General features: G+C 69.1%; 46 protein-coding genes (2 of these 46 cut by a window edge). 22 read left to right on the top strand and 24 right to left on the bottom strand.

The window, feature by feature from the left end; all coding sequences use genetic code 11:
- The 6 genes from KHC23_RS08550 to KHC23_RS08525 all read right to left on the bottom strand — a co-directional run.
- Window positions 1-461, bottom strand: partial view of a TIGR04282 family arsenosugar biosynthesis glycosyltransferase gene (locus KHC23_RS08550; RefSeq protein WP_213371445.1) — the 5' portion only. 283 nt of this gene lie to the left of the window's left edge; only the first 461 of its 744 coding nucleotides appear in the window; it begins with the start codon at window positions 459-461; its stop codon lies beyond the left edge, outside the window.
- Window positions 462-472: 11 nt separating this feature from the next.
- Window positions 473-1,630, bottom strand: coding sequence for a trans-sulfuration enzyme family protein (locus KHC23_RS08545; protein WP_213371443.1), 1,158 nt, complete (start codon window positions 1,628-1,630; stop codon window positions 473-475).
- 112 nt (window positions 1,631-1,742) lie between these two features.
- Window positions 1,743-2,267, bottom strand: a complete 525-nt coding sequence (locus KHC23_RS08540; RefSeq protein WP_213371441.1) for an HPP family protein — start codon at window positions 2,265-2,267, stop codon at window positions 1,743-1,745.
- Between the two features lie 34 nt (window positions 2,268-2,301).
- Complete coding sequence (locus tag KHC23_RS08535) at window positions 2,302-3,072, bottom strand: haloacid dehalogenase type II (RefSeq protein WP_213371439.1); 771 nt, start codon at window positions 3,070-3,072, stop codon at window positions 2,302-2,304.
- 14 nt (window positions 3,073-3,086) lie between these two features.
- Window positions 3,087-4,643 (bottom strand): solute symporter family protein, encoded by a 1,557-nt coding sequence (locus tag KHC23_RS08530; RefSeq protein WP_246544441.1) that lies wholly within the window; start codon window positions 4,641-4,643, stop codon window positions 3,087-3,089.
- The gene (locus tag KHC23_RS08525; protein WP_213371437.1) at window positions 4,640-5,017 is read right to left on the bottom strand and encodes a DUF485 domain-containing protein; all 378 of its coding nucleotides are present in this window, start codon (window positions 5,015-5,017) and stop codon (window positions 4,640-4,642) included. The genes KHC23_RS08530 and KHC23_RS08525 overlap by 4 nt, the downstream gene beginning before the upstream one ends.
- A gap of 191 nt (window positions 5,018-5,208) precedes the next feature.
- On the opposite strand from KHC23_RS08525, the gene KHC23_RS08520 reads away from it, so the two are divergent.
- Both KHC23_RS08520 and KHC23_RS08515 read left to right on the top strand, forming a co-directional pair.
- Window positions 5,209-6,642, top strand: coding sequence for a sigma-54 interaction domain-containing protein (locus tag KHC23_RS08520; RefSeq protein WP_213371435.1), 1,434 nt, complete (start codon window positions 5,209-5,211; stop codon window positions 6,640-6,642).
- 92 nt (window positions 6,643-6,734) lie between these two features.
- The gene (locus KHC23_RS08515; RefSeq protein ID WP_213371432.1) at window positions 6,735-8,306 is read left to right on the top strand and encodes an amidase; all 1,572 of its coding nucleotides are present in this window, start codon (window positions 6,735-6,737) and stop codon (window positions 8,304-8,306) included.
- Between the two features lie 461 nt (window positions 8,307-8,767).
- On the opposite strand, the gene KHC23_RS08510 is transcribed toward KHC23_RS08515, so the two are convergent.
- From KHC23_RS08510 to KHC23_RS08490, 5 genes are all read right to left on the bottom strand, one after another.
- Window positions 8,768-9,457 (bottom strand): SDR family NAD(P)-dependent oxidoreductase, encoded by a 690-nt coding sequence (locus KHC23_RS08510; RefSeq protein ID WP_213371430.1) that lies wholly within the window; start codon window positions 9,455-9,457, stop codon window positions 8,768-8,770.
- A 306-nt stretch (window positions 9,458-9,763) separates the two neighbouring features.
- Window positions 9,764-10,945 (bottom strand): MFS transporter, encoded by a 1,182-nt coding sequence (locus KHC23_RS08505; protein WP_213371428.1) that lies wholly within the window; start codon window positions 10,943-10,945, stop codon window positions 9,764-9,766.
- An 88-nt stretch (window positions 10,946-11,033) separates the two neighbouring features.
- Window positions 11,034-12,440 carry an aldehyde dehydrogenase family protein gene (locus KHC23_RS08500; RefSeq protein WP_213371426.1) on the bottom strand — a complete coding sequence of 469 codons (1,407 nt, stop codon included), beginning with the start codon at window positions 12,438-12,440 and terminating at the stop codon, window positions 11,034-11,036.
- Window positions 12,441-12,517: 77 nt separating this feature from the next.
- Complete coding sequence (locus KHC23_RS08495; RefSeq protein ID WP_246544438.1) at window positions 12,518-13,048, bottom strand: GMC oxidoreductase; 531 nt, start codon at window positions 13,046-13,048, stop codon at window positions 12,518-12,520.
- A 43-nt stretch (window positions 13,049-13,091) separates the two neighbouring features.
- Complete coding sequence (locus KHC23_RS08490; protein WP_213371424.1) at window positions 13,092-13,790, bottom strand: GMC family oxidoreductase N-terminal domain-containing protein; 699 nt, start codon at window positions 13,788-13,790, stop codon at window positions 13,092-13,094.
- Between the two features lie 221 nt (window positions 13,791-14,011).
- On the opposite strand from KHC23_RS08490, the gene KHC23_RS08485 reads away from it, so the two are divergent.
- Window positions 14,012-14,929 (top strand): LysR family transcriptional regulator, encoded by a 918-nt coding sequence (locus KHC23_RS08485; RefSeq protein ID WP_213371421.1) that lies wholly within the window; start codon window positions 14,012-14,014, stop codon window positions 14,927-14,929.
- A 537-nt stretch (window positions 14,930-15,466) separates the two neighbouring features.
- Here KHC23_RS08485 and fghA read toward each other — a convergent pair.
- The 3 genes from fghA to KHC23_RS08470 are packed head-to-tail and all read right to left on the bottom strand — an operon-like array spanning window position 15,467 to window position 17,753.
- The gene (gene fghA, locus KHC23_RS08480) at window positions 15,467-16,303 is read right to left on the bottom strand and encodes an S-formylglutathione hydrolase (RefSeq protein ID WP_213371483.1); all 837 of its coding nucleotides are present in this window, start codon (window positions 16,301-16,303) and stop codon (window positions 15,467-15,469) included.
- Between the two features lie 11 nt (window positions 16,304-16,314).
- On the bottom strand, window positions 16,315-17,442 hold the full coding sequence (locus tag KHC23_RS08475; RefSeq protein WP_213371419.1) for an S-(hydroxymethyl)glutathione dehydrogenase/class III alcohol dehydrogenase: 1,128 nt from the start codon (window positions 17,440-17,442) through the stop codon (window positions 16,315-16,317).
- A 29-nt stretch (window positions 17,443-17,471) separates the two neighbouring features.
- Window positions 17,472-17,753 (bottom strand): metal/formaldehyde-sensitive transcriptional repressor, encoded by a 282-nt coding sequence (locus KHC23_RS08470; protein ID WP_213371417.1) that lies wholly within the window; start codon window positions 17,751-17,753, stop codon window positions 17,472-17,474.
- A gap of 219 nt (window positions 17,754-17,972) precedes the next feature.
- On the opposite strand from KHC23_RS08470, the gene KHC23_RS08465 reads away from it, so the two are divergent.
- The 5 genes from KHC23_RS08465 (at window position 17,973) to KHC23_RS08445 (ending at window position 22,248) form a co-directional block, all read left to right on the top strand.
- Window positions 17,973-19,094 carry a type III polyketide synthase gene (locus KHC23_RS08465; protein ID WP_213371415.1) on the top strand — a complete coding sequence of 374 codons (1,122 nt, stop codon included), beginning with the start codon at window positions 17,973-17,975 and terminating at the stop codon, window positions 19,092-19,094.
- Window positions 19,095-19,106: 12 nt separating this feature from the next.
- Window positions 19,107-19,595 carry an isoprenylcysteine carboxyl methyltransferase family protein gene (locus KHC23_RS08460; RefSeq protein WP_213371413.1) on the top strand — a complete coding sequence of 163 codons (489 nt, stop codon included), beginning with the start codon at window positions 19,107-19,109 and terminating at the stop codon, window positions 19,593-19,595.
- Window positions 19,592-21,136 (top strand): DHA2 family efflux MFS transporter permease subunit, encoded by a 1,545-nt coding sequence (locus KHC23_RS08455; RefSeq protein WP_213371410.1) that lies wholly within the window; start codon window positions 19,592-19,594, stop codon window positions 21,134-21,136. The genes KHC23_RS08460 and KHC23_RS08455 overlap by 4 nt, the downstream gene beginning before the upstream one ends.
- A 157-nt stretch (window positions 21,137-21,293) precedes the next feature.
- Window positions 21,294-21,740, top strand: coding sequence for a YtoQ family protein (locus KHC23_RS08450; RefSeq protein WP_213371408.1), 447 nt, complete (start codon window positions 21,294-21,296; stop codon window positions 21,738-21,740).
- Window positions 21,741-21,852: 112 nt separating this feature from the next.
- Complete coding sequence (locus KHC23_RS08445; RefSeq protein WP_213371406.1) at window positions 21,853-22,248, top strand: helix-turn-helix domain-containing protein; 396 nt, start codon at window positions 21,853-21,855, stop codon at window positions 22,246-22,248.
- Between the two features lie 31 nt (window positions 22,249-22,279).
- Here KHC23_RS08445 and KHC23_RS08440 read toward each other — a convergent pair whose 3' ends face one another.
- The gene (locus tag KHC23_RS08440; RefSeq protein WP_213371404.1) at window positions 22,280-23,449 is read right to left on the bottom strand and encodes an MFS transporter; all 1,170 of its coding nucleotides are present in this window, start codon (window positions 23,447-23,449) and stop codon (window positions 22,280-22,282) included.
- Window positions 23,450-23,463: 14 nt separating this feature from the next.
- Window positions 23,464-24,498 (bottom strand): aldo/keto reductase, encoded by a 1,035-nt coding sequence (locus tag KHC23_RS08435; protein WP_213371402.1) that lies wholly within the window; start codon window positions 24,496-24,498, stop codon window positions 23,464-23,466.
- 104 nt (window positions 24,499-24,602) lie between these two features.
- On the opposite strand from KHC23_RS08435, the gene KHC23_RS08430 reads away from it, so the two are divergent.
- Window positions 24,603-25,499 (top strand): LysR family transcriptional regulator, encoded by an 897-nt coding sequence (locus tag KHC23_RS08430; RefSeq protein ID WP_213371400.1) that lies wholly within the window; start codon window positions 24,603-24,605, stop codon window positions 25,497-25,499.
- An 18-nt stretch (window positions 25,500-25,517) separates the two neighbouring features.
- Here the strand turns inward: KHC23_RS08430 and KHC23_RS08425 are convergent, their stop codons facing one another.
- The 7 genes from KHC23_RS08425 to KHC23_RS08395 all read right to left on the bottom strand — a co-directional run bounded on the left by KHC23_RS08425 (window position 25,518) and on the right by KHC23_RS08395 (window position 35,424).
- Complete coding sequence (locus tag KHC23_RS08425; protein ID WP_213371398.1) at window positions 25,518-28,142, bottom strand: AAA family ATPase; 2,625 nt, start codon at window positions 28,140-28,142, stop codon at window positions 25,518-25,520.
- Complete coding sequence (locus tag KHC23_RS08420; protein WP_213371396.1) at window positions 28,139-29,278, bottom strand: metallophosphoesterase family protein; 1,140 nt, start codon at window positions 29,276-29,278, stop codon at window positions 28,139-28,141. Before KHC23_RS08420 ends, KHC23_RS08425 begins: the two co-directional genes overlap by 4 nt.
- Window positions 29,279-29,563: 285 nt before the next feature.
- Window positions 29,564-31,078 (bottom strand): ABC transporter substrate-binding protein, encoded by a 1,515-nt coding sequence (locus tag KHC23_RS08415; protein ID WP_213371394.1) that lies wholly within the window; start codon window positions 31,076-31,078, stop codon window positions 29,564-29,566.
- A 20-nt stretch (window positions 31,079-31,098) separates the two neighbouring features.
- On the bottom strand, window positions 31,099-32,778 hold the full coding sequence (locus KHC23_RS08410; RefSeq protein WP_213371392.1) for a dipeptide ABC transporter ATP-binding protein: 1,680 nt from the start codon (window positions 32,776-32,778) through the stop codon (window positions 31,099-31,101).
- Window positions 32,775-33,560, bottom strand: a complete 786-nt coding sequence (locus tag KHC23_RS08405; RefSeq protein ID WP_246544468.1) for an ABC transporter permease — start codon at window positions 33,558-33,560, stop codon at window positions 32,775-32,777. The genes KHC23_RS08410 and KHC23_RS08405 overlap by 4 nt, the downstream gene beginning before the upstream one ends.
- 35 nt (window positions 33,561-33,595) lie before the next feature.
- Entirely contained in the window at window positions 33,596-34,534 is a 939-nt protein-coding gene (locus tag KHC23_RS08400; RefSeq protein ID WP_213371388.1) for an ABC transporter permease, read from the bottom strand.
- A 2-nt stretch (window positions 34,535-34,536) separates the two neighbouring features.
- Window positions 34,537-35,424: a proline iminopeptidase-family hydrolase gene (locus KHC23_RS08395; RefSeq protein ID WP_213371386.1), complete on the bottom strand. Its 888-nt coding sequence runs from the start codon at window positions 35,422-35,424 to the stop codon at window positions 34,537-34,539.
- Between the two features lie 120 nt (window positions 35,425-35,544).
- Here KHC23_RS08395 and KHC23_RS08390 point away from each other — a divergent pair, with 120 nt between their 5' ends.
- Together KHC23_RS08390 and KHC23_RS08385 are read left to right on the top strand one after the other, a co-directional pair.
- Window positions 35,545-36,306, top strand: coding sequence for a helix-turn-helix transcriptional regulator (locus KHC23_RS08390; protein ID WP_213371384.1), 762 nt, complete (start codon window positions 35,545-35,547; stop codon window positions 36,304-36,306).
- A 108-nt stretch (window positions 36,307-36,414) separates the two neighbouring features.
- Window positions 36,415-37,317 (top strand): proline iminopeptidase-family hydrolase, encoded by a 903-nt coding sequence (locus KHC23_RS08385; RefSeq protein ID WP_213371382.1) that lies wholly within the window; start codon window positions 36,415-36,417, stop codon window positions 37,315-37,317.
- Window positions 37,318-37,358: 41 nt separating this feature from the next.
- Here the strand turns inward: KHC23_RS08385 and KHC23_RS08380 are convergent, their stop codons facing one another.
- On the bottom strand, window positions 37,359-38,432 hold the full coding sequence (locus tag KHC23_RS08380) for an alanine racemase (protein ID WP_213371380.1): 1,074 nt from the start codon (window positions 38,430-38,432) through the stop codon (window positions 37,359-37,361).
- 165 nt (window positions 38,433-38,597) lie between these two features.
- Between KHC23_RS08380 and KHC23_RS08375 the strand changes: the two genes are divergently transcribed.
- From KHC23_RS08375 to KHC23_RS08325, 11 genes are all read left to right on the top strand, one after another.
- Window positions 38,598-39,443, top strand: a complete 846-nt coding sequence (locus KHC23_RS08375) for a transporter substrate-binding protein (protein ID WP_213371378.1) — start codon at window positions 38,598-38,600, stop codon at window positions 39,441-39,443.
- A 95-nt stretch (window positions 39,444-39,538) separates the two neighbouring features.
- The gene (locus KHC23_RS08370; protein WP_213371376.1) at window positions 39,539-40,201 is read left to right on the top strand and encodes an amino acid ABC transporter permease; all 663 of its coding nucleotides are present in this window, start codon (window positions 39,539-39,541) and stop codon (window positions 40,199-40,201) included.
- Between the two features lie 40 nt (window positions 40,202-40,241).
- A complete protein-coding gene (locus KHC23_RS08365) occupies window positions 40,242-40,892 on the top strand; it encodes an amino acid ABC transporter permease (RefSeq protein ID WP_213371481.1) in 651 nt (216 codons plus the stop codon).
- A gap of 12 nt (window positions 40,893-40,904) precedes the next feature.
- Entirely contained in the window at window positions 40,905-41,675 is a 771-nt protein-coding gene (locus KHC23_RS08360) for an amino acid ABC transporter ATP-binding protein (protein ID WP_213371374.1), read from the top strand.
- A gap of 14 nt (window positions 41,676-41,689) precedes the next feature.
- On the top strand, window positions 41,690-42,079 hold the full coding sequence (locus tag KHC23_RS08355; protein ID WP_213371372.1) for a RidA family protein: 390 nt from the start codon (window positions 41,690-41,692) through the stop codon (window positions 42,077-42,079).
- A gap of 61 nt (window positions 42,080-42,140) precedes the next feature.
- Complete coding sequence (locus KHC23_RS08350) at window positions 42,141-43,028, top strand: IclR family transcriptional regulator (RefSeq protein WP_213371370.1); 888 nt, start codon at window positions 42,141-42,143, stop codon at window positions 43,026-43,028.
- Window positions 43,029-43,287: 259 nt separating this feature from the next.
- Entirely contained in the window at window positions 43,288-45,012 is a 1,725-nt protein-coding gene (locus KHC23_RS08345; RefSeq protein WP_213371368.1) for a C2 family cysteine protease, read from the top strand.
- A 67-nt stretch (window positions 45,013-45,079) separates the two neighbouring features.
- Window positions 45,080-49,813 carry a DUF6603 domain-containing protein gene (locus KHC23_RS08340; protein ID WP_213371365.1) on the top strand — a complete coding sequence of 1,578 codons (4,734 nt, stop codon included), beginning with the start codon at window positions 45,080-45,082 and terminating at the stop codon, window positions 49,811-49,813.
- Window positions 49,814-49,816: 3 nt separating this feature from the next.
- Window positions 49,817-51,850 (top strand): hypothetical protein, encoded by a 2,034-nt coding sequence (locus tag KHC23_RS08335; RefSeq protein ID WP_213371363.1) that lies wholly within the window; start codon window positions 49,817-49,819, stop codon window positions 51,848-51,850.
- Window positions 51,847-55,503 carry a hypothetical protein gene (locus KHC23_RS08330; RefSeq protein WP_271188665.1) on the top strand — a complete coding sequence of 1,219 codons (3,657 nt, stop codon included), beginning with the start codon at window positions 51,847-51,849 and terminating at the stop codon, window positions 55,501-55,503. Before KHC23_RS08335 ends, KHC23_RS08330 begins: the two co-directional genes overlap by 4 nt.
- Before the next feature lie 11 nt (window positions 55,504-55,514).
- Window positions 55,515-57,671, top strand: partial view of a hypothetical protein gene (locus KHC23_RS08325; RefSeq protein WP_246544436.1) — the 5' portion only. The gene runs 471 nt beyond the window's last position; only the first 2,157 of its 2,628 coding nucleotides appear in the window; its start codon is at window positions 55,515-55,517; the stop codon falls past the right edge of the window.

Genomic DNA, 57,671 nt, shown 5'->3' with positions numbered 1-57,671 from the left:
TGCGGGCGCGAAAGGCCGATGAATGTGTAGCCGCCATCCAGTGCCGGGCTCAGCACCGCCCGGTCGCCGCTCTTCAACAGGTCGACCGCCTGCCGCAGCACCGCCTTCGGCAAGGTGGGGCTGTCGGAATTGATGAGGATGGCGCCGACATGCCCGCGCGCGAGCAGATCGGCGATGCCCTTGTCGAGCCGCTGGCCGAGATCGCCCTCGCCTTGCAGCACGAGGCCGAAGCTGGACGGAAGCAGCCGGGTCAGCGCCGCTTCCGATCCAGCCGGCGTGTAGACGGCGTAACCTTCCGCATCGCCCTCGGCGCCAAGCTCGGCGATAGTGGCGGAAAGGTCGGAAATGAAGCAGGCGGAGATTTCCGCGCATTCCTCGGGGCGCAAGGGCGGCGACAGGCGGGTCTTGGATTTACCCGGCGCGGGCGTCTTGCAGATGATGGCCACTGCGACAGTCGACATGATGCGTTTCCTCACATGCGGGTCAGAAGGTCGAGCGAGTCGGCAAGGTCGCGATACAGATCGTTGGGGTCTTCAAGGCCAACGGAAAGCCGCAGCAGGTCGTCCGGGCAGGGCGAGCCTTCGCCCTCGATCGAGGCACGGTGCTCGACGAGGCTTTCGATGCCGCCGAAGGAGGTGGCCCGGCGCCACAGCTGGACCTGGGCGGCGGCGGTGATGGCTGCGGCGGCCCCGCCGCGCAGGCGCAGGGACAACATGCCGCCGAACCCGTTCGGCATCTGCCGTGCGGCGATGGCGTGGCCGGGATGGTCCGGCAAGCCAGGATAAAGGACGGCGCCCACCGCCGGGTGTCCGAGCAGCCGCTCGGCGATCAAGGCGGCGCTGCGGCTCTGTTCCTTCACGCGCAGGTCGAGCGTGCGCAGGCCGCGCGTCAGCAGCCAGGCGTCGAAAGAGCCGAGCACGGCCCCCTGCTGGTCACGCATGTCCTTGATGCGCAGCCAGAGTTCCGAACGGTCGGCACTCGCCAGGGCGCCCGCGACCACATCCGAATGGCCGTTGAGATACTTGGTTGCCGAGTGCATCACGATGTCGGCGCCGAAGACGAGCGGATTGGTCAATACCGGCGTCGCAACGGTCGAATCGGCACAGACCATGGCGCCGGCACGATGGGCGAGATCCGCCACGGCGGAGATGTCGGTCACGGTCCAGAGCGGGTTGCTCGGCGTTTCAATCCAGATAAGCCCGGTTTTGCCGGGGCGGAGGGCAGATCGAACCTCGTCGAGCCTCGACATGTCGACGAAGCTCACCTCGTGACCGTAACGATGGGCGGACAGCAGCCATACGCGCAAACCCCAGTACATGTCGCGCGGCGCCACAATGTGAGTCGGTGGCAGGGCCACGAAGACGGCCGCCGCCGCCGCCATGCCCGAGCCGAACAGCATGGCATCCCGGGCATGTTCGAGCTCGGCTATCTGACGCTCGGCCTGCTGGACCGTGGCGTTGTCCTTGCGGCCGTAGACATGGCCGGAACTGTAGCCGTTGTCGGGATCACGGGCATAGGTGGTGCTCATGTCGATCGAGGGCGTCAGCGCGGTCGACGGCGGCCGCCCGACGCCGAGCGCGCGGGTGGCCAAGGTGCGGGGCATAAAACGGCGGGAGGGACGGTCGTCCATGGAACCTGCGATCGGTGGAGCAGCCAGAGCCAAGCGTGACGCGCGCCGGCCAAAGGTCGGACGCGTGTTGTATCCTCTACGCAGGGGGAGGCGACTTCGTTACAGCACGGCGTTATTTTTGGAAGCGGCCGGCGTCTGGCGCGGGGGCCGAGGCGATCGACCTCGGTGCCGGCGCGGTGTCGCCCGACCTCCGGAAGAGCGGGATTGCCTCAAGGCAGCGCGCCAGAAACGCCGCCAGCAGGGCGCCGGTCAGCACCGGCCAGAGCAGGAAGCTCCAGTCCGGCTGGAACTGCGCGGCGATGAGCGGGGTGATCCCCGCCGGCGGGTGAAAGCAGCGCAGCGCCATCATCAGGGCCAGCGCGACCCCGACCATGCCGGCGGTCGCGAGTTCGGACACCGGCCACAGGTGGTGGCCGCACAGCGCCACCACCCCGCAGATCATGTGACCGCCGACAATGGCGCGGCTGCTGGACGGGGGGCTGCCCGGCGCGCCGCACACAAGGACGAGGGTTGTCGCGAAGGGAAAGGCCGCAAGAGCCATCCCCGACGTCCGCGCCACGACATGCAGGGTGAAGACCGAGGCCGCTACGACCACGGCGGCGGCGGCGATGCCGATCCGCTCGCGCCGGCGCGCCATCCTGTCCCGGTCCTGCCCGTGCGTCGACGCGGCGTCAGACACGGCCGCCCGCGGTCCGCATCGGCTTCGCCTGCTCGGCGCGGACCAGATCCGGCAATTGGGAGAGCGTCTGCACCTCGAAATCCGCCGATTCGGCGTAGGTCTCCTCCTGCATCCTGAGCGCCTTGAACATGGTCAGGGGGGTGATCGGGCGAGCCTCAAGCTCGCGCGCCAGCTTCTCCGTCGGCAGTCGGGCGACGCGCGCGACGCGGAAGCCGAAATTCTTCGCGCCGCCGACGTCGAAGCCGTTGGACGACACGAACAGGACGTTCTCCGGCTTCACCCCGAGAGCCTCCTCCACCATCTCGTAGGCGCGGGGATGGGGCTTGAAGACCGCTTTGGAGTCGACGCTGATCACCGCGTCGAAAAGCTCGGCAAGACCGGCATTGGCGACGAGACGCTGCAGCATGCCCGGCGCGCCGTTGGAGAGGATGGCGAGCCGGAGCGGGGCGAGGTCCTTCAGGCACTGGGACGCATCGGGATAGGGCAGAAGCCGGTTATAGGTGTCGGCCATCTCGGTGAGGAAGGCGGCGTCCGGCTCGCGGCCGAGCGTGTTCAGCGTATAGGCCAGGGCTTCCTGCGTCACGCTCCAGAAATCCTGGTAACGCCCCATCAGCGAGCGCAGCCAGCTATATTCCAGCTGCTTCTGTCGCCAGACCTGGGTGATGTACTCGCCATAACCGGGATAGGCGCGCTCGGTCGCATCGGCGACCGACTGGACGTCGAACAGCGTTCCATAGGCATCGAAGACAACGGCTTTGATCATGTCACATCTCATTTTCAGCGGTGGGCGGGGCCGGTCGACGCGTCGTCGCGCAGGCCGGTGTTCGCGCGGAAGATGACTTCATCGAACTGCGCCTCCGAAACCGGGTCGCGCCGGGACAGAAGCGAGCCGAGGACGGCGCCGAGAAAGCCGATCGGCACGCTGGCAATGGCGGGGTTCACGACCGGAAACAGCGCGTCGGCGCCCATGAAGGCCGGTCCGACCATCGCCAGCGCCACCGAGGAGGCCAGCCCCGCCGTCATGCCCGCGACGACGCCGGCAGTGTTGAACCGGCGCCAGAACAACGACAGAACGATGACAGGAAAATTAGCGCTGGCCGCGATCGAGATCGCGAGGATGACCAGCACCGCGACGTTGATGCCCTGGGCCAGCAGGCCGAACAGGATGGCGAAAGCGCCCACCGCGAGGGTCGCGATCCGCGCCACCTTCACCTGCTCGCGCTCGCCGACCCTACCGCCGCGCATCACGTTCACATAAAGATCATGTGCGATCGCGCCGGACGTGGAGAGCGTGAGTGCCGCCACGACGGCCAGGATGGTGGCGAATGCCACGGCGACCACGATGGCGAGAAAGATTTCCCCGCCGATGCTGCCGGGACCGCCGCCAAGATATTGCGCCAGCAGCGGCAAAGCGAGATTGCCGCCCTTGTCGGCGGCCCGGATGACGTCCTGCCCGACCAGCGCCGCCGAGCCGAGGCCGATCAAGGTGGTCACGAGGAAGAAGGCGCCGGCCAGGAACATCAGCCACACCGCCGAACGCCGTGCCGCCTGGGCGTCGGGGACGGTGTAGAAGCGGGTCATGACGTGCGGCAGGCCGGCGGTGCCGAAGGCAAAGCTCAGCCCGAGCGAGAGCTGATCCAGCGGATGCTTGAGATAGTTACCCGGCGCCAGCAACTGTGGCCCGTAACGCGCCTCCGCCGCTGCGAATACGGCGAGAGGATCGAAGCCGAACTGCGCGAGAAGCAGGGCGACCAGCACGGTGGCGGTTCCCAGCAGCGGGACAGCCTTGATGATCTGCACCCAGGTCGTGGCCAGCATGCCGCCGAACACGACATAGACCAGCATGCCGACGCCGACGCCGACGACGACGATCGAGATCGCGTAGGGCACGCCGAGCAGCAGCTTGATCAGGGCGGCCCCTCCCGCCATCTGCGGTACCAGATAGGCGAGGCTCACCACCACCGTGCCCAGCACCGCCGCGAGCCGTGCCTGCGGTCGCTGCATGCGGAAGGCGATGACGTCGCCGAGCGTGAAACGGCCGGTGTTGCGGACCGGCTCGGCCACCAGCATCAAAATGGCGAGGAAGGCGACGAGCGCGCCGGCGGCATAAAGCGACCCGTCCATGCCGTAGAGCGCGGCGAGGCCGGAGAAGCCGAGAAAAGCCGCCGCGCTCATCCAGTCGCCGGCGAGCGCGAACCCGTTCTGAATGGGGCCGAGATTGCCATGCGCGGTATAGAAGTCGCTGGCGGTACGGGTGCGCCGCGCCGCCCAATAGGTGATGCCGAGGGTGACCGCGAGGATCACCACGAAGATGGCGAGGGAGAGCATTTTCATCGCGTGCCCTCCCGCATGGCGGTGTCGCGCGCGGCGGCGGCGAGCGGATCGAAGCTGCGATGGGCCGCGAGCATGTAGAGCAGGGCGGCCGCCCAGGTCACGAGATAGATGCCGATGATCAGCACGTAGCCGATATTCAGCGCGCCGAAGGCCTTGGCCGACATGAACGGGCGGGCATAGCCGGCCAGCAGCAGCGTCAGGAAGAAGAAGCCGAGCGACAGGCCCAGCAGCCAGCCGATGGTCCGGCGTTTGGCCTCGATCAGCCGGCGAAAGGTGGGGGCCTCGACACGCGCATGCCAGTCGGGCATGCGGGGAGTGGGAGGGGGCGAGGCCCCCGCGGCCGGCGCGCGCGCCGGGGCGGACAGGATTGTCATTGGGCGCTTCCTTTGGTCTTGTTGTGGGCCTTGGTCCTGCGGCGCGGCGCCGCAATCTGACCCGCCATTCCTTGCGCAACTTGCGTGCCAGTCCCGCGAGTCCTGTAACGCCAGATAGTTAGCCGAAATGGCTCCCCCTTATTGATGCAGTAATGCATCGTTTGATGCGATTCTGCATCGGAATGAATGTCATGCGCATGCCCGTCCATCCCCCGGCCGCGACGCCGGATCTGCCGCTGACCGGGAGCGATTTCAGCGAGATCATCCGCAATTCGTTCGATGGAATTTTCGTTGCCGATGGCGAGGGGCGCACGCTGCTGGTCAATCCGGGCTGCGAGCGCAATTATGATTTTCGCGCCGAGGACGTGGTCGGCCGGCTGGTCGCCGAGCTTGAGGCGGATGGCCTGATCCGCCCTGTCATCGCCCCGCGCGTCATCGCCACCGGCCAGCGTGTGACCGCGATCCAGCGCACCCATACGGGCAAGACCATTCTCGCGACCGGGACGCCGCTCTTCGACGAAGAGGGGCGGGTGCGGCGCGTCATCATCAATTCGCGCGATACCACCGAACTCGATCAGCTTCAGGCCGAGCTTTCACGCATCCGTCACGATCTGGCGCGGGCGGAAACCGAAGTGGCGCAACTGCGCCTCGAAGGATTGCCGCCGGACGGCCCGATATTCCATGGCGACGCGACGCGACGGATCGCCGATCTGCTGCGGCGTGTGTCGGCCTCGGATGCCACCGTGCTGCTGACCGGCGAGTCCGGTGTCGGCAAGGAGGTCTTCGCCCGTCTCGTGCACCGCGAGAGCCCGCGTGCCAACGCCGCCTTCATCAAGATCAATTGCGGGGCGCTGCCGCGCGACCTCATCGAATCCGAGCTGTTCGGCTATGAGGCCGGCGCGTTCACCGGGGCGCATAAGAACGGCAAGCCCGGCATGCTGGAACTGGCCAATCACGGCACGCTGTTCCTCGACGAGATCGGAGAGCTGCCGCTCGACATGCAGGTCAAGCTGCTCCACGTGCTGCAGGACCGGACCGTCGCGCGGCTGGGTGCCACCCGTCCCATGCCGCTCGACATCCGCATCGTGGCCGCGACCAATCGCGATCTGGCCCGTGCGGTCGAGGCCTCGGCCTTTCGCGCGGACCTGTTCTACCGCCTCAACGTGGTGCCGGTGGTCGTGCCGCCACTGCGCGAGCGGCGCGGGGATATTCTTCCCCTCGTCCGTCAGGCGCTTTCCGGCTTCAACGCGCAATATCGTACCCAGAAACGGTTTTCCCATGCCGCCGCGCTGGTGCTGGTCGCCTATGACTGGCCCGGAAACATTCGCGAATTGCGCAATCTGGTCGAGCGGATGGTGGTGACCTCGCCCGGTGCCGTGATCGAGGCCGAGGAACTGGGAATCGTCGTGGCGCCACCGGCTCCCGAAGGCGCCGAAACGCCGCCTGGCGAGCGGCTTGGCGGTGAGGGACCAAGCCTCGACGAACAGGTGCGCCGTTTCGAAACCGCTCTCATCGAGAGCGCTCTGCAGCGTTTCTCCACCACGCGGGCCGCGGCGCGCCATCTCGGGGTGAGCCAGTCCACCATCGTCCGGAAATTGAAGGCCAAGACCGAGACCCGGCGCTGAGGCCGCCCCAGGCGGCGCGGACCCCTCTTGTTTATTTTTAGAACGAACGTTTTAATTGAGGAATATACCTCCTCCGACAGGGCGTTCACCACATGAGGCATCTCAGGCTTCCGGCCTTTCCGCTCCCCACTGCCGAGATCGACATGATCGGCTGGACCATTTCCGACCTGCAGGCCGGCTATCGGGCGGGACGTTTCTCCGCTTCGGATGTCGCGGCGACATGCCTGGCGCGGATCGCCCGGCTGGAGCCCTATCTCAATGCCTTCATCAGCGTGAACATGGCGCTCATGGAGGATGCCGCCCAGGTCGACGCGGAGTGGCGGGCCGGGGTGAGAAAGGGCCCGCTCCATGGGGTGCCCATCGTCATCAAGGACAACATGAACATGGCGGGCGTGCGTACCACGGCCGGCTATGCGGGCTTTGCCTCGGATGATCGGGTCGTCGACCCGTCCGGCGGGGTCTTCAACGGCCTCGACCTGATACCCGAGCGCGATGCCAGCGTGGTAGCGAGGCTCAAACAGGCCGGCGCACTGATTGTCGGAAAGAGCAATCTGCCCGATTTCGGCCTGGACGGGCTGCGCGCCGATTCGAGTTACAATGGCGATACCCTCAACCCGTACAATCCCCGCTTCGCGCCGGGCGCGTCGAGCACCGGGAGCGCGGCGGCGGTCGCGGCCGGATTTGGCCTCGCATCGCTGGGCACCGACACGGCCGGTTCCATTCTCTTCCCGGCCTCGGCACAAAGTCTCGTCGGCTTGAAGCCGAGCTTTGGCATGGTGCCGATCGACGGCGTCTTCCCGGGCCTGTCCAGTCATCACGACGTGGCGGGGCCGATCGCCAAGACCGTTTCCGATGTCGCAGTTCTGATGGACGTTCTGGCCGGGCCGGCAGCCGCCGACCCGCGAACCGGGCGTCGCACGGACAAGCCGGACTTCGCCTCCGTGCTCGATGCCGATGCCCTCAGGGGAGCCCGGATCGGACTGTTCGAGCCGGGGCAATGGGCCCCCGACCTGCATCCCTCGGTTGCCAGGCATTACCGGGTCATGACCGATGTGCTGACAAGGCTCGGCGCCGAACTCGTTCCTGTGGTGTTTGCCGATACGGACTGGCGGGTACGCTGGAAGAGCCGGACCTCGTTCGTCGCTACGAATTCCTATCTCGCTGGCGTGGATGCCTTCCTTGGCGCTCTGGGCGGTTCCAATCCTTCGTCGCGATCCGCTTTCAAGGAGCGCGCCGGCTTTGAGATCGGTGTCGCCACCACCGCTCCCCTGCACGGGCTACTTTCGGACGCGAACATAAATGTCGGCGCCGATGATGCCGGCATGATCGCCGTCGTCGAGCAGGCGGGCGCCTTGCGCGCGCACTATGAGGCGATCCTGCGCGACAAGGGCATCGATGCGCTGTTCTTCCCCCGCTCGGTCAGCCCGCTCCCCGATATTGGCGGTGATACGCTGGCCTATCTCGGCGATCAGGTCGTCGGCACCGAGATCAATGAGATGGGCCTTCCGGTCGTCACGGTTCCCGCCGGTTTCCTGGAGGATGGACGCCCCATCGCGATCGACATTGTCGGGGCCGCCATCGACACCGACGCGGCCATTCTGGCCTTCGCCCATGCCTTCGAGCAGGCGACGCTGCTGCGACGGTCTGCGGCCCTGCCCGGTTGACCGCGGCCCTTGCCGAAACGCCCGGTCCCAAGGCAATCGGCTTGCGGACATGCCGGAGAAGGGCGTTCGTCACGCTATCGCCGCAACCCTTCCGGAGATATAGATCGGACACAATAAAACGGCCCGATTGAAGCCGGCGGAGCGGGCACGAGGCGTATGGCCGGTTTCTCCAGTCGGTGACGCCGCATCTGCGTGCCATGGCCCGGCGGAATTGCGCCCAATATGGCCCGCCCTCGGCGATGCCGAGGACGTGGTTCAGGAAGCCCTGCTGGCCCGGCCGACGATTCACCCGCCGTCTATATCGGGAGCCTGATGGGCAGGCTGAAACCGCAAGGCGGACCTAGACATCGAAGGCGAGTTGCCAACGTGAATATGCCCGCGTCGGCTTTTGAGGTTCCCGATTATCAGGATGCTTCCGGCGTCGCTCGAAGATGCCGGGAGCAGGAGGGAACATGGCCAATTCACCAGGGTAGCGTCTGATCAAAGCGATCGACAAAGCGCAGTCCGGGCTTGCCGTGGTTCTTTTCCAGCACATCGGCGACCTGCGGAATACATTCCTCGACGGTGAAGGTGGCGTCGGAACCGCCCATGTCGGTCTGGATCCAGCCCGGCGCCACAAAGAGCTTGGCCCGGCGGTCATTCGGCCGATGCGCCGTGTAGCACTTCATCAGCATGTTGAGCGCGGCCTTGCTGGACGCGTACAGGTCCCAGAAGCCTTCATTCTGGGTGATGCTGGCGAGTTCCGACGTCATCGCCGCAATCGTGCCGTCCGTCGCGACGATATCCTCGAAAATTTCGATAAATCGTACGGGGCTGAATGCATTGACCAGCATCATGTCCAGGAAGTCCTGGACCGGAGCCGTGACCGGGGTTTCGGTGATGGATTTGGCGATACCGGCATTGACGAACAGCATGTCGATGGTGCGTCCGCCGAGACGCCGGCGCAGGGCGCGGACACTGGCTTCGTCGGCGATGTCGGCGGTTTCCTCTTCCAGGCTGCCGGGAAAGCGGGATTTGAGTTCGTCGAGTGTGGACGAGGCGCCGCGGACGGTGGCGATGACGTGCCAGTCGCGTGCGCAGAACTGCTCGACGAGAGCGAGGCCGAGTCCGCGCGAGGCCCCGACGATGAGAATGGTCGGCTTGTTGGCCATGGTCGCCTCCATTTGCGAGGGTTTGAATGCGCCGATACTGCGGCGGCCCGACGGGGGGAGTTTCGCTCCCTCGAAGCATCCGGTCGGGGGTAGTGTGGCATTCGCTCTTGGGTGAGTAGAGCGCGTTTATGTCACCTATTAAATGACTTCAGATCACCAATCATATCCGGCGGCAGCACGCTCATGCGCGGGTCGGGATGTGGTCGGGCCTCGCGGCGCGCGTGGTCCGGGCGCTCACTCATCGCGGCGCCAAGTCTCGTGTCTGACGAGGGGTTGTTGCCGGCTGAAGGGTCGATAATGCCGGGCTTACGCGGTCGGCCGCAGCGGAAGAAGCCATTTGGCCAGGGGGATCAGCAGTATGGCCACGGCCGAACCGCAAACGCCGGCCCAGCCCCAATGGCTCCACGCTGCGGAGCCGGTGGCGGCACCGAACCCGCCTCCGGCGAAATAGGCCGTCTGGATGCGGCTTTGAGCTCCCGGCGCGAGATTGAGGATCCGGCTCTGATTGCTGACATGGGCGAGCTGTGTGCCGAGGTCCATCGCCAGCACACCGACGCCGATCCACACCAGGCTCGCCCGGCCCAGCCAGAACATGCCGAAGGAGGCGATGGTGAAGATGATCATGGCGCCGGCGACGCGGCGCGCCAGACCCCGGTCGGCCAGGCGTCCCACGATGGGGCTCGCCAGGGCCGCCGCCACGCTGAGAATTCCAAAGAGCCCGACCGCCGTCGCGCCGAGTTCGAACGGCGGAGCCACCATCAAATGAATGAGGTTTGACCAGAAGATCATGAAGGCCGCGAACAGCGTGAAGCCGAACAGGCAAGCCTCTTGCAGAACGGGCTGTTCCCGAACGAGGGTGAGGACCGAGCCCAGCAGATCGCGATAGCGACCCTGATGGGTCGGGGGCGTCGTGGGGAGGGCAACGGCGAGGGCGGCGGTGAGGATCAGCATTAAAGCGGTTGCCAGCCAGAACATGGCCCGCCACCCGAAGGCGTCGCCGACAAAGCCTGCAAGGGTTCTCGAAAGCAGCACCCCGGCGAAGATTCCGCTGAGCATGACACCGATGACGCGGCCGCGGTCCTCCGGCGTCGAGAGAGTGGCGGCAAGCGGTATCAGAAGCTGCGGCGTCATGTTCGAGACGCCGAGCAGGAGACTGAAGCCGAGCAGGACCGGAAGTGTCGGGTTGAGCGCCGTGCCGAGCGCCATGGCCGCCGTCAGCAGGGTGAACAGCAGCGCGAGGCGGCGACGAGGCAGCATGTCGCCGAGCGGAACGAGCAGCAGCATGCCGATCGCATAACCGACCTGGGTCAGTGTCGGCACCAGGCCGATCAGTTCCTCGCTCGCGGGCAGAGTGCGTGCCATCTGCTCCAGGAGCGGCTGGTTGTAATAGAGATTGGCGATCCCCGCGCCTGACGCGACGGACATCACCGTCAGGACCGGGAGCGGAAGCGCGGGCGCGTCGGCTGTGCGCGGGCGCGCGGTGGACAAGGACACGCGGTCGGCATGGGGGTCTCCCCTATCGATGAAGAGGGCCGCCGGCAGCCGGCGAGACGCGCCGTCGGCTGCCGGGAGACGTTCACTTTGCGATGTCGAGCACCACCATCTGGGCGAAGTCTTTCAACCCGTCGATGGTCAGTTCCGTGCCGATGCCGGACTGTTTGGCCGGCGAGAGCGGGATGTGCGGCGCCAGTCGCAAATGCTGGTTGATCCAGATGTTCCCGGCCTCAAGCCGCGCCGCGACGCGGGCGGCGCGCGCGGCGTCGCTCGACCAGACCGAGCCACCGAGCCCGTAGGGCGAGGCATTGGCGCGCGCCAGGGCCTCGTCCTCGTCGCGGACCTTGACGACCGGCAGCACCGGCCCGAACTGTTCCTCGGTCACAAGGGGCGAACTGTCGTCGATGTCGCGCACGACCGTCGGACGAATGAAGTAGCCCGGGCGATCGGGTATCTCGCCGCCGGCGATGATCGTGCCGTCGCGACGCGCGATGTCGAGGTAGCGCTTCACCGTCTCATATTGGGTCTGGTTCTGGAGCGGGCCGAACTGGGCCGCCTCGTCAAGGCCGTCGCCGACGATGGCGGCGTCGGCAAGCCGCGCCAGCTCGGTGCAGAGCGCGTCGTAGACCGCCTCTTGAGCATAGACGCGCTTGATCGCGTAGCAGACCTGGCCCGTATTGGCGAAGCTGGTCGCGAAGATAGCCGGCGCGATGGCCGTCACATCGGCGTCGTCGAGAATGATGGCTGCGTCGTTGCCGCCGAGTTCGAGCGTGACCCGCTTGAGATCGCCGATGGCCGCCGCCGCGACACGCTTGCCGGTTTCGGTCGATCCGGTAAACGCGATCCTGGCGATGTCGGGATGCTCGCTCAGCGGGCCGCCAAGGCCACCATTGTCGCACAGCACGTTGACCACGCCGGCAGGAACGACATCGGCGATGACTTCGCCGAGCAGGACGGCGGAAAGCGGCGTGCTGGATGCCGGCTTGATCACCATCGTGTTGCCGGCGAGCAGCGCCGGGGGCAGCTTGTTACCGATGAGGCCGAGCGGGAAGTTCCATGGCACAATGGCCGCGACCACACCGAAGGGGCGGAAATGAGCCTCGACGCGATTGGTGGCGCTGTCTTCGATGATCTCGACACCGAGTTCCATTGTGCAGAAGGTGCGGATGGTGGCGACGAGCAGGCCGATTTCGGCGCGGGAATCGCGCAGCGGCTTGCCTTGCTCGAGGGTCAGCACGCGGGCGAGGTCCTCGGCCCGTTCCTCGATGCGATCGGCCACTTTTTCGAGAACGCGACGGCGCTCGGCATAGGGATTGGCGGCCCAGCCAGGCTGCGCGGCCTTGGCGGAGGCAACCGCCTCGTCGAGCTGACCGCGTGAGGCCACCGGCCGGTCGGCGAACGGCGTTCCGGTCGCGGGATTGATGACCGGTGCGGTCCCCGTGCCGGGAACCAGCCGGCCATTGATCAGCAGCCTGAATGCATGATGCATGGGTATTCTCCTCGGATCTGGGGTGTGTTCGTCCTGCCTGCGTCGGCAACGGAGGGGCTGAAGCCTTGGATGGAAGGTCAGCCGACCCGCGCGTCGGCGCGGTGCTGGGTCGCAGGCGTGCCCGTGGTGCCGAGCAGTTCGCTGGCGATGCGTTCGGCGACCATCAGAGTCGGAAGGTTGGTGTTGGTGGTTGGAACGTTCGGCATGATGGAGGCGTCGGCGACCATCAGGCCCTCGACGCCGATGACCCGGCCGTGTCGGTCGACGACGGCATCGGGGTCGTTCTCGCGCCCCATCCGGCAGGTACAGCTCGGATGCCAGAGGCTGACAACGGCGCCGGCGACATAGTCGCTCATGGCCTGATCATCGGCCATCAGCGATGCGAGCGCGGGCCCCTCATTGATCACGTGGTTCATCAACAGGGTCCGGACCGTGATGCCGGTGTCGAGCAATGACGCGGCGATGTTGGTCAGGACTGTGGTTCGCAGGTTCGGGACAGAGATGCTGGCGACACGCTCGGTGAAGGCGGAGGGAAAGGGATTGTCGATCAACTTCGCCAGGGCGCCGTGCATCAGCGCTTCGGCGCTCGCCCGGAAGGCGTCGATCATGCGCCTGCGGTCGCGTGGGTCGTCGAGGAAGTTGAAGCAGACATCAGGCTCGGCCGAGAATGGTCAGATTGGGGCGGCTACGGACTTTCCTGGTCAGATAGCTGCGGGCGCTTGACCAGCGTTGGCTGCCGTCATTGGTGAACGGCACCGCCGAATAGCCGTCGCCGAAGTCGCCGTTCATGTCAGCGAGATAGGCGTGTCCCTGAGCGTGCCAGACCGCCCCGATGGCTTGAGTGAACGGATCCCAGCGATTGAGCGGAACGCGACGAATCTGCACCGGACCATCCTGGCCGTGCAGAGGCCCGGAAAAATCCACATCGTGCTCGAGCTTGCGGAAGAACGGGAGCACCGCTTCCCAGTTCCAGCCCTCGGCCCCGGCGTCCTGCCAGCCGTCGAAGTCGCGCGGCAGGCCTCGGAGGGCGATCTGCGCATTGATGCTCGAACCACCGCCCATGACGCGGGCCTGATGGAAAAAGCCGGGAGCGCGGCCGGCCGGGGGGATGTGGGCACCATTGCCACGCTGCGCGCGGAGACCCTCCCAGAAGTAGTTCATATTGGCCATGGCGCGGCCAGGATAGGTGGCGAGAATGTCCTCCGGGATGAGGTCGGGCGGCGTATCCTGCCCCGCTTCGATCAGGACGACCCGGTTCTCAGGACGTTCGGAAAGCCGGCTGGCAAGAACGCATCCCGCACTGCCGCCGCCGACGATTACAAAACTTGCTTTTGTACGCGCGATTTCCATTGATGCGGTCTCCCTCTCGTTTCCTGGCCAGCCACGTCGATCGGCTGCCTGCGAGGACGGAGAGGAATATGCGCTGGGCTTATTCGTGATTTGAGCGTATTTTTGTCAGTGCACTCGTGATCAGAAATCATCCAAATAGATGCGGCATTCCGAGTATGGGTGGGAGGGTGCGGCGATGCCTCCTGAAGGCTGATGAAGGCTGACGGGCAGCGAGGATCAGGATGACGTTTGACGGAAGGTTGCTGGCCGGCGTGAGCGTTCTTGCCGCCGTCGTGGAGGCCGGCAGCTTTGCGAGAGCCGCCGAACTGCTGGGCCTGTCGCCTTCGGGCGTCAGCCGCGCGGTCGCCCGCCTGGAGAACCGCGTCGGCGTGAGGTTGCTTGACCGCACCACGCGGTCACTTCGGCTGACCGCGGAGGGCGCACGCTTCTATGGGGAGGTGCTGCCGCATCTGGAGGGCATAGAAGACGCGGCCAGTGTGGCGTCCGGATCGGCCAGCCAGGTTCGCGGGCGGCTGCGGATCAACGTCGATCCATTCTTCTCGTGCCTTGTGCTTGCGCCGCACCTGCCGGCCCTCTGCAAGAAATATCCTGACCTCAGGATCGAGATCTACACGCGCGATTCGATCGGTGATCTCGTCTCTGACGGTATCGACCTCGCGGTCCGATTCGGGCCGCAACCGCTGTCATCCATGGTCGCGCGGTTGCTGCTCGAAACCCGGATACTGACGGTCGCTTCCCCAGCCTATCTTGAGCAGTATGGGCGCCCGCAACGGCCAGAGGATCTCGCCGGCCACGCCTGCCTGCAGTTTCGCGACCCCCAGACGGGCCACCCTTTCGAGTGGCAGTTCCAGCGCGGAAGAACCGTGCTTCCCGTCGCGACATCCGGACCAGTGCTACTGACCGACGTCAATACCATGCTGACGATGTGCCTGGCCGGAGCCGGCATCGCGCAGGTGATGGCGCTTGGCGTGCGAGGTCATCTTGATGCCGGGCGGCTCGTAGACCTGTTTCCAGACTGGCCGGGAGAGGTGTTTCCGCTCTACGCGGTTCATCCATCGAGACGGAACCCGGCCGCCAAGGTCCGCGCATTCCTAGACTTCTGCCTGGAGATGACGCGCATCGCAGCGCAAACAACCTAGAATAGATTCGGATTGTAAATCCTGGAAGTTGACCCGCATTCTCAGGCTCGCGCATGGCGAGCGCCCTGTCGAGGGCGTCGAGCACGACCGCCAGGAACAGGAAGCCGACGAGCGTGGGCACGAAGGTGATGTCGGCGACCCACAGTTCGTTCGGCTTCTCGACGAAGAAGTTCCTCCGGACCAGATCGTGCGCCGGCCGATGATCAGGATCGCGCTTCGTCGTCGTGACGCTCCTGCGCCGGCTGGCGCCGACAAGCCCGGCGGCGCTTATCAGGCGAGCCGCGCGCCTCTTGCCGATCGCCACGCCCTCGGCCTTGAGCTTGGCTGACTGCGCGGTGCACCATAGGTCTTGCGCGCGGCGCCATGGTCGGAAAGACGGCCTGGTGCGTGCTCATGAGCTGGAAAACCCGTTCGGATTCGCCTTGCTCTCGCGGGCGCACCAGGCCGCCGCCTTTGACAGGATGTCGCGCTCCTGGCGCAGCCGATGGTTCTCACGGCGAAGCGCAGTAGCTCTTCGCGCTCGGCCGCCGCCGCCTCTCATCGCTTGAGGCGGGCGGCATGCCAGGCGATGTGGTCGGTCATGAAGGTGGAAATGAAGAAATAGGAATGGTCGTAGCCCTCGCGCAGGTTCAGCGTGAGGGGGATGCCGGCGGCTTCGCAGGCCCGTTCCAGCAGTTCCGGGCGCAGCCCGGTGGCGAGGAACGGGTCGGCCGACCCCTGGTCGACCAGGAATTCGGGGAAGCGTTTTCCATCCTCGATCAGCGCCACGGCGTCATAGGCCCGCCAGGCCCGCTCGTCCGCGCCGAGATATTTTTCCAGCGCCGGCCGCGACCAGTCCGCCGTCGAGGGCTGGACGATCGGGGCGAAGGCCGAGCAGCTCTTGAACCGGTCCGGGTGCTTCAGCGCGAAGGTGAGCGCACCGTGCCCGCCCATGGAATGGCCGAAAATGCCCTGCCGGCTCATATCGGCCGGAAACGCCGCCGCCACCAGCGCCGTGAGTTCTTCCATGATGTAGGCGTACATCCGGTAATGGGTGGCATAGGGCGCCTGGGTGGCGTCGAGATAGAACCCCGCGCCCGAGCCGAACTGCCAGTTGTCGGGCTCGTCCGGCACCTCGGCGCCGCGCGGGCTGGTGTCGGGCGCCACGATGATGACGCCCTGGGCGCTCGCGGCGGCGCGGTATTCGCCCTTGTCCATCACATTGGCATGGGTGCAGGTGAGGCCCGACAGATACCACAGAACCGGCACCGGGCCGTCGGCGGCCTGCGGCGGCACGAACACGGCGAAGGTCATCGGCGTGCCAGTGACCTTCGATTCATGCCGGTAGACGCCCTGCACGCCGCCATGCGACTTCGCCTGCGAGACCGTTTCCATCGCCGCACCCATCAGTAGATCACCACGGAGCGGATCGACTTGCCCTCGTGCATCAGATCGAAGGCGGTGTTGATCTCGTCGAGCGGCATGGTGTGGGTGATCAGGTCGTCAATGTTGATCTTGCCCTCCATGTACCAGTCGACGATCTTCGGCACGTCGGTGCGCCCGCGCGCGCCGCCGAAGGCGGAGCCGCGCCAGTTGCGCCCGGTGACCAACTGGAACGGGCGGGTGGCGATTTCCGCCCCGGCCGGCGCCACGCCGATGACGATGGAGGTGCCCCAGCCGCGGTGGCAGGCCTCCAGCGCCTGGCGCATCACGTTCACATTGCCGGTGCAGTCGAAGGTGAAGTCGGCGCCGCCATCGGTGAGGTCCTGGATCGCCCCCACCACCTTGTCATTGCCGACCTCCTTCGGATTGATGAAGTCGGTCATGCCGAACTTGCGGGCCATCTCGACCTTGGCCGGGTTGATGTCGACGCCGATGATCCTGTCGGCGCCGACCATGCGGGCGCCCTGGATCACGTTGAGGCCGATGCCGCCAAGGCCGAACACCACGACATTGGCGCCCGGCCACACCTTGGCGGTGTAGACCACCGCGCCGATGCCGGTGGTGACGCCGCAGCCGATGTAGCAGATCTTGTCGAAGGGGGCGTCCTCGCGCACCTTGGCCAGCGCGATCTCCGGCAGCACGGTGAAGTTGGAGAAGGTCGAGCAGCCCATGTAATGGAAGATCTCGCCGCTGCGGCCGCCCACCGCCTCGCAGGAGAAGCGCGTGGTGCGGTCGGGCATCAGGCCCTGGCCCTGGGTGGCGCGGATCGAGGTGCACAGGTTCGAGCGCTGCGACAGGCAGGTTTTGCACTGCCGGCATTCCGGCGTGTAGAGCGGGATGACGTGGTCGCCGACCTTCAGCGAGGTGACGCCGGCGCCGACCTCGCGCACGATGCCCGCGCCCTCATGGCCGAGAATGGCCGGGAACTTGCCCTCGGAATCCAGCCCGTCCAGCGTGTAGGCGTCGGTATGGCACACGCCCGTCGCCATGATCTCGACCAGCACCTCGCCGGGCCTGGGGCCGCCGATCTCGATGGTCTCGATGGTCAGCGGCTTCTTGGCTTCCCAGGCGACGGCGGCACGCGATTTCATCGGATGTTCCCTCTTCAGGTCGATTATGGCTATTTCAGATAGGTGCGCAGGATCTTCATGATCGCGTCGAGTTCGTCGGTGTCGGGCCGGGAGCCGACCTCCGCCATCCTCTGCCCGAAGCTCTCGCGCAGATGGATGTCGAGCACCTCGGCCATCAGCCCGCCGGCGGCGCCGCGAAGCGCGGAAATCTGCTGCAGCAGCGCGCCGCATTCCGCCTCGGCCTCGATCGCCCGCTCCAGCGCCTCGGCCTGGCCCTTGATGCGGCGCAGCCGCGTCAGGACACGCTTCTTGTCAGCAGGCGAATGGGGCATCGCAACACCACGGCGCCACGCTTCCGCACGCGGCTGAGCCGCTTGAATATACTGGAGGGAGTATAGGCGCAAGGGCCTGGCGGGCGGCGTCCATCTTCCGTTCAGTCTGCGGCCCGCCGTTTCACTAGTTCGTGACACTCCAGCGTTGCGTTCGTTTTGAAAGCGATGGCCATCCGCCGATGTCCATCTACGCGGAGGGCTTGCTGACGAGTGACCATCATGCTGCAGATACTCGACCCTCAATCCAGCACCACGCCTTACGACCATCAGGCCGCGCGCCGTGCCGCTCCCCTGGCCCGTGCCGGCCTTCTCTCGCTCGCTACCGCCGTGCCGGAGCATCGCCTGCCGCAGCCGGAGGTGGCGGCGGCGATGCATCACGTCTTCGCCGACATCTTCGCGCGCTCCGAGACCATGGCCGGCATCTTCGCCTCGACCGGAATCCGCCAGCGCTACATGGCGCGGCCGCTCGACTGGTATCTCCAGCCGCGCGACTGGACGGAGCGCACGGCCGTTTATCAGGAGGTCGGCGGCGACCTGTTCGTCGACGTGGCGAGCCGCGCGCTCGACGCCGCCGGCTGCACCGCGCGGGAGGTCGACGCCGTCGTCTTCGTCTCTTCCAGCGGCATCGCCACCCCCAGCCTTGATGCCATGGTGCACCGGCGCATGGGCTTGCGTCCGGATATCGAGCGCGTGCCGGTGTTCGGCCTCGGCTGTGCCGGCGGCGTGACCGGGCTTGCCATCGCCGCCCGGATCGCCCAAGCCCAGCCCGGCGCCACCGTGCTGATGGTGACGGTGGAACTCTCCTCGCTGGCCTTCCGCCTCGACCGGCCGGACAAAGCCAACCTGATCTCCTCGGCGCTGTTCGGGGATGGGGCGGCGGCCATCGTGCTGCGGGCCGGCGAGCCAGGCGTCGCTGTCATCGAGGGCGCCGGCGAGCACCTGTGGCCCGACACGCTCGGCATCATGGGCTGGAGCATCGACCCGGTCGGCTTCGGCGTCATATTGGTGCCGGACGTGCCGGCCTTCGCCGCCGCCAATCTCCGCCCGGCGGTGGAGGGCATTCTCGCCCGCATGGGCCTGAAGACCGAGGACATCGGCCGCTTCGTCTGCCATCCCGGCGGGGCCAAGGTGGTTACCGCCATCGAGCGCTCCTTCGAGCTCGAACAGGGTTCGCTCGACCATGAGCGCGGCGTGCTCGCCGACTATGGCAACATGTCCGCCCCGACCGCGCTGTTCATCCTCGACCGGGTGATTCATGACGGGTTGCCCGAGCGCGCGACGCTGGTGGCGATGGGGCCGGGCTTCACCGCCACCTGCGTCTCCCTCGCCCGTGCCGCCTGAGGGGGCCGGGCGATGGCAGCGGTCCTCATCCTCGCCTTCGTCACGCTGCAGCGGCTCGGCGAACTGGTGCTGGCGCGCCGCAACACCGCCCGGCTGCTGGCCGCCGGCGCGGTGGAGCGGGCGCCGGGCCACTACCGCTACATGGTGGCGCTGCACGCCGGCTGGCTGGCCGGGCTGTGGGTGCTCGCGCCCGGCCGCCCGGTGAACCTCGTCCTGCTCGCCGCCTATGCGCTGCTGCAACTGCTGCGTGTCTGGGTGCTGGCGACGCTCGGCCCGCGCTGGACGACGCGCATCCTCGTCCTGCCCGGCGCGCCGCTGGTGCACCGGGGGCCCTATCGCTTTCTCTCCCATCCCAACTATGCCGTGGTGGTGGGCGAGATCGCGCTGCTGCCGCTGATGTTCGGCCTCGCCTGGTACGCGGTGCTGTTCTCGGTGCTGAACGCGGCCGTGCTCACGGTTCGGATACGGGCGGAGAATACGGCGCTGGGTCTTGCCCGATGAGCGCATCGGTGGCGACGGAAGAGGAGAGGGTCGGCGCCGCCACCTGGATCGGTTTCGCCGCGATGTGCCTCGGCATGTTCATGGCGGTGCTGGACATTCAGGTGGTGGCGACATCGCTGCCGGCGATCAGCGGCGCGCTCGCCATTCCCGCCGACCGGATGAGCTGGGTGCAGACCGCCTACCTCATCGCCGAGGTCATCGCCATCGCGCTCACCGGCGCGCTGACGCGGGCGCTCGGCATGCGGCGGCTGTTCGCCCTAGCGGTCGGCGCCTTCACCCTTGCCTCCATCGCCTGCGCCCTCAGCGGCGGCTTCGCCAGCCTGATCGCCGCCCGCGTGGCGCAGGGCCTTACCGGCGGCATGCTCATCCCGCTGGTGTTCTCCTCCATCTTCATCCTGTTTCCCTATCGGGTGCAGGGGCTGGCGACGACGCTCGCCGGCATGCTGGCGGTGCTGGCGCCGGTGGTCGGCCCGGTGGTCGGCGGCTGGATCACCCAGCGCACCTCCTGGCACTGGCTGTTCCTGATCAATGTCGCGCCCGGCATCGTCGCCTGCGTGCTCGGGCTGGTCATGCTGGCGCGGGAGGAGGCGAAGCCGGCGCTGCTGCGGGCGCTCGATCTCACCGGCCTCGTTCTCATCGCCGGGGCGCTGGCCGCGCTGGAGATCGGGCTGAAGGAGGCGCCGCAGCGCGGCTGGCTGTCGGCGCCCGTCATCGGGCTTCTCGGCGCCAGCGTCGGGGGCGCCCTTGTTTTCCTGCGTCGCTCCACCACGGCGTCGGCCTCGCCGCTCCTGCGGCTGGGCGCCTTCCGCATGCCGGGCTTTGCGCTCGGCTGCGGCTTGAGCTTCCTGTTCGGCGCCGGGCTGTACGGCTCGGTCTATCTCATGCCGGTCTTCCTGGCACTGGTGCGCCACAAGCCGCCGCTCGCCATCGGGCTCGTCATGCTGGTGACCGGCCTCACGCAATTCGTCACGTCCCCGCTTGCCGTGCTGCTGGAGCGGGGCCTGCCGGCCAGGGCACTCACCGTCGGCGGCTTCGTGCTGTTCGGTACCGGGCTGGCGCTCAGCACCATGGCCACCATCGACACCGATTTCGACGGCATGTTCTGGCCGCAGGTCGTGCGCGGGGTGGCGATCATGCTGTGCCTGCTGCCGCCGACCCGGCTGGCGCTCGGCAACCTGCCCGCACCGGAGGTGCCGGATGCGAGCGCGATGTTCAACCTCATGCGCAATCTCGGCGGCGCCATCGGCATCGCCGCCTGCGACACGGTGATCTTCGGCCGCGCGCCGGTCCTTGCCGGCGCGCTCAAGCAGCGCCTGCTCGCCGGCGACGCCGGCGCCGCGGCGATCATCGGCCTGCCGCCGGGAGCGCTCGACGGGCCGGTGATGCTGCCGGTCGATCCGGCGATAGAGGCGATGGTGCGGCCGCTCGTCGAGGCGGCGGCGCTCACGCAGGCGATCAACGAGGCATGGGCGCTGCTCGCTGCTTTCGCCGGCATCGCCGCGCTGCTCGCCCTCTGGATGCCGCGCGGACGCCAGCCGTGAAGCCGCGATCTCGTGCCGGTTGCGTGATGGCCCGTCCGTATTTCTCGCCGACCGGCCGGGATCAGCCGACGCTTCCAGCTCTCGGCTGGCGGATCGTCGACATAGCCACTGCGGCCCGGTCCTGCTATTGCGCGCGGGTTCAGCAGGAGGAAGCATCATGACGCTGCGGGTCTATCTGTCGGGTGAAATCCACACCGATTGGCGTGAGCAGATCACTGCCGGTGCGGCCGATCTCGATGTCCGCTTTGACGGCCCGGTGACGGATCACGAGGCGAGCGACGATTGCGGCGTGGCCATTCTCGGGGCGGAGGAGAACAAGTTCTGGCATGACCGCAAGGGCGCCCAGCTTAACGCCATCCGCACCCGCCGCGGGATCGGCCAGGCCGACGTGGTGGTGGTGCGCTTCGGCGAGAAATACCGGCAATGGAACGCTGCCTTCGATGCCGGCATGGCCGCGGCATTGGGCAAGTCGCTCATCGTGCTGCACGGGCCCGAGCACCAGCATGCCCTGAAGGAGGTCGACGCCGCGGCTCTCGCTGTCGCCGAGCACCCCGAGCAGGTGGTTCAGCTGCTGCGTTATGTCTTGACCGGGACGTTGCCGTGATGCGGCCGGCACCCATCCCCACGCGCGCGCCAGATGGCGACACCACCCGGCCGCTGGCCCGAATGCAGGCCCCGGCAGCGGCTACGCGCCGTCGCAACGGACAGGCCGGCCGATGACCCCGGAGGAATTCCAGCAGGCGCTGGCAAAGCTCGGCTACACCCCGGCGGGCATCGCGAAGCTCATTGGCGTCGACGTTCGGACCGCCCGCCGGTGGAGCACGGGGGCGAAACCTATCCCGGAGAGCGTGGCCGAGCAGCTCGATTCCATTGTGCGATCGGGTGTCGTCACCCCGGAACTGGCCGCCCAGATAAGGGCGGTCAGAAGCGGCGAGGTCCCCGAGCCGGAGACGTCGCGCTTCGTCTGGGTCCAGCGCAGGGACGACGACCCGCACTGGACGGTTGCCGAGCACGATCTGGTCGCGGACGTCTTCTACCTGCCGGGCCGACTGGAGCGGTTCACCGCCGACGCGCTGGTCATCGGCCCGGTTATCATTGCGCCGCCGGGCTGAGAGCCCGGAGGTGGGGCGACGGCTTGGCGCGTCAGGGCAGGCCGCAGACCGCGACGGCCGGCGGGCGGCGCACCATCAGCAGCACCAGCGCCAGGCCGGACGCGGCCGCCGCCGCACCCGCCAGGGCGACGGCGGGATAGCCCAGCCCGCCGGCGATCACCGCTCCGCCCAGCGCCGCGCCGATGGCGTTGCCGAGGTTGAAGGCGCCGATATTCACCGCCGAGGCGAGGTTCGGCGCGTCCGAGGCGGCGGCCATCACCCGCATCTGCAGCGGCGGCACCAGGGCGAAGCTCGCCACCCCCCACAGGAAGATCAGCCCGACGGTCGGCACTGCGAAGGGCATGGCCAGCGCGAAGGCGACCAGCAGTACCGCCAGCGAGGCCAGAGTGACGACCAGCGTGCGGTCGACCGACCGGTCGGCGAACCGGCCGCCCAGCCAGTTGCCGACGGTGAGGCCGACGCCGTAGGTCACGAGCATCGCCGTGACGAAACCGATCGACGCGCCGGTTTCCCGCTGCAGGATCGGCGCGATATAGGTGAACACGGTGAACATGGCGGTGGAGCTGATCACCGTGAGCGCAAGCGCCATCAGCACCGGGCCACGGCCGAGCACCTTCAGTTCCGACACCATGTCGCCTCCGGCGTCGGCCGCGACCTTCGGAAGCGTCAGGCGCAGCGACGCCATGGCGACGACGCCGAGCCCGGCAATGCCCCAGAAGGCGGCGCGCCAGCCGATCAGGTCGCCGGCCCAGGTCGCCAGCGGCACGCCGACGACATTGGCGATGGTCAGGCCCATGAACATCGACGCCACCGCCCCGGCGCGCCGGTTCTCCGGCACCAGGCCGGCGGCGACGATCGAGCCGACGCCGAAGAAGGCGCCATGGTTGAGCGAGGTGATCAGCCGTGCCGCCAGCAGCATCTCGTAGCTGGTGGACAGCGCCGCGATCAGGTTGCCGAGGGTGAAGATCGCCATCAGGCCGATCAGCAGGGTGCGGCGCGGCACCCGGCCGGTGGTGAGCGTCATCAGCGGCGCCCCCAGCATGACGCCCATGGCGTAGGCGCTGATCAGCAGGCCGGCGGTCGGGATGGAGACGCCGAGATCGTTGGCGATCACCGGCAGCAGGCCCATGGGGGCGAACTCGGTCACGCCGATGCCGAACGCGCCGGCGGCCAGCGCGAGAAGCGGAGGATTGATTTTCATGGCGAGGCTTCCTGTCAGACCAGCGGCGGGTTCAGGCGGGCGAACCCTTCCTGCTGGCGATAGGGGGTGTGGGGATAGGGCGGCAGGACATCGCTGGCGGCATCGAGCGCCGCCATCTGCTCGCGGGTCAGCGACCAGCCGATGGCGCCGAGGTTCTGGCGCAACTGCTCCTCGTTGCGGGCGCCGATGATGACGGAGGCGACGGTCGGGCGTTGCAGCAGCCAGTTGATCGCGATCTGCGGCAGCGTCTTTCCGGTTTCCCCGGCGATGGCGTCCAGCGCGTCGACGACGCGGTAGAGGTGCTCGTCCTCCACCGGCGGGGCGAAGGCGGCGGTCTCGTGCAGGCGGCTGCCCTCGGGAATCGGCGTGCCGCGGCGGATTCGGCCCGTCAGCCGGCCCCAGCCCAGCGGGCTCCACACCAGCGCGCCGACGCCCTGGTCCGCCCCGAGCGGCATCAGGTCGTTCTCATAGGCCCGGCCGACCAGCGAGTAATAGACCTGGTGGGCGACGAAGCGCGGGCGCCCGTCGCGCGCCGCGGCCGCCTGCGCCTTCATCAGCTGCCATCCCGGGTAGTTGGAGACGCCGGTGTAGCGGACCTTGCCCGATGTGATGAGGGTCTCCAGCGTGGCGAGCAGTTCCTCCACCGGCGTCGAGGCGTCGAAGGCGTGCAGTTGCAGGAGGTCGATGTAGTCGGTTCCGAGACGGCGCAGCGCCGCCTCGACCTGGCGGATCAGCCGGCTGCGCGACACCCCCCAGTCGCCCGGCCCGTCGCCGGTCGGCAGGCCGGTCTTGGTGGAGATCAGCACGGCGTCGCGGCGGCCCCTGATGGCCTCGCCCAGTACCCGCTCCGAGGCGCCGTCGGAATAGACATCCGCGGTGTCGAACAGGTTGACGCCCGCTTCCAGGCAGATGTCGACCAGACGGCGCGCTTCATCGGCGTCGCTCCGGCCCCATGCGCTGAACAGCGGCCCGCTGCCGGCGAACGTTCCGGCACCGAAACTGAGCGCGGGCACCCGCAACCCCGACGATCCCAACTGCCTATGTTCCAATGTGGCCTCCAAGAGTGAGATTAGGTTTCCCCGCAAAGATGGACGCCCCGTTCATGGCGGAGTAGGGCTGTTGCAGGCCAAGCATTTTTGAACTGGATGCAAAGATGGTGATGGAAGGGGCGGACCGCGCGCGGGAGCTGGAAGTGTTCTCGACCATTGCACGCACGGGCAGCTTTTCCGCCGCCGGCCGCGCGCTGGGCCTCACCCCCTCGGCGGTGAGCCGGACCATCGACCGCATCGAGGCGCGGCTGGGGGTGCGGCTGCTGATCCGCACCACCCGCGCCCTCACCCTGACGGCGGAGGGGCAGGCCTATCTCGGCGCCGCCCGCCGCATTCTGGCCGATCTCGACGAGGCGGAACGGGTCATAGCCGACCAGGGCGCCCCGCGCGGGCGGCTGCGGGTGAGCGCCGCCTTCTCGCATGGCCGTCTGTGCATCGTGCCCCTGCTGGGCGATTTCGCCCACCGCTACCCGCATATCCTCATCGATATCAGCCTGACCGACACCGTCGTCGACGTGGCGGCGGGGCAGGCGGATGTGGCGATCAGGTTCGGGCCGTTGGCGGACAGCGCGTTGACGGCGCGGCGTCTCGGCGAGACCGGGCGCAGCGTGGTCGCCTCGCCCGCCTATCTCCAGCGGCACGGCACGCCGCGCGTGCCGGAGGACCTGCTCCAGCATAATTGCCTGAACTTCAATTTCCGCCGTGCCGAGCCGGTATGGCCGTTCCGTCGCGAGGGGCGCGACTACGCGCTGGCCGTGACCGGGACCATCGAGGCCAATAGTGGCGAGACGCTGGGACAGCTTGCGGCGGACGGGGTCGGAATCGCCCGCGTCGGCAATTTCGGCGTCGTCGACGAGCTTGCGAGCGGCCGCCTCGTGCCCCTCCTCGAAGACTTCAATCCGGGCGATGTCGAGCCGATCCATGCCGTCTTCGTCGGCGGCGCCAACATGCCCGCGCGGGTGCGCGTCTTCGTCGACTATCTGGCCGAACGCCTGCGCTGAGAGCGACCCCCGGATCGGTCAGGGCTGCCAGTCCGTCATCGTGAGAACATGGCCGCCCAGCCTCTGGAAGGCGCGCTGGCGGCAGGAGAAGACGATGATCTGCTGGTCGCGCGACTGGCGGTGCAGCGCGTCGAACATCCGCTCGATGCGGTCGTCGTCGGAATAGACCAGCGCGTCGTCGAGGATCACCGGCGCCGGCCGCCCGTCGCGCGCCAGCAGCCGGGCGAAGGCCAGCCGGGTCAGCACCGAGAGCTGCTCGCGCATCCCCCCGCTGAGGCGCTCGACATCCTCGTCATGGCCGTTGCGGCGGAGGCTCTGGGGCAGCAGCGTCTTGTCGTCGAAGGTGATCGCGGCATCGTCGAACAGCAGGCCGAGCAAGGGCTTCAGCTCGGTCATCACCGGCTTGAGATAGAGCTCGCGCGCCTGCGAGCGGGCGGCATCGAGCGCCGAGGCCAGCCGCTGCAGCACGCGGACCTCGGCGGCGAAAGCCTCGGCGCGGGTGTTCGCTGCGGCAAGCGCCTCCCGGGCCTCGCCCCAGCTTTCCTCGACCGCCTCGTCCGAACGGGCCCGGATTTCCGCGTTGAGGCCGGCAATGGCCTCGCGCAGCGCGCTCGCCTCCTTGTCGGCGGCGTCCTCCACCGAGCGGGCGCGCCGCAGCGCCGCCTCGACGGTCTCGATATCGACGACGCCGGCGCGCAGGCCCGCCACCTGCGCCTCGGCCGCCGCACATCGCCCGGCGAGGAGGTCGAGGCGGCTCGCCAAAGCCCGCTCCCGCTCGCCGCGCGAGTCTTCCGGCCCGAGGATCGCCTCCACCTGCGCCCGCTCCGCCCTCAGCGCGGCGAGGGCGGTCTCGGCGGTGACGAAGGCCTCGTCCGCGCCGGCCCGCAGCGGCTGCACCTCGCGCAGCGCCTGCCGGGCCAGGGTCCGCCGCTCCTCGGCGCGCCCCAGCGCGGCGCGGACCTGCACCGGGTCGTCCTTCAGTTCAAGCGCCTCGGCACGGGTCGCGCCCTGCGCCGCGACCTCTTCGCGCAGCGAGGCCAGCCCCTGCGGTGCGAGCAGCGCCAGCCGGCCGCGCCATTCGCGCAGCTCGGCATCGATCTGCTGGGCCCGGAACTGGCGCTCCCGCGCGGCATCGAGCGTGTCGACGCCCATCGCCGCGAGCAGCGTCCGGCGCTTAGCCTCGGCCGCGTTCCGGCGGCCGTCGCTGCGGGCCGGGCGGTTCGCGCGCAGGGTGAGGGTGCCGATGCCGGGGATGGCCAATTGCGCCTGCCCGTCATAGCCGCGCTCCTCGCCCCCGGCGAGCGGGGTGTCGTCCATCGTCACGGCCGCGGCGGCCCCGGCCTCATAGGCGATCGCGACCGAGGGGCGGGCGGCCTCCTCCACGGCGCGCAGACGCGCGATGTCGATCTCCAGCGCCTGGAGTTCGTCGATGGTGGCCGCCGGCACGGCCGCCAGCGCCTGCCTCGCCTCGCCGTCCTCGACCGCCTGCCGGGTGGCCTCCGCCTCGCGCAGCCGCTCCGCCAGCGCCGCATGGCGCTCGCCCGCCTCGCGGGCCTTCAACGCGGCATCCAGCCGGGCGAGCAGGTCGCGCGTGTCCCGCTCGCCGGTCTCCGCCGCCTCGATCTCGGCCGTGGCCGCCTCGATCGCCGCCACCGCGGCATGGCGCCGGCCCACCGCCTCGCCGCGCGAGCGCTCGGCGCCGGAAAGCTTCTCCCCCAGCGCCTGCGCCGCTCCGAGCGCCGCCTGGAAGCGGGTGAGATCGCGTTGCGCCCCGTCGCGCAGTTCGCGGACAAGGCCGAGTTCGGCCTCGGCGACCCGCAGCGTCTCGCCCTGCGCCTTGGCGGCATCGAACGCCGCCTGCGCCGCCGCCACCGCCTGGCGCCGCGCCTGCCGCTCGTCGGGAATCTCCAGTTCGGCAAGCCGCTTCGCCGCGACGGCGCGGCGGTCCAGCGCCTCGCGCAGGGCCCTGACGTCGTCCGCCAGCCGCTGCTCCTGTGCCACGAGCCGGTCGCGCGCCTCAATGGCGGCGGCGTAGCGCCCGCCGGCCTTGGGGCGGCCGGTGGCGGTGACGAGTTCGGCCAGCGCCTCCTGCGTCGCCGCCATGATCTCGGCCATGCGCCGGCCGCCGGTAACCGCCTCCACCTCGCCCTGCACGGATTCCAGCAGGCTCGCGCGCACCTGCTTCTCGCTGTCCTCTTCCGAGCGGCTGCGCTTCTCTATGCCGGTGATGCCCTGGCGCACCCAGAGCAGGCCGGCCGGCCCCGCCGTGCCGCCCTTGATCAGGCCGGCGATGAAGTTCTCGGCCTGGTCCGCCTGCGCCACCAGCCGGCCGCTCGCCAGATCGGTGACGCGGGCGAAACGCCCGCCATAATATTGCTTGGTGATGCGGAAGCGGCCCTCGGCGGTCGCGATGTCGGCCTCCACCAGCGGGCTGCCGCCGCTATAGGGGCGCAGCTTCTGCACATCGCCCGGCGTGCCGGAATGGGACTGGAAGAACAGCGCGTGCAGCGCCTCGAAGCTGGTCGACTTGCCGAACTCGTTGGCGGCGCACAGCACGTTGACGCCGTCGCCGATGCCCTCGATGGCCACGCCGCGATTGGCGAAGCGCTTGACGTTGAACAGCCGCAGCGCCTCGATCTTCATGGCGTCACCGGGGTGTCCGAGGACGGCCGGGCGTAGGCATAAAGCCGCGCCAGCGCCGCGCTCGCCACGGCACGCTCGGCGGCGGAGAGGCTGGCATCCTGCGTCTCGGCGAGCAGCGCATTGGCTGCCTCGCGCAGCGCCCCGGCGCGGTCGATCAGGTCGAGATCGCCCGGTTCGCAGCCGGTGGCGAGTCCGGCATCGTCCAGAGTCAGCAAGGCGAAATCCGGCGCTGCGTCCTCGATCGCCCGCGCCAGCGCCGCATGTCCCTCAAGCCGGGTGCGCCCGGTCGCGACCACGCGGGCGAGGGTCTGGCGGCGGCATCGCGCCTCCGGCAGCAAGGCCGCCAGTGCCGGCACCGGATCGTCGCCCTCCAGCAGATGCAGGTCGAGTTCGCGCCAGGCGAAGCTGGCCGTGGGCAGGGCCGTCACCTGCGGCAGGGCAGCGGGGCCGGCAAGGCTCACCAGCAGCGCCTCGCCGGGGCGCTCATGCTTGAACCGGTCGGGCTCGGGGGTGCCGCAGTAGCGGGTGCGCGGATCGACCTCCACCGCGCCGTGCCAGTCGCCGAGCGCGAGATAGGCGAGGCCGGCCCGCCGCGCCCGGTCGGGCGCGATGACATCGCCCGCCACCGCGTCCTCGGAGAAGCTGCGGATCGCGCCATGGGCGAGGCCGAGGCGCGCCGTGCCCTCGGGCGTGGCCTCCGCGTCCATCCATTCGGTCAGGTCGCGGCCCGGTCGCCTTGTGGTGCAGGGGGCGGGCAGCAGCACCACGCCCGGCGCCAGTTCCATCGGGCGCGGCTCGATGGCGAGGATCACATTGTCCGGCGCCTCCGCTCTCAGCGTCGTCCAGAGCGGCGTCGCCTGGAGAGAATCATGGTTGCCGGGCAGGATGACCCAGCGCAGCGGCGCGTGGTGGCGCATCTCGGCAAGTGCCTGCCGGCGCACATCCGGCGCCGGGGTCTCGGTGTCGAAACTGTCGCCGGCGAGCAGGATGGTGCCGGCGCCCTGGTCCCGCGCGTGCTGCGCCAGCCGGCCGATCACCGCATGCCGCGCCTCGCGCAGCCGGCCCGGCAGGTCGCCTTCGAAATTGCCGAAACGCTTGCCCAGATGCAGGTCGCTCGAATGGATGAAACGGAACATGGCTGGCCGGCGATCTGAGGCGGTGAGGACGGGCGGGCGCACAGGCTCCGGCGGCGGGGCGCGCCGACGCGCCGGTGCTGCTGCTATTGCACGCTTTTCCGACCGCCGGCCACATCTTCCGCGACCTGACCCCGCCTCCGGCCGTCCGCCTCCGGCCAGACCCGCGCGTCGCCGAGGCGATGTCGGCACAGTTGTCAGGCATGGCAGCCGGGCACGGGACAGGCGACGCCGGCGCGCCAACCCTCCCGTGCCACCTCGTCTGACGCAAGCGCAGTGGCGCCTGCCTCAGTTCTTCACCGTCTCTTCAAGGAAGAAGCGGCCCAGCGGGTTCTGGTGGAAGTTCTCGATGTTCTTGCGGGTGACGTTGATATAGGGGCTGTAATAGAGGTCGATCCAGTTGACGTCGCCCTTGGCCAGCTTCTGCAGCGTGACATACATCGCCTCGCGCTTGGTCGGGTCGGTTTCCAGCCGCGCGGCTTCCACCAGCGCCTTGACCTCGTCGTTCTTGTAGCGGGTCATGTAGTTCATGTTGGTGTCGTGGCCGAGCACGAAGGTGGTCTTCTGGTCCGGGTCGAGAATGTCGTTGGTCCAGTACATGACCGAGATGTCGTAGTCGCCGTTGACCAGCATGTCCCAGCTCTGGCTGGGGTCGACCTTCTGCAGGTTGACGGTGACGCCGGCCTGGGCGAGCTGCTGCTGGATGAGGACGGCGATCTGCTCGTCGGTCTCCTTGCCGGCATTGACGATGTAGTTCAGCGTCAGGTCCGAGGCGCCGGCGTCGGCCAGCATCTTCTTGGCCTTCTCCGGGTCGTAGGGGCGCTGGAGATTGTCGGCGTAGTGGTAGAGCGAGCCCTTCGGAATGTAGGAATAGGCCACCTCGCCGAGGCCGAAGGTGGCGGCGTCGACGATCGCCTTCTTGTCGATGGCCATGTCCAGCGCCTCGCGCACCTCCTTCTTGGCCAGCGGGCCGTGCTCATGGTTGATCAGCATGTGGTCCTCGCGGGTCGAGGGATCGCTGATCACCTTCAGGTCGGGGTTGGTCTTCAGCTCGGCGACGCGCGAGAACGGCACGGTGATGGCGGCATCGACCTCGCCGGCCTGGATCTTCAGCATGCGGGTATTGTCGTCGGGAATGACCAGCCATTCCACGCCGTCGAGGCTCACCTTGTCGGCGTCCCAGTAGTTCGGGTTCTTCTTCAGGATGACGCGGTCGCCGCGGCGCCACTCGGCCAGGCTGAAGGCGCCGGAGCCGACCGGATTCTCCGCGAAGGTGTCGGCATTCGCGCCCTCGACCAGCTTCTTCGGCAGCACCGAGGCGTTGGGCAGCGCCATCATCGACAGGAACGGCACCGACTTGCTCTTGAGCTTGACCACCAGGGTCTTGGGATCGGTGGCGGTGGCGGTGTCGATGATGGTGAAGCTGTCCGACCAGAGCGAGCCCTTGTCGTCGCGGATGCGGGTCAGCGAGAAGGCGGCGTCCTCGGCGGTCACCGGCGCCCCGTCGGAGAACTTGGCGTCGCGCAGCTTGAACGTGTAGGTCAGGCCGTCATCGGAGACGGTCCAGCTCTCGGCGAGGCCGGGCACCAGCTTGGTGCCGGTGGCATCCACCCGCACCAGCACGTCGAACACGTTGGAGAACACCCAGTTGTCGACATTCTGCGCCGACTTGATCGGGTCGAAGGTGGTCGAATCCTCGTTGCGCGCGATGGTGAGCACGCCGGCGGCATGGGCAAAGCTGGTGGACAGCGAAAGGAGCGCGGCAAAAGCCGCGAGGCGGGACTTCCTGAATGCGGTTTTCATGTCGTTCTTCCTCTGGAGGGTCAGGCGGTGAGGGCGCCCGCCGGCGGCGCGTGCAGCGGCCGGTCGGGGTCGATGTCGGGGATCGCGGCGATCAGGGCGGCGGTGTAGGCCTCGCGCGGGTGTTCGAACACCTCGGCGCAGGCGCCTTCCTCGACGATCCGGCCGTGATGCATAACCACCACCCGCTCGCACAGGTGGCGCACGATGGCGAGGTCATGGGCGATGAAGACGAGGGTCAGGTCCATGGTCGCCACCAGCCGCCGGAACAGGTCGACGATCTGCGCCTGGATGGTGACGTCGAGCGCGGCGACGCATTCGTCGGCGACGATCAGCCGGGGTTCCACCGCCAGCGCCCTCGCGATGCCGGCGCGCTGGCACTGGCCGCCGCTGAGCTGGCGCGGGCGGCGCCCGGCGAGGCCGGGATCGAGTTCCACGAGGCGCAGTAACTCCTCGACCCGGGCGGGAATGGCCGCGCGCGCAACCTTGCCCTGCACCCGCAGCACCTCGGCCAGCGTCTCGCCGATGGTGAGGCGCGCATTGAGCGAGTTGAACGGGTCCTGGAACACCATGGCGGCCTGGCGCCGCATCTTGGCGAGGGTGGCGTCCCGCTTCAGCCGCAGGCTGTCGCCGTCGAAGCTGACGTGGCCGTCGGAAATCGGGGCCAGGCCGAGCATGGCGCGCGCCAGGGTCGACTTGCCCGATCCGCTCTCGCCGACGATGCCCACGGTCTCGCCCGGCATGATCCGCAGCGAAACCCCGGCGACGGCGCTGAAGCTGCGCCGCCGGCCGAACAGCCCGCCGCTCACGGGGTAGCGCACATGGAGGTCGTCGATCTCCATCAGCGGGCGGCGCGGCGGGGCCGGTGGCGCCGGCGGCTCGGTCGGTGCGGCCTCGTCCATGGACGGATGGCTGGCAATCAGCGCCTGCGTATAGGGGTGCTGCGGCCGGGCGAGGAGGTCGCGCTTGGGGCCCTGTTCCACCAGTTCCCCCTGCCGCATCACGGCGATGCGGTCGCAGGTCTGGGCAACGACGCCGAGGTCGTGGGTGATGAGGATGATGGAGAGGCCGCGCTGGTCCCGCAGGTCCATCAGCAGCTTGAGTATCTGCGCCTGGATGGTGACGTCGAGCGCGGTGGTGGGCTCATCGGCGATCAGGATATCGGGGTCGCAGGCCAGCGCCACCGCGATCATCGCGCGCTGGCGCATGCCGCCGGAGAATTCGTGGGGGTAGCTGGCGAATTGCCGCGCCGGGTCGGTGAAGCCCACCTGCGTCATGATGGCGATGGCTTCGGCCTTCGCCGCCTTGCGGCCGAGCTTGCGGTGGAACATCAGCCCCTCGGCGATCTGGTCGCCGACGCGCATGACCGGGTCGAGATGGCTCGACGGGTTCTGGAAGATCATGCCGATCTTGGCGCCGCGCAGGGCACCCATGTCGGCCTCGCTCAGGCTGAGCAGGTCGCGCCCCGCCATCACGGCGGTGCCGCCGGTAACGGCAAGCGCGCGCGAGGGAAGCAGTTGCACCAGCGAGCGGCAGAACAGGCTCTTGCCCGATCCGCTCTCGCCGACCAGGCCGAGAATCTCGCCCTTGCCGAGGTCGAGCGAGACGCGGGAGAGCAGGGCACGCTGGCCCTGCGCGCCACGGACGACGACGGTGAGGTCGCGGACGGAGAGCAGCGGTGCGCCGGGGGTGGGGGTGCTCACTCGTGGACCCCCATGATTTCGCCGAGCGCGTCGCCGATCATCGAGAAGCCGAAGGCGAGGAAGACGATGGACAGGCCGGGAAACAGCGTGATCCACCACGCCTGCGACAGGAAGGCCTGGCCTTCTGCGACCATGATGCCCCATTCGGCGGTGGGCGGCTGCACGCCGAGCCCGAGATAGGAGATCGCCGCGCCCGACAGCAGCACCAGCACCGCGTCGGACATGCAGAACACCAGCGAGCCCGCCACCGAATTGGGCAGCAGGTGGCGGAACAGCACGCGCGAGCGGGAGAAGCCGAGGCTCACTGCCGCCACCGCGTAATCGGCGTTCTTCAGCACCAGGATCTGCGCCCGGATCAGCCGCGCATAGGACACCCAGCCGACCAGCGCCATGGCGATGTAGAAGCTGGAAAGGCCCGGCCCGAGAATGGCGATGATCGAGAGCATCAGCACGAGGAACGGGAAGGCGAGGATGATGTCGATCAGCCGCATCAGCACCGCGTCGACGAGGCCGCCGAAGAAGCCGGCCAGCGCCCCGATCACCGTGCCGATGACGAGCGGGAAGAACACCCCGATCACCGCCATCTGCAGGTCCACCCGCGCGCCGTAGATGATGCGCGAGAGGATGTCGCGGCCGAAATTGTCGGTGCCGAACGGATGGGCGAGGGACGGCGCCTGCAGCCGCGCCGCCGCGTCCTGGTAGATCGGGTCGGCGGGCGCGATCAGCGGCGCGGCGAGGGCGGCCAGCGCGAACAGGCCGACGATGGCGAGCCCGGCGACCAGCGTGGGGTTGAGCGGGCGGGGGAGGGCGGGCGCGCTCACAGCTTCACCCTGGGGTCGACGAAGACGGTGGCGATGTCGGCGAGGAAGTTCACCAGCACGGTGGCGCAGGCAAACACCATGGCGACGCCCTGCACCACCATGTAGTCGCGCGAGAAGATGGCCCGCACCAGCAGTTGCCCCATGCCCGGCACGGCGAAGATGCTCTCGATCACCACCGTGCCGCCGATCAGCCAGCCGATATTGACCGCCAGCAGGTTGATCGAGGGGGCGATGGAGTTGGGCAGCACATGGCGCCAGAACACGATGTGCTCCGGCATGCCGCGGGCGCGGGCGGCGGTCGCGACATCCGATTTCAGCCAGTCGACCATGGCCGCGCGCAGCGAGCGCAGCAGCACGGTGGACAGCGACAGCGCGATGGTGAGCGAGGGCAAAGCGAGGTGGAGGAGCTTCTCGCCCAGCGTGTCGCCATAGCCGGAGACCGGAAACAGCGGAAACCTCACCGCCAGCAGCATCATCAGCATCAGCCCGAGCCAGAACGGGGGGAAGCCGATGCCGAAGGTGGAGACGATGCGGATCGCATGGTCGACCGGCCGGCCCTGGTTGCGGGCGGCGAGCGCGGCGAGCGGCACCGCGATGAGGATGGAGAGCAGCACGCTGCACAGCACCAGCGCGAAGGTCGGCTCGATGCGGGTCGCGATCAGCCGCAGCACGTCGATCTTGTAGACGATCGAGGTGCCCATCTCGCCATGGGCGAGGTTGCGCAGGAAGTAGACATATTGCAGCCACAGCGGCTCATCGAGCCCGTACTGGGCCCGGATATTGGCGATCGCGGTCGGGGTGGCGCGCGCGCCCAGCAGCACGCGGGCGGGGTCGCCCGGGATCATCCGCACCAGTATGAAGGTGATGAGGCTGACGCCGAACACCACCGGCACGAATTGCAGCGGGCGCGTGAGGATGAAGGAGTAGCGGTGCATCTCTATCGCGATACGCTGGCGAGGAAGTCGAGCAAAGGCGGGTAGTAGCCCGCCGGATTTTCGTAGAACGGCATGTGGCTGGCATTGGCCACCACATTGATGCGCGCATCCGGCAGCGCGTTGTTCATCTTCATGGCGCAGGCCGGGGTCAGTTCGTCGCGCTCGCCCACCACGACGAGGGTCGGCACGGTGATGCCAGGCAGGTCGGGAATGCGGTTCCAGTCCTTCAGATTGCCGGTATAGAGGAACTCGTTCGGCCCCTGCATGGTCATGTACGGGCCCATGTTCCAGTCGGACAGCGAGCGCTGCACCGGCGCCGGCCATTGCGCCAGCCGGCAGACGTGGCGGTAGTTCAGCAGGGTGATGGCGGCCTGGTATTCGGGATGGTCGAAACTGCCGGCCGCCTCGTGCTTCTGCATCATCGCCACCGTTTCCGGGCCGAGCGCGGCGCGCAGCTTCTCCAGTTCGCTCACCAGGTGCGGCATGTCCGCCACCGTGTCGGCGAGGATCAGGCTTTTCAGCGCCTGCGGGTAGGCGAGGGCGTAGTCGATGGCGAGCCAGCCGCCCCAGCTATGGCCGAGCAGGTGCACCTTGCCGAGGCCGAGCGCGGTGCGCACCGTCTCGGTCTCCTCGACATAGCGCCCGATGGTCCACAGCGCCGGGTCGGTCGGCCGGTCGGCGGCGCCGGTGCCGAGCTGGTCGAAGGCGACGACGCGGTAGCCATGGTCGATCAGGCAGGAATGCGCCTCGCGCAGATAGTCGCAGGGCAGGCCCGGGCCGCCATTGAGCAGCAGCACGGTTTCCTCGCCGGCGCCGAACAGATAGGCGACGACGCGGTGCGTGCCCACCATTACCTCACGCCGCTCATGCGGCTCGATCTCACGCCACATTGCTTCGGCCCGTCCCTGCTCAACAAAAAGGCATGCTCAATTCCTAGAGAAATCGGGAGTCCAAACCAGCTATAAGAAGTGATAGGTTGCACCCCGCAGACCGGAGAAGGACGCGCGGCCATGGGTGCCGACATCGGGACCATTGAGCAGCGGCTCGGCGCCGCATCCACGCTGGGCGCACGGGTCGACCTGCTGTTCGAGGCGATGGCCGATTTCGGCTTCGATGCGCTGATCTACGACTATACCCCGGCACGCTACGATCTGCATGGCGAGCAGATGCTGCCCTCGGTGCTGGAATTGCGCAATGTCGACGAGACCATGCGCGACTACTGGTTCGATCGCGGCTATTTCCGCCTCGACCCGGTGCAGAAGGTGGCGCTGGGCACCACGCGGCCCTTCGTGTGGAACTATGACCCCCGGGCCGAAACGCTGATCCGCGGCTTCATGAACGAGGACAGCGCCCCGGTGGCCGATTTCCTCGCCGCGCGGGGGCTGAGCGCCGGCGTCACCGTGCCGGTGCACATGCCGGGCGGCGACTATGCCACCGTAACCGGCATACGCTGCGGCGACGGGCGCTTCGCCGAACGCGACGCGCCGGGCTGCCTCGGTGATTTCGGCCTGCTCGCCCACCTGTTCCAGCACGCGGCGACGACCGTGCTGCGCGAGGATCGCCGGCTCGACGGGCTGCCCCGGCTGACCGCCCGCGAGCGCGAATGCCTGCGCCACGCCGCCGAGGGGCTCTCGGCCAAGGAGATTTCCCGCCTGCTCGGCCGCTCGGTGCCGACGGTGGTGATGCATCTCAACGCCGCCATGCGCAAGCTGGAGGCGAAGAACCGCACCCAGGCGGCGGTGCGCGCCGCGCGGCTGCGCCTGCTCGACTGATGCGCCGGTCCCGGCCTCTCTTCGCCTATCATTCCTTATAGCTGCCGCCTCCCGGCGCGACTGCCTATCCTCCCGGCCATCGAAGGACGGCCGCAGGAGAGAACCGGCATGAACGCGCTGGCGAGCGTGGAAGGGCGCATGCCCTTCCGGGGATACGAGACCTGGTACCGGGTGACGGGCGATCTCGACGGCGGGCGCCTGCCGCTGGTGGTGGCCCATGGCGGGCCGGGCTGCACCCATGACTATGTCGATTCCTTCAAGGGCATCGCCGCGCTCGATGGCCGCGCGGTCATCCATTACGACCAGCTCGGCAATGGCCACTCCACCCATCTGCCGGAGAAGGGTCCGGAGTTCTGGACCGTCGACCTGTTCCTGGCGGAACTCGATGCCCTGCTCGCCCATCTTGGCATTGCGCCGCGCTACGCCTTTCTCGGCCAGTCCTGGGGCGGGATGCTGGGCGCCGAGCACGCGGTGCGCCGGCCGCAGGGTCTCAAGGCCCTCATCATCGCCAATTCGCCCGCCAACATGCACACCTGGGTGGCCGAGGCCAACCGGCTGCGCCGCGAACTGCCGGCCGAGGTGCAGGCGACGCTGCTCGCCCACGAGGCCGCCGGCACGCTGACTGACCCGGACTACATCACGGCCTCGCGGGTGTTCTACGACCGGCATGTCTGCCGCGTCACGCCCTGGCCGGAGGAGGTCGCCCGCACCTTCGCGGCGATGGACGCGGACAACACCGTCTACCGCCACATGAACGGGCCGACCGAGTTCCACGTCATCGGCACGATGAAGGACTGGACCATCGAGGACCGGCTTCACGCCATCATGGCGCCGACGCTGCTGATCTCCGGCGCCCATGACGAGGCGACGCCGGAGGTGGTGCGGCCCTATGTCGAGAAGGTGCCGGGATGCCAGTGGGTGCTGTTCCCGGAGTCCAGCCACATGCCGCATGTGGAGGAGAAGGAGGCCTGCCTGCGCGCGGTGTCCGACTTCCTCGTCGGCCACGACTGACGGCAGCCACCACTGACGCGCCCGCCAGAGCCGCGCCCCCGTCAGGTGATGCAGCCGCGCGCCGGCACCGGCCAGCGTTCGAGCCGCCCGTCGTCCAGCGCGTACACCGCGTCCACCATGTTGGTGACCACGCAGGCATGGTTGGGCACGATGCGCACGGTCTCGCCGACCGCAAGCCCGATCGGCCCCTCGTTGACCAGCCGGCCGTGCTCCTCGGAGAGCTGGTCGATGGCGATGTCCGGCCGGCCGAGCACATGGCCATAGCCGCTGAGCCCGAGCAGGTCGGAGGTCAGCGTCTTTGACCCGGCATCGATGATAGCGCGGCCCGGCGCCGGCACCGAGACGACGGTGGCGAGCACGGTGAGGGCGCAGTCGTCCCAGCCGCAGACGCCGCGCTCCACCAGCGAGCGGTCATTGTAGACATAGGTGCCGGGGCGGTATTCCGTGGTCACCGGCGCCTCGGCCGCCTGCATCATCGAGGGCGTGCCGCCGGAGGTGATGACCGGCACGGCAAGGCCGCCGGCCTCGATCCGCGCCTTCGCCTCCACCATGAACGCCTCGACCGCCGCCGCGCCGCCGGCCGGGGGATAGGTCATCAGCCCGCCGAAGACGAGGCCCGGCGATGCGGCGATGACCTGTGCGAGGGCGGCCGCGCGTTCCGGCCGGTCGACCCCGCAGCGCCGGGCGCCGGTGTCGCACTCCACCAGCACGGCGAGCGGCTTCGGCTCCGGGGCGAAGGTGGCGGAGAGGCCGGCGATCACCGCCTCGCTGTCGGCCACCACCGACAGCGCGACCCGCCGTGCCAGCGCCGCGAGGCGGGCGAGCTTGCCTGCGCCGACAATGTTGTAGGTGATCAGTACGTCGCCGATCTCCGGCGCGCCGGCGACCATCGCCTCGGCCTCGGAGACCTTCTGGCAGGTGATGCCGACCGCGCCGGCCGCCAGCTGCATCCGCGCGACGGGTGGCAGCTTGTGGGTCTTGATGTGCGGGCGGACCTTCAGCCCATGCGCGTCGGCATAGGACTGGAAGCGCGCGATATTGCGCCGGACCACCGCGAGATCGACCAGCACCGCCGGCGTTTCGGGCAGGGGTGAAGGGGGCTGCGTCACAGTCATGCACATTCTCGCCAGCTCGATGGCCCGGGGCGGACGGGGTTGCGCCGTCGTCCCGATGTTTGATCTTGACAAGCTATGCGGCGCGAGGGTGAATACGTCAATCCATTAGATTGGACGTATATCCAATATATTGGACAACGCAAAACGCAACCACGGGGAACTGGCATGAGCGCGAATCTTCGCGCCGGCGTCATGGCGCTGGCTTCGATACTTCTTCTGTCCGGCGCGGCTGTCGCGCAGGATGCCGGCAGCACGCTCGACAAGGTGCTGGCGCGCGGCACGCTGGTCATGGGCACCGGCTCGACCAACGCGCCCTGGCACTTCAAGAGCGCCGACGACACGCTGCAGGGTTTCGATGTCGACATGGGCCACATCATCGCCAAGGCGCTGTTCAACGACCCCGCCAAGGTCGAGTTCGTGAACCAGTCCTCCGATGCCCGCATTCCCAACATCACCACCGGCAAGGTCGACATCACCTGCCAGTTCATGACGGTCACCGGCGCGCGCGCCCAGCAGGTCGCCTTCACCATTCCCTATTACCGTGAAGGCGTCGGCCTGATGATGAAGGCCGACGGACCCTACAAGGACTATGCCGCGCTGAAGGCGGCCGGCTCCAAGGTCACCGTCGCGGTGCTGCAGAACGTCTATGCCGAGGACCTGGTGCACGCGGCGCTGCCCGAGGCCAAGGTCGACCAGTACGACGCGCAGGATCTGATCTATCAGGCGCTGAACTCCGGCCGCGCCGAGGCGGTCGCCACCGACCAGTCGTCGATCGGCTGGTTCATGATCCAGAATCCCGGTCGCTATGTCGACGCCGGCTATGGCTGGGGTCCGCAGACCTATGCCTGCGCGGTGAAGCGCGGCGACCAGGATTGGCTCAACTTCGTCAACACCGCCCTGCACGAGGCGATGACCGGCGTCGAGTTCGACACCTATGCCAAGTCCTTCAAGACCTGGTTCGGCAAGGACCTGCCGCCGCCGCAGATCGGCTTCCCGGTCGAGTACAAGTGAGCCGGGCCGGCTTCTAGAACCGGGGGGCGGGGCGTTCGCCCGCGCCGTCCTCCGCTCTTTCGCCTGCGCCTGCGCCGGCCGTTTCGGGAAATTCCATGGGCTACACGCTCAACTTCGCTGCGGTCTGGCGCAGCTTCGATCTGCTGCTCGGCGGGCTGCTGCTCAGCCTCCAGCTGGCGGCGGTGGCGCTGGTCATCGGCGCGGCGATCGGGCTGGTGCTGGCTTTCGCGCTGGTCGGCGGCAGCGCCGTGCTGCGCCGGCCGGCCCAGCTCTACGTCACGGTGATCCGCAATCTGCCGATCCTCGTGCTGATCCTGTTCACCTATTTCGCGCTGCCCCAGCTCGGCGTGCGGCTCGACAAGATCGCGAGCTTCGTGCTGACGCTGGCGGTCTATTCCGGCGCCTATCTCGCCGAGGTGTTCCGGGCCGGGCTGCTGTCGGTGCCGCGCGGGCTGAAGGAGGCGGGGCTCGCCATCGGCCTCACGCCGATGCAGATCCGCACCTCCATCGTCATTCCGCTGATGGTCCGCAACGTGCTGCCGTCGCTGTCCTCGACGCTGATCTCGCTGTTCAAGGACACCTCGCTGGCCGCCGCCATCGCGGTGCCGGAACTCACCTTCGAGGCGCGCAAGATCAATGTCGAAACCTTCCGCGTGATCGAGGTGTGGATGGTGACGTCGGCACTTTATGTCGCCACCTGCGCGGTGCTCGCGGCGCTGATGCGCGCCGTCGAGCGGCGCCTGGCCCTACCGAAGTGAGGCGGCGGCGATGCACGACCTGCTGACGAACGACCTGCTGATGTTCGCCAACGAGCTATGGATCGCCCGCCTCGCCCTGCTGAAGGGGCTCGGCGTCACCGTCTCGATCTCGCTGCTGTCGATTCTCGCCGGCTCGGTTGCCGGCGTCGGCCTCGGGCTCGGCCTCGTCTATGGCAACCGGCTGCTGCGCCTGCTGCTGCGCGGCTACACCGACATCGTCCGCGGCACGCCGGTGCTCGTGCTGGTGCTGGCGAGCTACTACATCTTCTCCACCGTCGGGCTCGATCTCGGCCCGTTCCAGGCCGGCGTGCTGGCGCTGGCGGTGTTCTGCTCGTCCCATGTCGGGGAGATCCTGCGCGGCGCGCTGCAGGCGCTTCCCGCCGGCCAGACCGAGGCGGCGAAGGCGATCGGGCTGACCTTCGGCCAGACCTTCGCCAGCGTGCTGTGGCCGCAGGCGCTGCGGCAGATCCTGCCGACCTGGGTCAACACCGCCGCCGAGATGGTGAAGGCCTCGACCCTGCTGTCGGTGATCGGCGTCGCCGAGCTGCTGCTGCGCACGCAGGAGATCATCTCGCGCAATTTCATGAGCCTCGAATTCTATTTCTTCGCCGGCTTCCTCTACTTCCTGATCAATTTCGGCATCGAGCGGCTCGGCAAGTTCGTCGAGCGCAAGACCGCCGTGCCGTCCTGAAGGCGCTCTTCAATGACCAAGCCGCTTCTCGAAATACAGGGCCTGCGCAAGCAATACGGCGCCGTCGAGGTGCTGAAGGGCGTCGACTGCACCATGCGGCAGGGGGAGGTGATCGCCATCATCGGCTCCTCCGGCTCGGGCAAGACCACCATGCTGCGCTGCATCAACATGCTGGAGGAGTTTCAGGGCGGGCGCATCCTCATCGACGGCGATGCGATCGGCTATGACGAGATCGCCGGCGCACGCCGCCGCAAGGGCGAGAAGGAGATCGCCCGCCAGCGCGCGCTCACCGGCATGGCCTTCCAGCAATTCAACCTGTTCCCGCATATGAGCGCGGCGCAGAACGTGATGCTGGGCCTGGTCAAGGTGAAGAAGATGGGGCGCGACGAGGCGCGCGCGCTGGCCGAGGGCTGGCTCGACCGTGTCGGCCTGGCCGCCCGCGCCGACCATTATCCCGGCCAGCTCTCCGGCGGCCAGCAGCAGCGCGTCGCCATCGCCCGCGCCATCGCCATGAACCCCCGCCTCATGCTGTTCGACGAGGTGACCTCGGCGCTCGACCCCGAACTGGTGGGCGAGGTGCTGCAGGTGATCAAGGCGCTCGCCGCCGAGGGCATGAGCATGCTGCTCGTCACCCACGAGATGCGCTTCGCCTATGAGGTCGCCTCGCGCGTCATCTTCATGAACAAGGGGGTGATCGGCGAGGAGGGCGACCCCAAGGAGATGTTCGTGCGGCCGCAGACCGAGCGGCTGGTCGAGTTCCTCAAATCCTCCAGTTTCCAGTAGAAAAGCAGGTACGCATGACCATCATCCGTTACGGCGCCGGCGAAGTCGGCGCAGGCGGCCAGAAGCTGCCCTTCGCCCGCGCCACCCAGGCCAATGGCTGGCTCTACGTCTCCGGCCAGGTGGCGATGGAGAAGGGCGAGATCGTGCGCGGCGGCATTGTCGACGAGAGCCGCAAGGCGATCGAGAACATGATCGCCATTCTCCACGAAGCCGGCTATGGGATCGAGGACATCGTGCGCTGCGGCGTATGGCTCGACGACCCGCGCGACTTCTGGAGTTTCAACGGCGTCTATGCCGCGTATTTCACCGACAACCCGCCGGCCCGTGCTTGCGTACAGTCGCGCATGATGGTCGATTGCAAGGTGGAGATCGATTGCATCGCCTTCCGCGCGGACAAGATGTGATGCCGGCCGCCGTCCCGTCCGGCCTCGGGCGGGGCGGCGCAGCGCGGGCAGGGGAGTGGCAATGAGCGACAGGGAGCCGGTGCGGCAGGACGGGCTCGCCGTCAGCGGCGGCAAAGGGGCGGGCCGGGATGTCGGCAAGGACGCCGGAAAGCGTAGCCGCGGCCTCGACCGCGCTTTCGAGATCCTCGAATTCCTGCGCCGCCGCCGCCAGCCGCTGCGTCCCAACGAGATCGCCGCCGAGATGGGCGGCCCCCGCTCGTCGGTCTACGAGCTGGTCAACCTGCTGCTGCGCCACGGCATGCTGGAATATTCCGGCGGCGACGGACGGGTGTTCCTCGGCCGCCGGCTGTATTTCCTCGGCACCGCCTATTCCGCCCGGTTCGACCTGATGCGCGAGAGCGCCGCGCTGCTCCAGCGGCTCGCCGAGGAGACCCGCGAGACCGCGCAGATGTGCATGCTCGACGGCAACAAATACACCGTCGCCATGATGCGCGAGGGCCTGCGCCCGTTCCGCATCTCCTCCGATGTCGGCGAGACCGTGCCGATCCCGTGGACCGCCTCGGGGCGGCTGCTGGTCGGCCATATGAGCGACGAGGAAATCCTCGCCTTCATCCCGCCGGAGGATTTCGTGCTGCCGAACGGGCGGCTGCTGGAGCCGGCGCAGTTCATCGCCGAGGCCCGGCGCGCCGGGCAGGACGGTTTCTTCACCTTCAACAGCACGGTGGAGAATTTCACCTATTGCTTCGCCGTGCCTGTCTATCAGGCCGACAGCGCCTGCATCGCCACGCTGTGCCTGGTGACCCCGCGCGAGGACGGGCTGCGCCACCGCGACGCCTATCTCGGCCGGCTCCTCGCCGCGGCCGGCGAACTCTCCGAGCAACTCGGCTATTCCCCAGGCGGTGCCGCCCCGGCGCGGCAGGGGGCGGCCCCCGGCGGCGCGCGGCCTTGAATGCCATAGGCTGAGGCACGCCCGGCCGGGCGCCGGGGCGGAAGCCCCGGCCAAGGCTGGCTTGTCCTCTTCCGGCGCCCGGGAGACCGCCCGCGATTTCGCGACAGCCTGTCCGGCGGAGCCGGGCTGGGTGGCAGCCTCCGCACCCCGCCGCCACGCCGGTCATGAAAGCGTGGCCAAATAAGATTGTAAATATTGACGATACAACTCTAAGGTGCAATGGTGCCGTCATTGGCAGGTGGTGGCCCGGGGACAATGGATGCCGAGGATACCTGTAGATCCGGCGAAGGCTGACGGCCTGCTCGTCTATCTGCCGCAGGCGGGGGCCGCTCCGCCACCCGGCACGCCCCACGCCCATTGGGACCAGGCGGAGTTCAAGGACATCCACCTGCCGCCGCCGGGCGCCGACTATCGCTACGTCGCGAGCACCGGGCCGCTCTTCGTGAATGAGCCGGCTTTCGAGGACGTGAGGCAGGGCAGTATCGGCGATTGCTATCTTCTGTCCGCCATCAACGCGCTGATCAGGAGGAAGCCGAAATCGATCCCCGACATGATCGGCGCCGATGCCGATCATGTGCATGTCCGTTTCCACGTGCCGCACGCCGGCGCGACGTCTCCCGTCATCGTGCGTGTGCAGCGGACGATACTGCATGCCGTCGTCAAGGGTCAGAATGTTCCACTGCAGCAACACAAGGCGGATTGGGTTTACTTCATCGAGAAGGCGTATGCCTTTCTCAGGGCTTACTATCTGCAGCCGATATTGCAGGAAGACCTGGTCAAGCTGCCGAATCCGCCGCCGCCGCAACCGCTGCCACCGCCCTCCCTGCCGCCCTGGCCGTTCCAGAACGTCGCGCGGCCGCCCGTGGCTTCCGCCGATAGACGCTATGCCTGCACCTATCTGGAAGCGCTCGCTTCCGGCGTGACGCATAGAGCCTATGAGCATCTCGCAGGTGGAACGTCGGATGTGATTTCGCCGGCGGTGACCATAACCGGTATTAACGGGCCCGTTACAATGAATACGAGCGTCTTCCGCTGCGAGTTGCTTCGCTCGATGCTCGACGAGAGCTACCTGTCGCCGCTGCATAAGGATTGGCGGCCGATTCTGGGCACGTTTCTCACGACGGCGGGCAAGAAGACCAACTATATCATGGTCCCGCTCCCGGGGGCCACCGTCGCGGCGCCGTTTTCCGCCGTCGCGGACGAGATACGCGCACACATTCGCACGACCTATGCCAATCGCCGATCGGCCGTGGACAAGTGCCTGGATATAATTTCCAGGAAAATAGAATATATCCAGGAAATGAGACGCGAAGACATCGCGCGCCAGCTCAAGGATATCAAAAGAACCGAAATAAATCTCTCGGCTCACGGCTACAAGCCGGTGAATTTCGAGGGTGTGATCGCCGATTTTGTCGCCAACTCATTCCCGGGGAAGCGGGGAACCGGCGTATATGCGGACTACCAGCTCGATATTTTTCAGAAGATCGAGACAGGGTTGAAGGCCGCGAGTCCGGCGCCGATCTCCGCCGCCTTCGCGGGGACGAAACGCATTCTCGGCACCGAGTCCGACTGGATCGTCTTCAGAAAAAACATCGATTCGGCGAAGAAAGGTCTCGTCGCGGGTCACGCCTACCAGATCGCGGATACGGCGACCATAAAACTGGAGACGACGGCCGGGCGGAGAGATATCCATTTTCTATACATAAGAAATCCATGGAATGACTATGTTCGGCGCTACGTGCCGAAAACGGTCGAGACGGCGGGGGGCCTTCAGGTCGTGTCCCTGTCGGGGAAGATGGTCGAGCAACTCGCCTCCATCCCGGACAATCCGCTCGACATCCTGAAGGCCGAAAGCTTGGGCCTGCAGGATGACGTCAAGAGGCTGGAGGCGGTGGTCTCGCAAGACGCCGATGGGCGCGCCTTCTTCCCCATCGAACTCTCCGACCTGACCAAGTTCTTCGACCAGATCGCGATGTGCTCCTGAAGCAACCGCAGTGTTCTTCCAGCCAACGGGTTGCGACCAACAGTCAGACGAGCAGGGGACGACGCGGATGGCCGGCGGCAATGAAAGGGACGATGCACCTGCGGCGAGGTTCCTGTCCACGATCGACCCCGGGCAGTTCGAGGCTCTTGGCCTCAAGGACCATGGCTGCGATCAACTCGACGCCTGGCTGGCCTCGCTTGCCGAGGGCGGCGGCACGGTCTCGGCCCGGCAGTTCGCTCTGCCGCTGTTCGGCGCCGAGGGCGCGCGGTCGGACGCGACGCGTCTGTTCGTCGCCTCCGGCGAACACCGCGAGGTCTGGCGCCCGGGCGATGCCTATGGCGCGCTCAAGCCGGCGCAGGGCGCGATCGACAAGGCGCTGGGGCTTCGCTCGGTCCGGCTCTGCTACTCCTCCTACGATTTCGCCGCTGTCCGGGGCCTCGCGGGCAGGGTGGGCGCCGAGGACAGGGCGCGCATAGGTGCCCTGTCCCGCCAGCTCGACGCGGACTGGCCGCACGAGACGGCGCCGCTGCGGATCGGCATCAATTTCACCGGCGAGGCGACGTTGTTGCCGGACCTCGACGCCGCGCAGCGCCGGCGCTTCGGGCTGGAGCGCAGCGTGCGCGTCGCCGGCTGCGTCGGCAGGCGGCCGGATGGCCACTGGATCGAGGCCAGCACCGAACTCGCCCCCGAACCGCTGGCGCTGCTGGACGGGCGGCTGTCCGTCGCGCTGGTCCGCGCCTGCGTCGGTGCGGAGCGGGTGAAGCCGGGCGGCGCCACGCCGCAATTCACGCTCGGCCTCGACGGGCGGATCGCGCTCGACCAGCAGGCGCTGGCGGCCTCGATCCGGGTCGATCCCGGCGCGAAGCGGCTGACGCTGGTGGCCGATGCGCCGGACCCGATCAAGGCCGGGGCGCTGGTCAAGGGGCTCGTGCCCGAGATCGAGGCCGCGCTCGGTGGTGCGCTGGGCGCGATGGACACGGTCGTCCCCGGGCTGCGGCGGCTCGAAGTCACCGCGCCGCTGACCGGGCTCGACGGTGGGCGGGTCGCGCTGTGGCTGGACTACTCCGCGCCGTTCACCCTGTTCGATCTGATCCGCTTCACGCCCAGCCTCCGCGCCACGGGGAGCTACAGGGACACCGAACTCGCCTTCGAGGCCGAGCTGAGCGGCATTGGCGAGATCGGCAGCGGCGCCGACATGGTTCGGTTCGAGACCACGCTCTCCCTGCCGGAGGGCACTTTCCGCGCCGGGCTTGCCGAGGGCAGCACGATCTCGCTGCCGGCGGCCTTCGCCGCACGGCTCGATGCCGTGGCCGGCCGGGAGAGCCTGCAATTCGTCGATCTCTCGATCACCGCCAATACGAACGAGGGCAGCTATCGCTTCTCGGTGATCACGGCCGGCTTCCTGCCATTCGCGGTCGGCAGGGGGACCCTGCTGATCGGCGACGTGCGCTTCGAACTCGCCAGGCGGCGGGCGGAGAGCCTCACGGCGCGGCTGGAGGCGACGTTGAGCATCGGCGACGTCGACGCCGACATCCTGATCGACATCGACAACGGGATGAGCGGCACGCTCTCGGTTCCCCGCCTGCCGATCGGCGCCCTTGCCGCCGACCTGCTGCAGATCGCCGCTCCGGAAGAGCTGGCGGCGGTCGAGATCGACGATGTCGAGGTCGCTCTCACGCTCGGCGAGCAGACCTCGTTCGCCTTCTCCGCGACCTCGCAATCGCCGTTCGCCCTTGCCGGGCTCACCGCCACCCTGGCGACGTTGGAGGTCCGCCATGAGGGAGCGCTGTCGCTCAAGGGCAAGGGGAAGATCCGGTTCGACGCCACCGAGGTGGCGCTCGACCTCGAATATGCCAACGAGAACTGGAACTTCCGGTTCGGCGCCGACACCCGCTTCGATCTCGGCAAGGCGCTCGGCCCGCTCGCCTCGGAAATCGGATTCGAGCCGCCCTTGCCGCCGGACAGCGTCGTCGTCACCCGGGCCGCCGGCGCGCTGCGCCTCGGCGCCGAGGGCACCCGCATCGCGCTGAACTTTGAATTCAAGATCAATGGCGGTGATTTCCGCCTGACGCTGGTGGCGGCGCGACTTGCCGCGAACCCGGCATCGGGCTGGGACTACAGCCTGAAGATGGGGCCGGCGAGCCTCGATTTCCGCAGCCTGCCGGTGATCGGCGGGCCGATCGGCATGGCGGCCGACCGTTTCGCCGGGAAAGGCGAGGAGGGCGGCGGCAAGAAGATGGTCGGCCTCGACGCGCTGCAGCTCGGCGTGCTGTCCACCCTCGTGGAGGCCGATCTCGGCGCGCTGTTCAAGAACCTGCCGGCGACGGACTTTCCCCCGCCCGGCGAGGTCGGTGGCAAGGTGTCGCTGGCCGGCACGCTGCGGCTGCTCGATTACGAGAAGGCGATCGTCTATCCCTCGCCGAAGAAAGCCGAGGCGGAAGCGGCGACGCCGGCGCCCGGCGAGGGTATCGGCAAGGAAACGGGCAAGGCGCCCGGCGAGGTCGAAACCGCCACCCCCGCGCCCGCCACTCCCGCGCCCCTCGACAAGCCGCCCTCCGACGACATGCGCTGGCTGCCGGTGCAGCGCGATTGCGGCCCGCTGCACCTCGCCCGCCTCGGCGTCGGGCTGCGGCGGGCCGATGGCAGTTGGGAAGTCACCGCCGCGCTGGCCGGCAGGATCAGCCTGTCCGGCGTGCAGCTGGAACTGATGGACGCCGGCGTCTCGGTCCGCATCGACAGGCTGAACGCGCCGCGCGGCCGGCTGAAGGGCATGAGCCTCAGCTTCAAGCGCGGGGCGATCTCGGTCGAGGGCGGCTTCCTGCAGGTCTCCGAGACCGTCTATGGCGGCCAGCTCAGCATCCAGCTGCCCAAGGTGTCGGTCGGCGTGGTCGGGCTGTACGGCAGCTACGAGGTCGAGGCCGGGCCGCCCGCCACCTCGCTGTTCATCTATGGCTCCCTGAGCCTGACCGGCGGCGCCGGCATCAGGCTGGGCGCGCTCACCCTCACCGGCATGGCGCTCGGCTTCGGCTTCAACCGCCGGGTGGTGGTGCCGGCGATCGGCGAGGTGGCGGATTTCCCGCTGGTCGCGCTGGCGATGGCCGATGGCGAGGAGCCCAAGGGCAGGCCCTCGGCGATGGAGATGCTCGCCACGCTGGAAAAGCACCTGCCGTTCGATCAGGGCCAGATGTTCGCCGCGCTGGGGCTGCGCTTCACCATTGCCGAGACCATCGACGCCTTCGCGCTGGCCATCGCGCAGTTCGGCCGGGAGGTCGAGTTCTCGCTGCTCGGCCTCGCCCGGTTCGAGAAGTCGGCCGGGGCGCAGAAATTCTGCCGGGTCGAGCTTGCCATCAAGATGACCTTGCGCCCCGAGGAGGGGGTGTTCCTGCTGCAGGCCGAACTCACCGCCAATTCCTGGGTGCTGGACGAGGGCTGCCGGCTCACCGGCGGCTTCGCGCTGGGAGTGTGGTTCGCCGGCGCGCGCAAGGGCGATTTCGTCCTCACCATCGGCGGCTATCACCGCGACTTCAAGGTGCCCGCGCACTACCCGGTGGTCCCGCGCCTCGGCCTCAACTGGGCGGTGACCGACGAACTGACGCTCAAGGGCGAGCTTTATTGCGCGCTCACCCCCTCGCATCTGATGGCGGGCGGGCGGCTTGAGGCCGCCTTCGTCAAGGGCCGGATCAAGGCCTGGTTCGTGGCGGCGATCGACTTCCTGCTGCGATGGGCGCCTCTGGAATACCGGCTGGACGCGGGAATTTCGATCCGCGTCGAGGCGGAACTCTCCATCGCCACGATCAATCTCAGCCTCGATGTGACGCTCAGCCTGTGGGGTCCGCCCTTCGCCGGGCGGGCCACGGTGAAGGTCTCGGCGCTGTCGTTCGAGATCGCCTTCGGCGGCGGCAAGGCCTCCACCGAGATCCAGACATGGGCCCGGTTCGGCGAGCTGTTCCTCGACAAGGCGAGCAAGGACTGGGATGCCGTGCCCGCTGCCGGCGTGCCGGTGCAGGGGCCGGCGATCTGCGGGGCGGCGCTGGTCGGCGGGCGGCTGTCGCAGCCGGGCGAGAAGCCGCCGGGCGGCCCGTGGATCGTGCGCGGCGATGAACTGGTGCTGTCGGTGACCTCGCTCCTGCCGGCGACCACACTCGCCTTCGGCACCGCCGGCGGCGTGCTGCCGCGCCGCGGCGACAGCGGCAGGAGCCTGGTGGCCGCCGAGCCGCTCACCCTCGCGGCGACGGCGCACGTCCATGCCGCCGAGAGCGTGGCCTTCGGGCTGGTGCCGCTGTCGGTCACCGATGCGCGGTCCGTCCTCCGTGTCACCCTGGTCAAGGACCTCGCCGGCGGCGTCACCGTGCCGCTCGACCTGGAGGGGTGGCATCTGGTGCCTGAGCGCCAGGCGATGCCGGCCGCGCTGTGGGACCGGCAGCCGCCGGGAGAGGCCCCGGCGGCGAAGATGACCGGCGCCTACCTCACCGGCCTCGCCTCGCTGAAGCCGCCGGCCGGCACGCGCCGGGGCGAAGGTATGGCGGTTGAGGTCGCCCGCCATCGCGAAAGCGACCGGGTCTTCCACGGCCAGCCGGCGCCCGAGCCCGCCATCGGCCTCGGGTTGCCGGCCGGTTCCGCACGGGCGACTCCCGATCCGTTCGCCGCCGCCCACCGGCCGCGTCAGGCCGCCATGGCCGAGGCGCTGCGCGGGCTCGGCCTCGCGGTCGATCTCGGCGCCGCCGCCGACCCGGCCGGCCATGTCTGGGCGCGCGCGCCGCACGCCCCGCCGATGAACGCCAGCTGGCAGCAAGGAGCCTGACCCATGCCGAATCCCGGCGCGCCGCTGCCCGAGGCCCTCAAGCTCGATCTCTACGACGCCTATCTCCCGGCGCTGACCGCCGGCCTGCACCGCATCGTGGTGCAGCAGAGCATCGGCTATGAGCGGCCCGCGGGAACCCCGCAGGCGCATCATTATCGGCGCGACGAGGCCTTCGTCGTGCGCGGCCCGCGCTTTCTGGTCGACGAGAACGACATCCACGCCCGCTCGCCGGCGCAGGGCGCGATGGGCGATTTCCACCGGCACATCGCCCATATCGTACTGCGCAAGCGCGCGCTTCCCTGGGAGCGGGAGCTGGCGGCGGGCGAGGGCCCGCGCGTGCCCTGGATGGCGCTGCTGCTGCTGACCGAGGCCGAGTTCCAGGCCCAGGGCGGCGAGGAGGCGGTGCGGGTGATGGCGCCGACCGCGCTGTTCGCGCCCGGCCGCCGCAGCGCCGACGGCACCGTGCTGCTGCCGCGGCTGGACGAGGAGCCGGGTAACGAGGCCGGGGACCTGCGCGTCAACATTCTCGATCTCGACCGCGATTTGGCGCGCCGTCTGTGCCCCTCGCGCGCCGATCTCGCCCGGCTCGCCCATGTGCGGCGGGTGGCGATGGACGACAAGCCGCGCGCGGCGATGCACGGGGAGGGCGAGTTCCCGGTGGTGTGCGCCGGCCGCATTCCCGCGCCGGGCGCCAACATCGCCCTGCTGGTCTCGCTGGAGGGCTGGGAGGAACTGGTCGAGGAAGCGGGCGGAGCACCGCCGTCGAAGCCATCCCTGCCGGAAGGGCCGGGCCGGCTGCGCCTCGTGGTCCTGACGCGCTGGCGCTTCACCCACGACCCCGCCGCTGCGCACAGTTTTCCGGCGGCGGCGCGCGGCCTCGACACCGGCCTGCTGCGCCTCGCCAGCCCGCCCGGTACGCCGGAAAGCGTGGCACGCCCACTCGCCGCCGGCTACACGCCGCTGCCGTATCGCACCGCCGGGGGCGGCGCGACGCTGGCCTGGTATCGCGGCCCGTTCGCCCCTGCGCCGGTGCCGCCGCTGCCGGTCGACACCTTCGCCCATGCCGATGCCGCGCTGATCGTGTCGCCCGAGGACGGGTCGCTGACGCTGTCCTATGCCGCCGCCTGGCAGTTGGGGCGGCTGCTGGCGCTGGCCTCGCCCGGCTTCCTCGCCGCCACCCGCGCCTTCATCGCCGACGATGCCGGGCCGCGCGAGGTGGCGTTCCGGCTCGACACCTTCATGCGCACCCATCTGCGCGCGATCCAGCGCGAATGGGCGGCCGACCCGGCCCCTCCCGCCGCCGAGGAGGCCGACACGCCCGGCTATTTCCGGGCGGCGATGCAGATGCTGGACTGGCTGCACGGGCTGATGACGCTTCAATCCGTCCCGTTTTCCTATCTGGTGGCGGGCGAGGGCCTGCTGCCGGTGGCCAGCCTGCGCTATTTCCATCTCGACCCCAACTGGCTGCTGGCACTGGCCAATGGCGCGCTGAGCCTGAGTGGCACCGCCACCGGCGACGCGGCGGCCGCCGGCCCGTCGATGCGCCGGCTGCTGTCGCGGCTGCTGGAGCGCTGCGAGGCCCGCGCCGCCGCCGAGCCCGATCCGCCGGGCACCGGTCTCGACCGGCCGCGCACCGGCTTCCTGCTGCGCTCGACGCTGGTGTCGGACTGGCCGGGGCTGGAGACGGTGGTCGCCACCGCGCCGCCCTCGGCACGCCCGCTGCGGCTGGAGCGGCTGGCCGGCGACATCCTGCTGGGCATTGCCGAGGGGCAGATCGTCTCGCTCACCTTCAAGGAGCCGCCCGAGGGGCTGGTCCTGCGTCTCGGCGAACCGCACAGGGGCGTGCCGGAGCCGGACGCCGAGCGCCGGTTCAGCCCGCTGGCGCGTCTGCGGGCGGAACAGGCGCTCGGCCAAACGCGGGGCGGGCCCGCCATGCCGTCCGGGCCGGCGCCCGACCCGCTCTCCGCCGCCGCCTTCGTCGCCGCGTCGGTCGGCAGCGGTAGCTGCCAGACCTTCATATGGGAGATCGCGCCGTGAGCCCGGCCAGCCCCCTCGTGGCGACGGCCTCGCCGTTGCTGGTCCCGCTCCAGCTCGAAGCCCTGGTGATCGAGGGCGAGGCCTCGCCGCAGACCGGCGAGCTGCTGCTGGCGCGGCACACCGCCGAGCGCGGCGCCGCGCTGCGCTGGAAGGGGGCGCGCGCCAGCTACGTCTCCGGCCTGCGCACCCTCATAGACCCCAGGCTGAACCCGTTCCATGGCGCGGTGCCGGAAGCGGGCGGCCGGCTGGCGCTGCGCGAGAGCGAGCGGCCGAAAAAGGGCGAGCGCGGCGTCTATCTGCGCTGGATCGTTCCCGCCGGGCTGCGCAGATCGCTCGGCGAGAACAGCCTGCGCTTTCCCGCCCTGCCGGACCAGTGGCTGGTGCTGCGCCTGCTGCGCCGCGCCAGCGCCCGCCGCGAGGTGGAGTTGAAGGCGTGGGTGATCGACGGCTCGGCCTATCCGGGCGACGCCACATCGGCCAGCCTGCCGGTGGCGATGCCGGACGGCGGGGCGTCGGGCCTGCCGGAGCTGGCGGCCCGGCCGGTCGGCATCGCCGAGCCGCTGGAGGTGTATGACGCCGCCCGCCATGCGCGGCGGAGCCGCACGCCGATCACCGCGCTGGGCACGCCCTGGACCGGCTCGCCCACCTTCACCACCTCGCTGGCGGAGAACCGCAACATCCTGTCCTGGCACGACGGGCTCGATGATCTGCGCGACGCGCAGGAGCGGCTGCCGGCGCTCGCCTGCGTCAGCTACGCGGTGGTCGGCTGGCATGGCGCCCCCGGCGACGACCCGCTGGCCGCCCTGCCGGCCGCGCTCGCCGACAGGGCGGGTCCGCCCGCCGGTCTTCAGGCGGTGCTCGATCATCTGCGCTGGGCGCTGCCGCCCGGGGCCGGCGCGGCGCCCGGGCCGTGCCTGTTTCACGGCCAGGTCGCGCACATCAATTTCTGGGACGCCGCCCGCTATCGCGGGCCGCTGCTCGGCGCGCCGCAATCGCCGCCGGCCCATGCCGGCCTGTCGCCGCAGGAGACGCGGCTGTCGGTCGGGCTCGGCGCCTCGGCGCCTTCGGCGCTGTCCGCGCTGGTGTCGGACCAGTGCTGGAGCGACGAGGTCGACCCCGCTGATCGGCCCAAATGGGCGGTTCTGGAGGGGCACCTGCTGGGCGCCGCCGATCCCGCCGCGCTCGACACCGGCGAGCGCCGCCGGCTCGACCACCCGCTCGGCTTCCGGTCGCTGGAGGCCGGGGTACGGCACAGCCTGGTGCGCACGGGGAACGGCGCGGACACCGCACCCACGCCCACGCCCACGCCCACGCCCACGCCCACGTCCGCGCAGGAGCAGGCGCTGGCCCGGCTCAACGAGCGTCAGGGCGCGCTCAACGACGAGGTGCGGGCGCTGATCGCGCGCGGCCACGCGCTGCGCGCGACATGGCGCGAGCGGGTGATCGCGGTGCGCAATGGCACCTTGCGTCCCGCCGGGCGGCCGGAACTGCTGGCCGGGCTGGAGGCCGATCTCGCCGGCTTCGGGCAGGACGTGGAGGCGGCGCAGGGCGTCGCGGCCCGGCTTGCGGCCGATCGCGCCGCGCTCGGCGCCGGCCTGCCCGCCGGCTGGAGCCTGAGCCCGGATGCCGAGCCGCGCTTCTGGGCCGCGGCCGATCCGGTGGTGATGCTGGCCGGGCTGCCCGGCGCCAGCCGGCCGGCGCTGCCCGACCCGTTGCCCTGCCGCACCCTTGCCGACCTCGTGACCGCTGCGCCGGTGGTGGCCGAGGAGGCGCTGTTCCCCGCCGCCGCCCTGTCGGCGCTGGCCGGCACGCTCGCCGCCAGCGGCCTGCCCCGCGCCGATGCTCTCGCCGCGCTGCTCGGCGAGGCGGTGCTGATGGAGCAGGCCGTCGCCTCCGAGGCGTTTGCCCGTGCCGCACCCTTCACCGGCCAGGGCGACTGGCAGGGCTGGAAGGACGCCTTGCAGGCCCGGTTCCGCTCCGGCGTGCCGGGGCGGTCCATGGTGCTCGTCGGCGAAAGCGGGCGCGAGGTGCGGCCGGAGGCGCTGGTCGCGGTCTGGGGCCAGCAGCCCTGGTCGCCGCTCTATATCGACTGGGATCTGAACTGGCACCCCAGCCCGGGAGGTCTGGCGGACTGGACCTTCCCGACCGGGCAGGAACCGCTGCATTACGACTATCGCCAGCCGGAGAGAACGCCCGCCGCCGGGCACGAGGCGGCGCGCCGGGTGGCCGGCCGCAGCCTGATGGCGCCGATGGACGGCCGTTTCCTTACCGGCGCGTTGGAGGCCGCCCTTGCCGAATCGCGGCTGAACGGCGGCGATTTCGCCGAGCTGACCCGGACCCCGCTGGCCGGACAGGAACTGGCGGGGCTCACGGCCGCCATGCGCGGTCTCAATGCCCGGGCGCTGACACCCTCGCCCGACGCCGCCATGCCCTGGCTCACCGTGGCGACCGACCGCCCGCTGCAGGCCGCCATGGCGGCGCTGGCGCAACTCGCCGCCGGCCTGCGCATCGCCGCGACGGCGCCGCTGCCGCCGCTCGGCGCGAGCCCGCCGGGCGAAGCCGCCCCGCTCGATGCCGGCTGGTTCCGCCTCGAGCATCTGTGGGTGGTCGACGATTTCGGGCAATGGGCGGAGCCGGTCAGCCGGCCGGAAATGCGGGTGCAGCCGCATCCGCGCTCGCGCCTGCGGCTCAAGGCCGAGGTCGACGACACCCAATGCGGCCCGTTCGCCCTGCCGCCCCGGCTGGTCGACGGCGCGCGGCTGGACGTCGCCTTCATCGGGGCGTCGCCGATCCGCGGCTGGGTCTATGTCAACCGGCTGGACCACGCGCTGGTGGTCTGTGCCGGCGACGGCCGGCTGCTGGGCGAGTTGGCGCTGCTGCCGCCCGGCGCCGGTGCGCCCGACGCGCGCGTGGTGTGGCGCAGCCTCGCCGAGCCCGGCCCGGTGGCGCTCGCCGGGATCGCCGATCCGGTGCTGGCCCATCTGGCGGCGTGGCTGGCCGATGCCGCCGAAGGCGCCACGCGTCTGGCGAGGATGATGCAACTGGCCGAGGACGCGCGCCGGGCCATCCGCAGCCGCGAGGCCGCGCCGGAGCAGATGCTGGTCGGCCGGGCGCTGGCGGTGGTGGCGGCGCGCGCGCGGCTGCAATCGGTGCGCGGCCCGGCCGGCGAGGCACCGCTGGACCTGCCGCTGCGCATCGGCAACCGGCGCCACCCGCAGGACGGTCTGGTCGGCCATGCGCAGGGGCTGCGCTTCTCCGCCTTCGCCCCCATCGACGCGGTCGCGCCGGCGCGGGCGGGGTTCGGGGCGGCGAGCGAGTTCGTGCTGGTGATGGACCCGCTGGCCTCGGTGGAGTTCGCCTGCGGCGTGCTGCCGGCGCGGTCGGCGAGCCTGCCCACCGACGCGGTGCGGGCGGCGCTGGCCCGGCTCGAAATCGGCTTCGGCGTCGGGCCGGTCCTGTTCGCCGGCGGCGTGCCGGTGCTGCCGGCGCCGGCCAGCACCGGCGGCCAGTGGGTGCTGCGCGAGCCGGGCGGCGCCACCGCGCCGGTTCCCGCGCTCGCCATCGAGCCGCGTTTCGACGGGTCGCCGCCCGCGGCGGCGGAAGGGCGGCTGATCCTGCGCCGGCCGGCGCCGGTGGCTACGCCAGAGGCATGAGAACGGGAACCATGAGGATGCACCGCACGCTGTTTCACGCCCTGCTGGCCGCCGCCCTTCTCGCCGCGAGCCCGTCGCCCGGCCCCGGGCCGGCACGGGCGCAGACGCTCACGCCAGCCGCCGCCCCGCCGGTGGTCGAGGCCCGGGTCGTTGCCGGCGACGTGCCGACGCTGCAGCTCACGGTGGCGCCGCTCGCTCCGGGCGAGGGCCGGCCACGCCCGCGGGTGATCGAGATCGTGCTCGACAGCGACCGTCTCGCCGATGCGCTGCTGGGCGGGGAAACCGATCAGCTCTGGCAGGATATCGGCACGGTCAGCGGTGTTCTGCAGGAAGCCGGCGGGGACAGGCCGTGGTTCCTGATGCGCAGCGAGGCGCCCGAGCCCGGCAAGGCCCGCATCGGCATCGCTAATTTCGATCTCAATGCGCGCGAGGACGAGAGCACGCCGGTCAGCGCCGCCGCCCGGCCCTTGCACGTCGTCCTGCCGTTGCGCTCGGGCGAGCGCGCCCTCACGCTCCGGGTCAGTGCGGGCGCGAGCCTCGACGCGATGTCGGCGGCGGCGACCGTCGAGGCGCCGGTGGAGCGGCCCGCCGAGGCCGATGACGAGGCCAGGGTACGCTTCGGCGCCGACACGGAGCCGCTCACGGCACTGGCGATGGGCACGCCGGTCACGCTGAGCTGGAACATCACCGGCTGCGTCCAGGCGACACTGAGCGGGCCGGTCGACTACCGCGAGCCGAGCCAGGCGATCCGGCCGGACGGCACGGTGTGCGCGGGTTCGAAGAGGGTGCTGGCGCTCGGGCCCGCCACCTACCAGCTCACCGCCGAGATAACCGGCCGGGGCGGCAGCCGCGTCAACGTCGTCATCAAGCGCACGCTGACCCTCGATGTCCGCAAGCTCGACCAGTTCGCCAACCTGATCCTGACCCCGCCCTCGGTGCTGCCCGGCGGCACGGTCACGGCGCGCTGGTACATCCGCGAACTGCCGGCGGACGAGCGCCGCGAGGCCATGCTGGCATGGACCGACCTGCACGGCCAGCGCCGGCTCCAGCGCCTGCGCGCCTCGCCTGGCCAGACCGTGTCGGGCGAGATGAACTTCATCGTCCCGGCCAGCCCGGGCGCCGCCGATGCGGTGGTTCGGCTGCAATATGGCGAGGAGACCATAGAGCGCGCCTTCGCCATCGAGCCGTGGCAGCCGGCGGGCCGGAGCCCGGTGGCCAGCGGCGCGCTGCGCGGCATGGCCTTCGCCGGCGGCCGGCTGGTTCTGTGCGGCGAGAACGGCATCTTCCTGTCCAGGGTGGGGGCGGGCGGCGGGATCGACGGCAATGGAGTCGGCAGGACCAACGACCCGTTTCCCGATTTCGTCCGCGAGCCGATCCGCGTCAGCGACCGTCCGGCGACGGAGGCGAAGGCGGAGGCTCTGCCGCCCGACGCGCTCCGGATACAGGATGCCGCGTGTCTCGCCGTGCGCGCGTTCGACGCCGAGCGCGTGGTGGCGGTCATTGCCGCCGGCAATGCCGAACCCGGCACGCCCGGCTATGCCGAGATGACGCTGATCGCGCCGGCCGTTCTCTCCGCCACCTATCCGGCGACGCTGACCGACGACCCGATCGACACCGCCAGGCCGCAACGGCGCGACTACCAGATCGGCGTGCTGCGCGGCCGCATCGTGGTGCAGGTGCAGCGCGGGCCGATCGACCGTGCCACCGATCTCAACCCGCGCTCCTCGATCCGGGCATTCTCGATCAGCGAGAACGATATCCGCACCGGCAGGGCGGGCTGGCGCGGCGAGCCGCTGCTCGGCACGCCGGAACTGGAGCCGCAATATGGCTGGCACATGGTCGATGGTTTCGGCAACGACCGGCAGTCGCTGTTCCTCGTCAACGAGGTGACCGGCGCCCTTTCCCGTTACGACGCGCCGATCAATGCCGCGCTCCTCGCCCGCGCCCGGGACACCGGCTCGCCGGCGCTGCTGGCGCAGGCGCGCGAGGACATCGTCCTCGACGACCCGAAACGGGCGACGGACATCGCGCCGCATCTGGCCCCGCTTCTGGCCGGCGGGCCCCTCGTCAATGTCGGTGGCCTGCTCGTCGCGCTGGGGGCGGAGGTGTCCTACAATCCCTATACCGACAAGTGGCAGCAGGGCGCCTTCGGCGACAATGCCCGTGTC

It is taken from the genome of Ancylobacter dichloromethanicus, assembly GCF_018390645.1.
GTDB classification, from domain to species: domain Bacteria; phylum Pseudomonadota; class Alphaproteobacteria; order Rhizobiales; family Xanthobacteraceae; genus Ancylobacter; species Ancylobacter dichloromethanicus.
The sequence above is the reverse complement of the archived record's forward strand: the minus strand, read 5'-3'. Positions and strand labels throughout refer to the sequence as shown.

Coding starts and splice junctions, on each gene's coding strand:
- KHC23_RS08545 (WP_213371443.1), bottom strand. CDS start 1,630: ATGGACGACCGTCCCTCCCGCCGTTTTATGCCCCGCACCTTGGCCACC.
- KHC23_RS08540 (WP_213371441.1), bottom strand. CDS start 2,267: ATGGCGCGCCGGCGCGAGCGGATCGGCATCGCCGCCGCCGCCGTGGTC.
- KHC23_RS08535 (WP_213371439.1), bottom strand. CDS start 3,072: ATGATCAAAGCCGTTGTCTTCGATGCCTATGGAACGCTGTTCGACGTC.
- KHC23_RS08530 (WP_246544441.1), bottom strand. CDS start 4,643: ATGAAAATGCTCTCCCTCGCCATCTTCGTGGTGATCCTCGCGGTCACC.
- KHC23_RS08525 (WP_213371437.1), bottom strand. CDS start 5,017: ATGACAATCCTGTCCGCCCCGGCGCGCGCGCCGGCCGCGGGGGCCTCG.
- KHC23_RS08520 (WP_213371435.1), top strand. CDS start 5,209: ATGCGCATGCCCGTCCATCCCCCGGCCGCGACGCCGGATCTGCCGCTG.
- KHC23_RS08515 (WP_213371432.1), top strand. CDS start 6,735: ATGAGGCATCTCAGGCTTCCGGCCTTTCCGCTCCCCACTGCCGAGATC.
- KHC23_RS08510 (WP_213371430.1), bottom strand. CDS start 9,457: ATGGCCAACAAGCCGACCATTCTCATCGTCGGGGCCTCGCGCGGACTC.
- KHC23_RS08500 (WP_213371426.1), bottom strand. CDS start 12,440: ATGCATCATGCATTCAGGCTGCTGATCAATGGCCGGCTGGTTCCCGGC.
- KHC23_RS08495 (WP_246544438.1), bottom strand. CDS start 13,048: ATGATCGACGCCTTCCGGGCGAGCGCCGAAGCGCTGATGCACGGCGCC.
- KHC23_RS08490 (WP_213371424.1), bottom strand. CDS start 13,790: ATGGAAATCGCGCGTACAAAAGCAAGTTTTGTAATCGTCGGCGGCGGC.
- KHC23_RS08485 (WP_213371421.1), top strand. CDS start 14,012: ATGACGTTTGACGGAAGGTTGCTGGCCGGCGTGAGCGTTCTTGCCGCC.
- fghA (WP_213371483.1), bottom strand. CDS start 16,303: ATGGAAACGGTCTCGCAGGCGAAGTCGCATGGCGGCGTGCAGGGCGTC.
- KHC23_RS08475 (WP_213371419.1), bottom strand. CDS start 17,442: ATGAAATCGCGTGCCGCCGTCGCCTGGGAAGCCAAGAAGCCGCTGACC.
- KHC23_RS08470 (WP_213371417.1), bottom strand. CDS start 17,753: ATGCCCCATTCGCCTGCTGACAAGAAGCGTGTCCTGACGCGGCTGCGC.
- KHC23_RS08465 (WP_213371415.1), top strand. CDS start 17,973: ATGCTGCAGATACTCGACCCTCAATCCAGCACCACGCCTTACGACCAT.
- KHC23_RS08460 (WP_213371413.1), top strand. CDS start 19,107: ATGGCAGCGGTCCTCATCCTCGCCTTCGTCACGCTGCAGCGGCTCGGC.
- KHC23_RS08455 (WP_213371410.1), top strand. CDS start 19,592: ATGAGCGCATCGGTGGCGACGGAAGAGGAGAGGGTCGGCGCCGCCACC.
- KHC23_RS08450 (WP_213371408.1), top strand. CDS start 21,294: ATGACGCTGCGGGTCTATCTGTCGGGTGAAATCCACACCGATTGGCGT.
- KHC23_RS08445 (WP_213371406.1), top strand. CDS start 21,853: ATGACCCCGGAGGAATTCCAGCAGGCGCTGGCAAAGCTCGGCTACACC.
- KHC23_RS08440 (WP_213371404.1), bottom strand. CDS start 23,449: ATGAAAATCAATCCTCCGCTTCTCGCGCTGGCCGCCGGCGCGTTCGGC.
- KHC23_RS08430 (WP_213371400.1), top strand. CDS start 24,603: ATGGTGATGGAAGGGGCGGACCGCGCGCGGGAGCTGGAAGTGTTCTCG.
- KHC23_RS08425 (WP_213371398.1), bottom strand. CDS start 28,142: ATGAAGATCGAGGCGCTGCGGCTGTTCAACGTCAAGCGCTTCGCCAAT.
- KHC23_RS08420 (WP_213371396.1), bottom strand. CDS start 29,278: ATGTTCCGTTTCATCCATTCGAGCGACCTGCATCTGGGCAAGCGTTTC.
- KHC23_RS08415 (WP_213371394.1), bottom strand. CDS start 31,078: ATGAAAACCGCATTCAGGAAGTCCCGCCTCGCGGCTTTTGCCGCGCTC.
- KHC23_RS08400 (WP_213371388.1), bottom strand. CDS start 34,534: ATGCACCGCTACTCCTTCATCCTCACGCGCCCGCTGCAATTCGTGCCG.
- KHC23_RS08395 (WP_213371386.1), bottom strand. CDS start 35,424: ATGTGGCGTGAGATCGAGCCGCATGAGCGGCGTGAGGTAATGGTGGGC.
- KHC23_RS08390 (WP_213371384.1), top strand. CDS start 35,545: ATGGGTGCCGACATCGGGACCATTGAGCAGCGGCTCGGCGCCGCATCC.
- KHC23_RS08385 (WP_213371382.1), top strand. CDS start 36,415: ATGAACGCGCTGGCGAGCGTGGAAGGGCGCATGCCCTTCCGGGGATAC.
- KHC23_RS08380 (WP_213371380.1), bottom strand. CDS start 38,432: ATGACTGTGACGCAGCCCCCTTCACCCCTGCCCGAAACGCCGGCGGTG.
- KHC23_RS08375 (WP_213371378.1), top strand. CDS start 38,598: ATGAGCGCGAATCTTCGCGCCGGCGTCATGGCGCTGGCTTCGATACTT.
- KHC23_RS08370 (WP_213371376.1), top strand. CDS start 39,539: ATGGGCTACACGCTCAACTTCGCTGCGGTCTGGCGCAGCTTCGATCTG.
- KHC23_RS08365 (WP_213371481.1), top strand. CDS start 40,242: ATGTTCGCCAACGAGCTATGGATCGCCCGCCTCGCCCTGCTGAAGGGG.
- KHC23_RS08360 (WP_213371374.1), top strand. CDS start 40,905: ATGACCAAGCCGCTTCTCGAAATACAGGGCCTGCGCAAGCAATACGGC.
- KHC23_RS08355 (WP_213371372.1), top strand. CDS start 41,690: ATGACCATCATCCGTTACGGCGCCGGCGAAGTCGGCGCAGGCGGCCAG.
- KHC23_RS08350 (WP_213371370.1), top strand. CDS start 42,141: ATGAGCGACAGGGAGCCGGTGCGGCAGGACGGGCTCGCCGTCAGCGGC.
- KHC23_RS08345 (WP_213371368.1), top strand. CDS start 43,288: ATGCCGAGGATACCTGTAGATCCGGCGAAGGCTGACGGCCTGCTCGTC.
- KHC23_RS08340 (WP_213371365.1), top strand. CDS start 45,080: ATGGCCGGCGGCAATGAAAGGGACGATGCACCTGCGGCGAGGTTCCTG.
- KHC23_RS08335 (WP_213371363.1), top strand. CDS start 49,817: ATGCCGAATCCCGGCGCGCCGCTGCCCGAGGCCCTCAAGCTCGATCTC.